Origin of the sequence: Streptomyces hygroscopicus subsp. hygroscopicus (assembly GCF_030269125.1) — a bacterium.
In the GTDB taxonomy this organism is placed as follows: Bacteria; Actinomycetota; Actinomycetes; order Streptomycetales; family Streptomycetaceae; genus Streptomyces; species Streptomyces hygroscopicus_C.
The window spans coordinates 343,375-400,362 of sequence record NZ_BSSM01000003.1; the positions used below are offsets into that span (position 1 = coordinate 343,375).

50 protein-coding genes and 2 pseudogenes (2 of these 52 cut by a window edge) are annotated in these 56,988 nt (G+C 71.3%); 22 read left to right on the top strand and 30 right to left on the bottom strand.

The features are described 5' to 3' along the window. A protein-coding gene (gene murJ, locus QSK45_RS09650; RefSeq protein ID WP_395485298.1) for a murein biosynthesis integral membrane protein MurJ crosses the window boundary here: on the top strand, positions 1–953 show its 3' portion. Its footprint begins 736 nt before the window's first position; 953 of the gene's 1,689 nt are visible here — the last part of the coding sequence; its start codon lies off the left edge, out of view; the stop codon is at positions 951–953. Between the two features lie 299 nt (positions 954–1,252). On the opposite strand, the gene QSK45_RS09655 is transcribed toward murJ, so the two are convergent. Continuing rightward, the gene (locus tag QSK45_RS09655) at positions 1,253–1,495 is read right to left on the bottom strand and encodes a hypothetical protein (RefSeq protein ID WP_285555156.1); all 243 of its coding nucleotides are present in this window, start codon (positions 1,493–1,495) and stop codon (positions 1,253–1,255) included. A 471-nt stretch (positions 1,496–1,966) separates the two neighbouring features. Next, positions 1,967–3,250, bottom strand: a complete 1,284-nt coding sequence (locus QSK45_RS09660; RefSeq protein WP_285555157.1) for a protein kinase domain-containing protein — start codon at positions 3,248–3,250, stop codon at positions 1,967–1,969. A 251-nt stretch (positions 3,251–3,501) separates the two neighbouring features. Between QSK45_RS09660 and QSK45_RS09665 the strand changes: the two genes are divergently transcribed. Then, a complete protein-coding gene (locus QSK45_RS09665) occupies positions 3,502–3,945 on the top strand; it encodes a hypothetical protein (protein WP_285555158.1) in 444 nt (147 codons plus the stop codon). 67 nt (positions 3,946–4,012) lie between these two features. On the opposite strand, the pseudogene QSK45_RS09670 reads toward QSK45_RS09665, so the two are convergent. Beyond that, positions 4,013–4,147 (bottom strand): annotated as a pseudogene (locus QSK45_RS09670) (transposase); the annotation flags it as partial. 11 nt (positions 4,148–4,158) lie between these two features. Further along, positions 4,159–4,857: a hypothetical protein gene (locus tag QSK45_RS09675; RefSeq protein WP_285555159.1), complete on the bottom strand. Its 699-nt coding sequence runs from the start codon at positions 4,855–4,857 to the stop codon at positions 4,159–4,161. A gap of 437 nt (positions 4,858–5,294) precedes the next feature. On the opposite strand from QSK45_RS09675, the gene QSK45_RS09680 reads away from it, so the two are divergent. After that, complete coding sequence (locus QSK45_RS09680; protein WP_285555160.1) at positions 5,295–5,945, top strand: restriction endonuclease; 651 nt, start codon at positions 5,295–5,297, stop codon at positions 5,943–5,945. A gap of 363 nt (positions 5,946–6,308) precedes the next feature. Here the strand turns inward: QSK45_RS09680 and QSK45_RS09685 are convergent, their stop codons facing one another. Beyond that, positions 6,309–7,844 carry a PucR family transcriptional regulator gene (locus QSK45_RS09685; RefSeq protein ID WP_285555161.1) on the bottom strand — a complete coding sequence of 512 codons (1,536 nt, stop codon included), beginning with the start codon at positions 7,842–7,844 and terminating at the stop codon, positions 6,309–6,311. 190 nt (positions 7,845–8,034) lie between these two features. On the opposite strand from QSK45_RS09685, the gene QSK45_RS09690 reads away from it, so the two are divergent. The 5 genes from QSK45_RS09690 to QSK45_RS09710 all read left to right on the top strand — a co-directional run bounded on the left by QSK45_RS09690 (position 8,035) and on the right by QSK45_RS09710 (position 12,941). Then, positions 8,035–9,579 carry an amino acid permease gene (locus QSK45_RS09690; protein ID WP_285555162.1) on the top strand — a complete coding sequence of 515 codons (1,545 nt, stop codon included), beginning with the start codon at positions 8,035–8,037 and terminating at the stop codon, positions 9,577–9,579. Then, complete coding sequence (locus tag QSK45_RS09695) at positions 9,576–10,301, top strand: SDR family NAD(P)-dependent oxidoreductase (RefSeq protein WP_285555164.1); 726 nt, start codon at positions 9,576–9,578, stop codon at positions 10,299–10,301. The genes QSK45_RS09690 and QSK45_RS09695 overlap by 4 nt, the downstream gene beginning before the upstream one ends. Before the next feature lie 89 nt (positions 10,302–10,390). Next, positions 10,391–11,122: an SDR family NAD(P)-dependent oxidoreductase gene (locus QSK45_RS09700; RefSeq protein WP_285555165.1), complete on the top strand. Its 732-nt coding sequence runs from the start codon at positions 10,391–10,393 to the stop codon at positions 11,120–11,122. Further along, a complete protein-coding gene (speB, locus tag QSK45_RS09705; RefSeq protein WP_285555533.1) occupies positions 11,119–12,072 on the top strand; it encodes an agmatinase in 954 nt (317 codons plus the stop codon). The genes QSK45_RS09700 and speB overlap by 4 nt, the downstream gene beginning before the upstream one ends. Continuing rightward, positions 12,069–12,941 (top strand): polysaccharide deacetylase family protein, encoded by an 873-nt coding sequence (locus tag QSK45_RS09710; RefSeq protein WP_285555166.1) that lies wholly within the window; start codon positions 12,069–12,071, stop codon positions 12,939–12,941. The genes speB and QSK45_RS09710 overlap by 4 nt, the downstream gene beginning before the upstream one ends. Before the next feature lie 503 nt (positions 12,942–13,444). Here QSK45_RS09710 and QSK45_RS09715 read toward each other — a convergent pair. Then, a complete protein-coding gene (locus tag QSK45_RS09715) occupies positions 13,445–14,467 on the bottom strand; it encodes an NADP-dependent oxidoreductase (protein WP_285555167.1) in 1,023 nt (340 codons plus the stop codon). A gap of 69 nt (positions 14,468–14,536) precedes the next feature. Here QSK45_RS09715 and QSK45_RS09720 point away from each other — a divergent pair, with 69 nt between their 5' ends. Next, complete coding sequence (locus QSK45_RS09720) at positions 14,537–15,706, top strand: GlxA family transcriptional regulator (RefSeq protein ID WP_285555169.1); 1,170 nt, start codon at positions 14,537–14,539, stop codon at positions 15,704–15,706. Positions 15,707–16,006: 300 nt separating this feature from the next. On the opposite strand, the gene mhpA is transcribed toward QSK45_RS09720, so the two are convergent. The 7 genes from mhpA to QSK45_RS09755 are packed head-to-tail and all read right to left on the bottom strand — an operon-like array spanning position 16,007 to position 22,859. Beyond that, the gene (gene mhpA / locus QSK45_RS09725; protein WP_285555171.1) at positions 16,007–17,620 is read right to left on the bottom strand and encodes a bifunctional 3-(3-hydroxy-phenyl)propionate/3-hydroxycinnamic acid hydroxylase MhpA; all 1,614 of its coding nucleotides are present in this window, start codon (positions 17,618–17,620) and stop codon (positions 16,007–16,009) included. Continuing rightward, positions 17,617–18,387 (bottom strand): HpcH/HpaI aldolase family protein, encoded by a 771-nt coding sequence (locus QSK45_RS09730; RefSeq protein WP_285555172.1) that lies wholly within the window; start codon positions 18,385–18,387, stop codon positions 17,617–17,619. The genes mhpA and QSK45_RS09730 overlap by 4 nt, the downstream gene beginning before the upstream one ends. Continuing rightward, complete coding sequence (locus QSK45_RS09735; RefSeq protein WP_285555173.1) at positions 18,384–18,848, bottom strand: nuclear transport factor 2 family protein; 465 nt, start codon at positions 18,846–18,848, stop codon at positions 18,384–18,386. The genes QSK45_RS09730 and QSK45_RS09735 overlap by 4 nt, the downstream gene beginning before the upstream one ends. A gap of 2 nt (positions 18,849–18,850) precedes the next feature. Next, positions 18,851–19,645 (bottom strand): 2-keto-4-pentenoate hydratase, encoded by a 795-nt coding sequence (locus QSK45_RS09740; protein ID WP_285555174.1) that lies wholly within the window; start codon positions 19,643–19,645, stop codon positions 18,851–18,853. A 13-nt stretch (positions 19,646–19,658) separates the two neighbouring features. After that, positions 19,659–20,543 carry an alpha/beta fold hydrolase gene (locus QSK45_RS09745; RefSeq protein ID WP_285555176.1) on the bottom strand — a complete coding sequence of 295 codons (885 nt, stop codon included), beginning with the start codon at positions 20,541–20,543 and terminating at the stop codon, positions 19,659–19,661. Further along, positions 20,540–21,475 (bottom strand): 3-carboxyethylcatechol 2,3-dioxygenase, encoded by a 936-nt coding sequence (locus tag QSK45_RS09750; RefSeq protein ID WP_285555178.1) that lies wholly within the window; start codon positions 21,473–21,475, stop codon positions 20,540–20,542. Before QSK45_RS09750 ends, QSK45_RS09745 begins: the two co-directional genes overlap by 4 nt. Before the next feature lie 58 nt (positions 21,476–21,533). Then, complete coding sequence (locus QSK45_RS09755; RefSeq protein ID WP_285555180.1) at positions 21,534–22,859, bottom strand: MFS transporter; 1,326 nt, start codon at positions 22,857–22,859, stop codon at positions 21,534–21,536. A gap of 246 nt (positions 22,860–23,105) precedes the next feature. On the opposite strand from QSK45_RS09755, the gene QSK45_RS09760 reads away from it, so the two are divergent. The 3 genes from QSK45_RS09760 to QSK45_RS09770 are packed head-to-tail and all read left to right on the top strand — an operon-like array spanning position 23,106 to position 24,601. Beyond that, the gene (locus tag QSK45_RS09760; RefSeq protein WP_285555182.1) at positions 23,106–23,741 is read left to right on the top strand and encodes a TetR/AcrR family transcriptional regulator; all 636 of its coding nucleotides are present in this window, start codon (positions 23,106–23,108) and stop codon (positions 23,739–23,741) included. Beyond that, positions 23,734–24,462, top strand: a complete 729-nt coding sequence (locus QSK45_RS09765) for an SDR family oxidoreductase (protein ID WP_285555184.1) — start codon at positions 23,734–23,736, stop codon at positions 24,460–24,462. Before QSK45_RS09760 ends, QSK45_RS09765 begins: the two co-directional genes overlap by 8 nt. Then, entirely contained in the window at positions 24,440–24,601 is a 162-nt protein-coding gene (locus tag QSK45_RS09770) for a hypothetical protein (RefSeq protein WP_285555186.1), read from the top strand. Before QSK45_RS09765 ends, QSK45_RS09770 begins: the two co-directional genes overlap by 23 nt. A gap of 659 nt (positions 24,602–25,260) precedes the next feature. Here QSK45_RS09770 and QSK45_RS09775 read toward each other — a convergent pair. The 10 genes and pseudogenes from QSK45_RS09775 to QSK45_RS09820 form a co-directional block, all read right to left on the bottom strand. After that, positions 25,261–25,668 carry a hypothetical protein gene (locus QSK45_RS09775; RefSeq protein WP_285555188.1) on the bottom strand — a complete coding sequence of 136 codons (408 nt, stop codon included), beginning with the start codon at positions 25,666–25,668 and terminating at the stop codon, positions 25,261–25,263. 460 nt (positions 25,669–26,128) lie between these two features. After that, on the bottom strand, positions 26,129–27,970 hold the full coding sequence (locus tag QSK45_RS09780; protein WP_285555189.1) for a CocE/NonD family hydrolase: 1,842 nt from the start codon (positions 27,968–27,970) through the stop codon (positions 26,129–26,131). Beyond that, positions 27,960–28,406 (bottom strand): ester cyclase, encoded by a 447-nt coding sequence (locus QSK45_RS09785; RefSeq protein WP_285555190.1) that lies wholly within the window; start codon positions 28,404–28,406, stop codon positions 27,960–27,962. Before QSK45_RS09785 ends, QSK45_RS09780 begins: the two co-directional genes overlap by 11 nt. A gap of 15 nt (positions 28,407–28,421) precedes the next feature. Further along, on the bottom strand, positions 28,422–29,804 hold the full coding sequence (locus QSK45_RS09790) for a flavin-containing monooxygenase (protein WP_285555191.1): 1,383 nt from the start codon (positions 29,802–29,804) through the stop codon (positions 28,422–28,424). A 159-nt stretch (positions 29,805–29,963) separates the two neighbouring features. Further along, on the bottom strand, positions 29,964–30,185 hold the full coding sequence (locus QSK45_RS09795) for a hypothetical protein (RefSeq protein ID WP_285555194.1): 222 nt from the start codon (positions 30,183–30,185) through the stop codon (positions 29,964–29,966). A 42-nt stretch (positions 30,186–30,227) separates the two neighbouring features. After that, complete coding sequence (locus tag QSK45_RS09800; RefSeq protein ID WP_285555196.1) at positions 30,228–30,494, bottom strand: WD40 repeat domain-containing protein; 267 nt, start codon at positions 30,492–30,494, stop codon at positions 30,228–30,230. A 98-nt stretch (positions 30,495–30,592) separates the two neighbouring features. Then, on the bottom strand, positions 30,593–31,867 hold the full coding sequence (locus QSK45_RS09805; RefSeq protein WP_285555197.1) for an ArgE/DapE family deacylase: 1,275 nt from the start codon (positions 31,865–31,867) through the stop codon (positions 30,593–30,595). A gap of 250 nt (positions 31,868–32,117) precedes the next feature. After that, the gene (locus QSK45_RS09810) at positions 32,118–33,206 is read right to left on the bottom strand and encodes a hypothetical protein (RefSeq protein ID WP_285555198.1); all 1,089 of its coding nucleotides are present in this window, start codon (positions 33,204–33,206) and stop codon (positions 32,118–32,120) included. 388 nt (positions 33,207–33,594) lie between these two features. After that, on the bottom strand, positions 33,595–35,502 hold the full coding sequence (locus QSK45_RS09815) for an FUSC family protein (RefSeq protein ID WP_285555199.1): 1,908 nt from the start codon (positions 35,500–35,502) through the stop codon (positions 33,595–33,597). Between the two features lie 170 nt (positions 35,503–35,672). Next, positions 35,673–36,068 (bottom strand): annotated as a pseudogene (locus QSK45_RS09820) (IS630 family transposase); the annotation flags it as partial. Positions 36,069–36,104: 36 nt separating this feature from the next. On the opposite strand from QSK45_RS09820, the gene QSK45_RS09825 reads away from it, so the two are divergent. Then, complete coding sequence (locus QSK45_RS09825) at positions 36,105–36,602, top strand: GNAT family N-acetyltransferase (RefSeq protein WP_285555201.1); 498 nt, start codon at positions 36,105–36,107, stop codon at positions 36,600–36,602. A gap of 719 nt (positions 36,603–37,321) precedes the next feature. Here the strand turns inward: QSK45_RS09825 and QSK45_RS09830 are convergent. After that, positions 37,322–38,197 carry a LysR family transcriptional regulator gene (locus QSK45_RS09830; RefSeq protein WP_285555203.1) on the bottom strand — a complete coding sequence of 292 codons (876 nt, stop codon included), beginning with the start codon at positions 38,195–38,197 and terminating at the stop codon, positions 37,322–37,324. A 122-nt stretch (positions 38,198–38,319) separates the two neighbouring features. Here QSK45_RS09830 and QSK45_RS09835 point away from each other — a divergent pair, with 122 nt between their 5' ends. Then, entirely contained in the window at positions 38,320–39,318 is a 999-nt protein-coding gene (locus QSK45_RS09835) for an NADP-dependent oxidoreductase (RefSeq protein WP_285555204.1), read from the top strand. A gap of 313 nt (positions 39,319–39,631) precedes the next feature. Here the strand turns inward: QSK45_RS09835 and QSK45_RS09840 are convergent, their stop codons facing one another. The 4 genes from QSK45_RS09840 to QSK45_RS09855 all read right to left on the bottom strand — a co-directional run bounded on the left by QSK45_RS09840 (position 39,632) and on the right by QSK45_RS09855 (position 42,619). Beyond that, positions 39,632–40,492: an SDR family oxidoreductase gene (locus tag QSK45_RS09840; protein ID WP_285555205.1), complete on the bottom strand. Its 861-nt coding sequence runs from the start codon at positions 40,490–40,492 to the stop codon at positions 39,632–39,634. 489 nt (positions 40,493–40,981) lie between these two features. Beyond that, positions 40,982–41,368 carry a hypothetical protein gene (locus QSK45_RS09845; RefSeq protein ID WP_285555207.1) on the bottom strand — a complete coding sequence of 129 codons (387 nt, stop codon included), beginning with the start codon at positions 41,366–41,368 and terminating at the stop codon, positions 40,982–40,984. Between the two features lie 49 nt (positions 41,369–41,417). Beyond that, positions 41,418–42,020 (bottom strand): DUF6000 family protein, encoded by a 603-nt coding sequence (locus QSK45_RS09850; protein WP_285555209.1) that lies wholly within the window; start codon positions 42,018–42,020, stop codon positions 41,418–41,420. Between the two features lie 179 nt (positions 42,021–42,199). Beyond that, positions 42,200–42,619, bottom strand: coding sequence for a MerR family transcriptional regulator (locus QSK45_RS09855; RefSeq protein ID WP_285555211.1), 420 nt, complete (start codon positions 42,617–42,619; stop codon positions 42,200–42,202). A 60-nt stretch (positions 42,620–42,679) separates the two neighbouring features. Between QSK45_RS09855 and QSK45_RS09860 the strand changes: the two genes are divergently transcribed. The 3 genes from QSK45_RS09860 (at position 42,680) to QSK45_RS09875 (ending at position 46,287) form a co-directional block, all read left to right on the top strand. Continuing rightward, the gene (locus QSK45_RS09860; protein WP_285555212.1) at positions 42,680–43,399 is read left to right on the top strand and encodes an SDR family oxidoreductase; all 720 of its coding nucleotides are present in this window, start codon (positions 42,680–42,682) and stop codon (positions 43,397–43,399) included. A gap of 533 nt (positions 43,400–43,932) precedes the next feature. Beyond that, positions 43,933–44,811 carry a helix-turn-helix transcriptional regulator gene (locus QSK45_RS09870; RefSeq protein WP_285555216.1) on the top strand — a complete coding sequence of 293 codons (879 nt, stop codon included), beginning with the start codon at positions 43,933–43,935 and terminating at the stop codon, positions 44,809–44,811. A gap of 249 nt (positions 44,812–45,060) precedes the next feature. Then, positions 45,061–46,287 (top strand): PP2C family protein-serine/threonine phosphatase, encoded by a 1,227-nt coding sequence (locus tag QSK45_RS09875; RefSeq protein ID WP_285555535.1) that lies wholly within the window; start codon positions 45,061–45,063, stop codon positions 46,285–46,287. 121 nt (positions 46,288–46,408) lie between these two features. Here the strand turns inward: QSK45_RS09875 and tpg are convergent, their stop codons facing one another. Together tpg and tap are read right to left on the bottom strand one after the other, a co-directional pair. Next, on the bottom strand, positions 46,409–46,966 hold the full coding sequence (tpg, locus tag QSK45_RS09880; RefSeq protein ID WP_285555218.1) for a telomere-protecting terminal protein Tpg: 558 nt from the start codon (positions 46,964–46,966) through the stop codon (positions 46,409–46,411). Positions 46,967–46,975: 9 nt separating this feature from the next. Further along, a complete protein-coding gene (gene tap / locus QSK45_RS09885) occupies positions 46,976–49,225 on the bottom strand; it encodes a telomere-associated protein Tap (RefSeq protein WP_285555220.1) in 2,250 nt (749 codons plus the stop codon). Positions 49,226–49,671: 446 nt separating this feature from the next. On the opposite strand from tap, the gene QSK45_RS09890 reads away from it, so the two are divergent. The 5 genes from QSK45_RS09890 to QSK45_RS09910 all read left to right on the top strand — a co-directional run. Continuing rightward, positions 49,672–51,276: an amino acid permease gene (locus tag QSK45_RS09890; protein WP_285555222.1), complete on the top strand. Its 1,605-nt coding sequence runs from the start codon at positions 49,672–49,674 to the stop codon at positions 51,274–51,276. A 63-nt stretch (positions 51,277–51,339) separates the two neighbouring features. Next, positions 51,340–52,251 (top strand): urea amidolyase associated protein UAAP1, encoded by a 912-nt coding sequence (locus QSK45_RS09895; protein ID WP_285555224.1) that lies wholly within the window; start codon positions 51,340–51,342, stop codon positions 52,249–52,251. 1 nt (position 52,252) lies between these two features. Next, the gene (locus QSK45_RS09900; RefSeq protein ID WP_395485328.1) at positions 52,253–53,053 is read left to right on the top strand and encodes an urea amidolyase associated protein UAAP2; all 801 of its coding nucleotides are present in this window, start codon (positions 52,253–52,255) and stop codon (positions 53,051–53,053) included. Further along, complete coding sequence (uca, locus tag QSK45_RS09905) at positions 53,050–56,643, top strand: urea carboxylase (protein WP_285555227.1); 3,594 nt, start codon at positions 53,050–53,052, stop codon at positions 56,641–56,643. Before QSK45_RS09900 ends, uca begins: the two co-directional genes overlap by 4 nt. Before the next feature lie 5 nt (positions 56,644–56,648). Next, on the top strand, positions 56,649–56,988 hold the 5' portion of the coding sequence (locus QSK45_RS09910) for an allophanate hydrolase (RefSeq protein ID WP_285555539.1). The gene runs 1,325 nt beyond the window's last position; 340 of the gene's 1,665 nt are visible here — the first part of the coding sequence; its start codon is at positions 56,649–56,651; its stop codon lies off the right edge, out of view.

Genomic DNA, 56,988 nt, shown 5'->3' on the forward strand with positions numbered 1-56,988 from the left:
CCTTCGCCAGAGCCGCCGGCTTCCGCTTCCGCCCACGTTTCGACTGGCGCGGCACAGGTCTGGGCAAGAGCATCAGCGCGGCCCGCTGGACCCTGTTGTTCGTCTTCACCAACCTCGTAGCCAGCACGGTGGTGACCCGCTACGCCTCCGCCGCAGACACGGCACTGCCCAAGGGCGGCGTGGGCTTTTCCGCCTACACGTACGCGCAGACCATCTGGTCGCTGCCGCAGTCGGTCATCACTGTCTCGCTGGTCACCGCCCTGCTGCCGCGAATGAGCCAGGCCGTCGCCGAACACCGCCTGGACGACATGCGCGGCGACCTCTCGCGAGCCCTGCGGATCAGTGGCGTCGTCATCGTTCCCGCCGCCTTCTTCTTCGTCGCCCTCGGCCCGCAAATGGCGCAGGTGATCTTCGCTCACGGAGCAGCCCATCCGGCATCCATCGTGCCGCTGGGCCAGATGCTCCAGGCCTTCGGACTCGGCCTGATCCCCTTCTCGGCGCAGTACATGCTGCTGCGCGGCTTCTACGCCTTCGAGGACACCCGGACCCCGTTCTGGATGGCCGTGTGGATCAGTACCGCAAATATCGCCCTGGCCACCGCCTGCCATCTGCTGATGCCCCCGCGATGGGCCGTCACGGGCCTGGCCGGCGCCTACGCCGCCTCGTACGCCATCGGTCTGCTCATCACCGCGCTGCTGTTGCGACGACGCCTCGAAGGCCGGCTGGACGGCAAGCGACTGTGCCGCACCTACGGCAGGCTGACGGCCTCTGCCCTCGCGGCGGGAACGCTGGGCTGGTTCGTGGCCCGCTCATGCTCCGACACCGTCACCTCGACGACCTGGGCACCCGCTCTGGGCCTTGCTGCTGGCGGCCTCACCATGTTCCTCGTGTTCGTGCTGCTCGCACGAATCTTGAGGATCAGCGAGCTGCGGAGCCTTCCGGGCCTGGGATGAGCGCCCGGTCTGTCTGAGCACCCGCGGCAAGGGTGCGTGATGGAGCCCGTCGAGGGCACCAGCCTCGCCCGGCATCTGCAGCGGCACGGCCCCAGCCCCTGGGGCGCGCCTTGCAGATCGCCGAGGCGATCTGTGCCGCCTCATGGCCACGCCCGCAGCAAATGTCGTGCACTACGACACCAAGCCGTCCAACGTCATGGTCACCATCGGCGGCTCCCACCGCCGGGGGTGAGGCCCGCGGGCGCCCCGACCTGCCTGTCCGATGGTCCGCGAGGGTCATCGGAGGCGGTTTCGCCGCGTCAGTCCGCTTGAGTCGTGTCTACACGGACTTGATCGACGTCCACCGCGTACATCGTGCTGCTGTTGCCATTGATCTTTACGATCTTGAAGTAGTAGATGCTCTTCGGCAGTCCCGTCCAGGTTGCAGTACTACTTGACGTCCTAAAGCAATTGGTGAAGTGCTTCGGGGAGCCAATTTTGAAACCGGCGGTGTAAAGCTGAATGTCCACACTCTCGCCAACGACACCGGGCGGCTCCGTCATGTCGCAACCCCTGAACGTGACTTCCGTATAGGACCCGTCCGTCCACGTTCGCGATGCGAACCCCGGACGTCCACCTTCGATGCGACTACCCCAGTTGGCGTATGCCGAAGTCGAGGACACCAACAGCAAGCTCACTGCACCGACGGACCCGAGAGTGAGGTGCGTTCGCTTCTTCACGATCCCCCCTGTTTCCGTTTTCTTCCAACTGCCCAGGTATATGAGGACTTAAACAGGCATACGGTGGGACGAGATCCAGCGGCTGTTCACGACGTCGGTCTTCCGGCCCGTGCACGACGTCGTCCACCGGTCGCCTGGTCCGACTGACGATGTCCCCGCCAGGCCCGACCCCAGGCCGGCCAACCACCGCCGAAGGCCACGCGTCGGTGAGACGGCGTGTATCCCACGCCCCAGATGACTGCCAGCGCCGATCGGACCACGTCCGACAAATCGCTCCGGCATCACTCATCAAGTTCAGCGGTCGAAACTCCGCACCACCTGTTCCACCAGCGTCTCCAACGCGTGCGAAGCGGATGGAAGCCGTACTCGGGCCCAGTCCGTCTCGGGCCAGCTGCGCTCCAGGTGCCAGTCACCGGCTTCGGCGCGCTGGGTCTCGGCAATGAAGGAGACCTCGCGGCCCCAGTACACCGCTCCCAGCACTACGCGGTAAGAGTCATCGGCGAGCCCGGCGGAGAAGGTGAGCGAGCCGTCGGGCTCGGATCCGTCCTCCGAATTCCGCGGCCAACTGTAGGTCCCGAGCCAGCGCGGTATCTCTGAATCCCGGGCGTTGTGTTCCTGGTGGCCGGCCACGTCACCGAGGGCCGCCGCGATCTTTCGCGTCGCCCGCCGCATGATGCGGCGTATCTCCGCCTTGTCACGAACGTGGTCGTCCTGCGGGTCCCAGCCACTACGGAAGCCGGTGTTCTTGACCAACGGGGTCTGGGCGGAGCGGAGCCACAGGTCCAGTTCCTCCGCCAGTCCGTCGATCGTCAGCCGGTCGGCGGGATCGTTTCTCGTGGCAGCCTCAAGTACGTGTTCAAGTGCGTCCAGAGCATCATGGTCTCCCTTCCAGCCTCGGTTGAGGTCGTAGTCCACGGCCCCGGCGCGGAAGGTTCCCGGCAGCGGCAGCGTGCCGAGGGGATGGATGAACGCTGAGAGGGTCTGCGCCAGCGAGTAGACATCGGCCTGGCGGCCTTCCTCCCGCTCGGACATGCTGCGCATCTCGGGCGCCATGAACCACAGGGGCCCCAGTTTCTCCCCCACTTGGGTCGCACCCGCTTCGCCCCAATAGGCAATGCCGAAGTCCGCGAGTACTGGTCCGTCGTCGTACCAGAAGAGGTTCTCGGGCTTGATGTCTCGGTGATAGATCCCCCGACCGGCGAGCTCGTACAGCGACTGCGCCAGAGCCTGAACGTGCCCGACGATCTGCTGCAGTGTGGTCGTCTCCCCGAAGACCGACTGGAGCAGACGGGCCTTCGGCATCACGTACCAGGTGGGTTCGTCGCCCACGGCGATGTCGAGGACCGGGAGGATTCTGGCGACGCCTTCGCTCGTGAGCCGCCGCATCTGGAGGGCTTCGTTATGGAAACGCTCAGCGCGCGGATGATCTGGGTTCTTGGGTGACCGGTACTTCAGGACTGCTTCCTCGCCGGTCGATCCACGCCTGACACGCCGGACGAAGGGCTTTTTCGGGTCTTCGATCAGGGGGCCGAGATTCCTCCAGCCCGGTACGTCATCGTTGTAGTTGACCTTCGACATCTGCTCAGAGTAGAGACCCGGTAGCGAGACGCGCTCGTGAACCAGGCACTTGCTCGGAGGTCAGCGACCGCAGTCAGGCGTCGATGTCGGCCAGGTCCTCGTGCCACGAGTTCCGCCGCGCGTCGAACCGGGCCTCCTCGGGGGCCACCGCGACGGCGCCGGCGTCCGTGCCCTTCGCCCCACGCCGAACGACGCGGCGACAGACCCTGCTCGCGGCTTCCCGGCGGCCGGAGCGCGAGGATGATGTTCGGGTGATTCGGGGTCTGCCGCCATTGCCGTTGCCCCGGTACGCCGTCGTACGCGTCGGCTGCTCAGCAGACGTACCCGACGAGATCGCCGGCGATCTACGGCAGAAGGGCATCCCGACGGGGCTGATCGGTTATGAGTACCAACCGCTGGGCGAGGCGGCGCTGTTGGACGGGACTGGTGAGAGCGGGTTGGTCTTCTTCGGGACCAGCGGTCTGTTCGGACGGCTCGGCATCGACGTGGCGTCGCGTCGCGTGGTTCACATCCCCACGCCCGAGTCCGCAACGGTCAACCACGTGAACAAAGACCTTGGACTCTTCCACGAGTGCGTCGCGGCCACGATCGCCCACTTCCCGTTCTACGAGCAAGGTGAGGAGGCAAGATTCCAGGCGGCGGACGAGCTGCGCGACGACGTAGAGATGGGTGATCACGCGAACTGGGGGGACTGAGACACCACTGGACCGTAAGGCGGTCCTCCCTCTTGCCCCGGTCCACGGGAGTCCGAACTGTGTGTCCGCCCCTTAACGACCAGATCATGAACCGGCGGTGCGCGGTCGACTTCGATGTCCCGAAGCACGACGGCAGGGACCGCCCTGCACATCCGCTGACCAGCACGTAGATGATGGCCGTGACCAGCGTCCCATCAGGTGTACCGCTGGCTACTACTGGCCGCCGTCCGAGCAGTTGTCGACCTTCTTGATCTGCGGAGGGTACTTCGGCGAAGGTGACAGGAACCCGGCTACGTCCTTTGAAACGGCCGGGATCTCAACCAGACCCACGTGAGACCGCATCCACGCTTTACCGTTGCTGTCGAGGAACTCCAGATACCAGGGCCCCCAGCCTGTGCCGGACAGCTCCGTTTTCGCGGCGCCGCCGCTGCCGAGGTAGACGCCCAGGTCCCCCGGTTTGTAGATGGCCTCAGCGCAGGGTCGGAGGGTGTCCAAGGTCAGAACGAACGGCTTTCGGTAGTTCTTACCGAACAGCTCGACAGAGAAAGCGAGAGACATCTCGGACACGGCGTCAGGCGACCTGTTGACGACGTGGATGTTCCTCGTCGCGCCCACCTCGTTCTCATCTTCTATCCAGAAGGTGATCCGTCCCGCCTGCTGGCGCGCTTGGCGGTCGCTGTCCTCCCTGGACTGTTTCAGCTGGTCGGCCGAGACCTTGGCCCCGTAGTACGTGGCGATGCCGTTGAAGAACAGACCGACAATGGCCGCGATGACGCCCAGCGCTGTCGCGGTGGTGGCCCACGGGAAGCGCTGCCACCCGCGTGAGGCGCGGCTCCGCCGCCGAATCCTGTCCGGCCGTGGGCGCTGTCGCGCAAGGCGTAACCGATCATGACGTGATGACTGATCAGGCATTCGTACCCTCCTCGTCGTTACGGCAGTAGTGATGCCCAGTGCAGGCTGCGCTTCTCACTCCGGACGCGACGGGGAACTCGTTCTGCGAACCCAGTGGTTGTTTCCGCCTCAGCCGATGCACTGCGAGGGGCGTGTTCACCGGCCGATACGGCGCCCGTACGGGGAGGCTGCCCGGTTCGGCTGCACGCTGCCCGGTATGCCGCTGCGGGCGCCACCGCCCTGGGGGACGCCGGCCACTATGAGGCGGACGGAGGTGGTAGCCGGGATGCGGATGCCCCCGGTACCAGAATCGGCGGGCATGCGGAGGGCGCCGCGCTGGGGTGGGCGGAGACTTCGTACTGCCTGGGTCAGGCAGCAAAGCCCTCCCCCAACTGTGCGGTGGTCCCCCGTGGTACGGCTACGCTTCCGCCGCTGATCTCGTTCCTGGGGGGAACCCGATGTCACCACGCCGCACCAGACGCGGTTCGTCCTGCTCGCACGTCGTCCTCGTCGCCATCTGGGGGGTCGGTGTCCCGCTCGTCGTTCTCTTCGAACTCGTCAAGGAGGTCCCGGCTCTCGGGATACCGCTGCTCCTGGCCGGGTTGGCCGGTGGAGCGGTCTACGTGGTGCGCCGCGCGCGCAAGGCCGAGCAGCGCCGTATCGAGGCCGCGCGGCTGGCCCGGATCCGCGAGGTGCAGTCGCGGGAGATAGCGCGTTACCACGCCATGGGCCCGTCCGAGTTCGAGCAGGCCATCGCTTATCTGTGCCAGCGGGACGGATGCACGAACGTCGAGGTGAGCGGGGGTGCTGGAGACCTCGGGGCGGACGTCGTCGCGACCGCGCCGGACGGGCGCCGGGTTGTGATCCAGTGCAAGCGGTACGGGCCCACCCACAAGGTCGGATCTCCCGACGCACAGCGGTTCGGCGGTACCTGCTACACGGTGCACCACGCCCACATCCCCGTCATGGTCACCACGAGCGCCTTCACCCGGCAGGCCGTCGGCTACGCCGGCGCGCAGGGCATACGCCTCTACGACGCGCAGGCCCTCGCGGGCTGGGCATCGCAGACAGGCCCGGCCCCGTGGCACCAGACCGCGCCGACCATGTAGCCCCGTAGCCGAAAGGACCCCGCCCTGGGGGCTTGAGTTCCAGTTGCAACACCCCGCCTGAAGGGGCGAGGCGGGGCTCCTTGCGCGGGTCGATGTCCTCGTCCTCACGACGAGCCAGCCAGCGCGCTCCAGCCGGACCGCTTCGCCCCGGTGACGAGTACCGAACGCCGGCCGAGGAGGAGTGGGACGCGTGGGAGCCGCGTGAGGTGACGCCCGGCCGCAAGCCGGTGAACGTCGGCCCCGGACGGGGACGTAGGATATGCCGCTCCGAGGCTGACGCGACGTCACATGCCCTGGTCTCTGGGCGAGTTCGTGTCGCGGCGGGCGAGGGCGGTCCGTTTCGCCGGGGCGGGCGGGGCCCGGTCAGTCCGGTTCGTGCGCGGCGGCCCCCCGCTGGGAGGGGCCGTCCAGCAGTTCCCTCGCCTGGAGCGCGAGCCACAGTTCGGCGAGGTCCGCGGTCTCGGCCAGGGTGCGGCCCGTGATCTGCTCGACCCGCTGCATCCGGTACATCACGGTCTGCTTGTGCACGCTCAGCGCCGCCGCCGTGCGCTGCCACGACCGGCGGCAGCGCAGGAACGCCTCAAGGGAGGCCACCAGTTCCGTGCCGTGCCGCTCGTCGTACGCCAGCAGGGGACCCAGGGTCCGCTCCACCTGCCGGCGCGCCTCGTCGACGCCGCGCAGCACGGTGTACCCGTGGTCGTCGCCGTAGCGGGCGCTTCGGTCGGGCCGTGACGCCGCCACGGTCAGTGCCCACATGGCCTCGCGCTGCGCGGCGGGTATCCGCCGAGTGGTGCCGAGGGGGTCGCTGATGCCGAAGACCGCCGAGTCACCGAGCTTGCGGCGCACGGCGGCCAGAGCGTTGTCCTCGTCCGGCAGCAGCGCGTACAGCAGCGGGGCCCGGCTGAGCAGGAGCCAGGGAATGCGGTGCCGCTCCAACATGAGGTGCAGGTCGCGCTGCCCGGCCCAGTCGCCGCGCCGTACGGCCACGAGCACGCAGCCCGACGGTTCCAGCCCGAAGTCCGCCAGTTCCCGTTCCGCGGTCGCCTCGTCGGTCCGCCCATCGAGCATGTGGGCCAGCAACTCGGCCCCGATGCGCCGCCGGTGCTCCATCGTCATGCTGTGCCGCGCGACCTCCAGGGCCGCGACGGTCGCCAGGTGGTGCAGCAGCGAGGTGTCCGAGGCCGGGGTGGGCAGGTCCACGGCGACCAGCACGGTGGGCTCCGCGGCCGGGATCTCCACCATCAGCGCACGGGCCCCGCCGGGCAGCGGCAGGTGCACCACACCCGGCATCCTCCCGTCGCGCTCCCGCACGGCGTCGAGCACGGCCCGGACCAGTTCGGGCGCGGGCTCCGGCCGGGAGGCGCCCAGAGGGTGTCCGGTGCGGGGATCCAGCAGGTGCAGCCGGCACCCCAGTTCCCGCGCCACGCGGACGACGGGTGACTCGCTGGGGGTGCCGCCGAGCGCGTCGCGCACCGCGGCGTACACGCGCTCCACCTGGGCGACCCGTGCCGCGTCCGCGCGCGAGTTGGCGTCGGCGACGGCCCGCGAGATCGCCGCGAAGCTGACCGCGTACGGGGCGATCAGGACGGGCACGCGGCAGGCTTCCGCGGCCACGGCCAGTTCATTGCGCAGCGGGGGCGTACGCGGATCCTCACCGATGACCAGGCCGCTGGCCCCGGCGTCCGCGATCCCCCGCAGCAGCCGGGCCTGTTCGGGACCGGAGGAGGGCATCGTGAACCCGTTGCGCATCAGGAGTTCGTCGCCGGCCATCCAGTCCCGTGCCGTGTCCAGGTCGGAGGCGTGCGCCCAGGACACGGTGCGGCCGAGCCCTTCACCCCCGGCGAAGAGGCTCAGGCGCAGGTGGGGCAGCCCTAGGAGGTCCGCGACGCTCGTCCTCATGATCACCCCCGGCTTACCTGGCTTCCCCAGGTTTGTTTCTTCGCCGAAATACTCTTATGTGATCGTTCAAAGAGCAATCCCCGGACTTTGCGATCGCCTCGTGGATCGGGTGGCCCCCGCACGATCACACTGCTCACCACCGCAGGCCACCCTCGCACCGAGGATCAGTGAAGACACGAGGAGCTACCCCATGAGCAACAGATCACCAGCGGTGGCGGGCGCGGACGACGCTCCCGTGTCCGCAGCCGGAGAGCAGCAGCTCAACCGTGGATTCAGTTTCCGTTCCGCGTTCTCCCTGGCCTTCGCCGACGTGTCGCCGATCGTCGCCCTGTACGCGATCTTCACACTCGGTCTGTTCACCGCGGGTCCCGCGTTCTTCTGGGCGTTCCCCGTCGTCCTCGCGGGCCAGCTGATGGTCGCCCTGGTCTTCGGGGAGATGGCCTCCCGCTGGCCCTTCGCCGGCAGCGTGTACCAGTGGGCACGGCACGTGCGGGGCGCGTCCTGGGGCTGGGCGGCCGCGTGGGCCTATGTCTGGGGACTGACCATCGCCCTGTCGACCCTCGCCTACGGCGCGTCCGGATTCCTCCTCGAGGCGCTCGGCGTGGGGGCGCCGAGCCGGGCGCAGACGGCGGGCACGGCGCTGGCCATCCTGGCGATCGGCAGCCTGGCCAACATGATCGGCCGCAAGGTGCTGAAGGTCATGGTGATCGCCAGCATCCTGTGCGAGATCGCCGGCTCGGTGGGACTGAGCACCTACCTCCTCCTCTTCCACCGGGTGAACCCGGTCGGCGTGCTCTTCGACGGGTTCGGCACCCAGGGCACCGGCTCCTGGCTCGGCGGCCCCATGCTCATCGCCGTCGCCTTCGTCGGCTGGTCGTTCGTGGGCTTCGAGTCGGCCGGGGCGATCGCCGAGGAGGTGGAGAACCCCGAGCGCAACGTGCCCAAGGCGATCATCCTGGCCCTGTTGTCCGTCGCCGCCCTGGTGATGTTCTCCAGCATGGCGATCATCCTCTCGATCCCGGACCTCGGCAGGGTGATGGCCGAGAAGACCGGCGACCCGGTGACGTACACGCTGACCAGCCACCTCGGTGAGGCCGTCGGGCGGCCCCTGCTGCTGATGTTCGTGATCGGTTTCGTCTCCAGCTTCCTCGCCGTGCAGGCCGCCGTCTCCCGCTGCCTGTGGGGCTCCGCCAGGGACAACGCGCTGCCCGGTTCGCGCCGGCTGGCCCGGCTCGCGGGCCCGGAACGCCTGCCCGTCAACGCGATCGCGCTGACCGCCCTGGTGGCCGGGGTCCTGACCCTCGTCGCGGGATCCGAGCTGTACAGCGTGCTGGTGAACTTCACCACCATGGGTTTCCAGATCTCCTTCGCCATCCCCGTCGTCGGAGCCCTCATCGCCCGGCTGCGCGGCACCTGGCGGCCCGGCGCCTTCAGCCTCGGCCGGTGGGGCACCCCCGTCACGGTGCTCGCCGCGCTGTGGACGATCGCCCAGACCGTCAACATCGCCTGGCCCCGTGCCTCGATGGGCCAGGAGTGGTACCTGCGCTGGAGCATGGTCCTCACCACCGGGATCCTCACCGCCGTCGGTGTGGTCGTCTTCCTGTCGGTCCGCTCCCGCATGAGGGAGCCGCTGGCCGAACGCCTGGCCGCCGCGCCGGAACCCGTGACGGTTCCGAGACAGGCGTCCTCCGTCGCCGCCGAACCGTCCACCGCCGAGGAGCCCGCGCAGCCATGAGATCGGCATTCCTCGAACCATCCCGGCGCCGTACCGCGCTGGTCACCGGCGTCGCGAGCGGCATCGGAGCGGCCTGCGCCGCCACCCTCGCACAGGCCGGATGGCTCGTCGCGGGCCTCGACCTGCACAACTCCTCCGGGGAGTCGACTGCCCTGGCGCTCACCGGCGACGTCTCCGACCCGGCCTCGGTGAGGGAAGCGGTCCGCCTGACCGAGTCCCGGCTCGGCCCGGTCGACGCCCTGGTGACCGCGGCCGGCCACTACGAGGCCACCGCCGTCGACGACATCACACCCGAGCAGTGGACGCGGATGCTCCGGGTCCACCTCGGGGGGCTGGTCAATCCGGTGCGCGCGCTGCTGCCCGGAATGACGGAGCGCGGGGGCGGCAGCATCGTAGCCATCACTTCCGAACTCGCCATCGGGGGAGGCGACGACGGAGCCCACTACGCGGCGGCCAAGGGCGCCGTCATCGGAACCGTGCGCAGCCTCGCCGCGGAAACGGCCGCTCGGGGCATCCGGGTCAACGCCGTCGCGCCCGGCCCCACGGACACGCCGCTGCTCGCCCCGGACTCGCCCTGGCGCGCCCCCGCCTATCTGGAGACGCTGCCCGCGAGGCGTCTCGCGCGTGCGGAGGAGATCGCGTCCTGCGTCCTGTTCCTGCTCGACGAGGGCACATTCTGCACCGGAGAAGTACTCTCCCCGAACAGCGGAGCGGTGATCTGATGCCGACCCGGACCCCACCGGCCGTGAACCCACCGGCCGGGGCTCCACCGACCGAGTCCAAGCGCCCGCACGTCGGAACCCGTGCCCTGGTGACGGGAGCGGTCCAGGGCATCGGTCGGGCCATCGCGGCACGGCTGGCCGCCGACGGGGCCCTCGTCGCCGTCAACGACCGCGTGCCAGGGCCACGCCTGGACGAGGCGGCGGCCGCCGTGGGCGGCGTGTGCGCGCCCGCCGACGTCAGCGACCGCGCCCAGGTCCACAGCCTCGTGGCGCGGCTGGGCGAGAAGATCGGCGACATCGACGTCCTGGTGTGCAACGCCGCCTACATGACCATGGGCGACCTCGCCACGCACGACGAGGACGACTGGTGGAAGGTCGTCGACACCAATCTGACCGGCACCTTCCACGTCATCCAGGCCGTGCTGCCGGGGATGCGGCGGCGCGGGCGCGGCCGCATCGTGGTGGTGTCCTCGGAGTGGGGAGTCACCGGCTGGCCCGGAGCCACCGCCTATGCGGCGTCGAAGGCCGGGCTGATCTCCCTCACCAAGAGCCTCGGCCGTGAGCTGGCACCCCAGGGCATCCTCGTCAACGCCGTGGCCCCGGGCGTCACCGACACCCCGCAACTGCGGGTGGACGCCGAAGCGGCCGGCCTGTCCCTGGACGAGATGCGCCGCTCCTACGCCGCCGGCATCCCGCTGGGCAGGATCGGGCGCCCGGAGGAGATCGCGGCGGCCGTCGCTTTCCTGACCGACTTTCGTATCGGCTCCCTGGCGGGCCAGACACTGCAGATCAACGGAGGAACCAGCCGGTGCCGCGCATGACCCCGCCCGTCGGCCAGACCGACGGCCAGACCAGCCCCCGCTACGCGGGCCTGACCACCTTCGCCCGGCTGCCCCGGCTGGAGGACGTCGACGGCTACGACGTGGCCGTCGCCGGTGTGCCCTTCGACGCCGGGGTCACCTTCCGGCCGGGTGCCCGCTTCGGCCCCTCGTACATCCGCCAGGCATCACGTCTGCTGCGGCCCTACAACCCGGCCCTCGACGTGCTGCCCTTCGGCCGTCAGCAGGTCGTCGACGCGGGCGACCTGCCCTGCAATCCGTACGACATCGCCACCGCCTCCAAGGAGATCGAGGAAAGCGCCCACGCACTGATCAGTGACGGTGCCCGGCTGGTGACCCTCGGCGGTGACCACACCATCGCCTATCCGCTGCTCAAGGCCATGAACAGGGTGCACGGTCCGGTGGCCCTGGTGCACTTCGACGCCCACCTCGACACCTGGGACACCTACTACGACGCCCCCCTGACGCACGGCACCCCCTTCCGCCGCGCCGCGGAGGAGGGACTGTTCCTGCCGGGGGCCAGCGCCCACGTCGGCATCCGGGGCTCGCTCTACGACCCTGGGGACCTCACGGACGACGCCGAACTGGGCTTCACCATCGTGCACTGCGCCGACTTCGAACGGCTCACCGTCGCCGACGTCGTGGCGCTGCTGCGCGAGAGGATCGGCGACGCGCCGCTGTACGTCTCCGTCGACATCGACGTACTCGACCCGGCCCACGCCCCCGCCACCGGCACCCCGGAGGCCGGCGGGCTGACCAGCCGCGAACTCCTCGGCATTCTCCGGGGACTGCGCGGGCTGAACCTGGTGGGCGCCGACGTCGTGGAGGTCTCACCCTCCTACGACCACGCCGACATCACCTGCGTCGCCGCCGCCAACCTCGCCTACGAGTTCGTGTCCCTGGCCGCCCTGCGCCCCGGGGCGGACGCGTGACCCCCGCCCCCGCCCCGCCGGTCACCTGGCCTGCGGGCAAGCGGGCCGCCGCCTCGTTCACCTTCGACGTGGACGCGGAGTCGGCCGTGCTCAGCACCCACCCGCAGGCCGCCGACCGCATGTCGCTGATGAGCCATCAGTCGTACGGCCCGCTGGTCGGCGTACCCCGCCTGCTGCGCATGCTGGAACGGCACGGCGTCCGCGCCACGTTCTTCGTGCCCGGCTGGACCGCGCGCCGCCACCCCGGCACCGTGCGGGCCGTCGTCGCGGCCGGACACGAGATCGCCCACCACGGCTATCTGCACGAACCGCTCACCGGTACCGACGCCGCGACCGAGGCGTCCTTCCTGGACAAGGGGCTCGACGCTCTCGAAGAGGTCGCCGGGGTACGGCCCGTCGGCTACCGGGCGCCCATGTGGGAACTCACCCACCGGTCGCCCGGCCTGCTCGCGGACCGGGGTTTCCTCTACGACAGCAGCCTCATGGACGCCGACACCCCCTACGAACTGGCCGTCCCCGGCGGCCGTTCCCTGGTGGAGGTCCCCGTCCAGTGGGCGTTGGACGACTGGGAGCAGTACTGCTACCTGCCGGACATCTCCGGGACGGGGCTGATCGAGAGCCCCCGCAAGGCGCTGGAGATCTGGACCCTGGAGTTCGAGGCGATGAGAAAGGAGGGCGGCTGCTTCGTCCTCACGACGCACCCCTTCCTCAGCGGCCGCCCGTCCAGGGCCGCCGCGCTGGAGGAACTCGTGGAACGCGTGGCAGGCTGCGCCGACACCTGGCTCGCTCCGCTGGCCGACATCGCCCGGCACACCCGCTCGCTCGCGCTGCCGCCCCGCGTCGTGGACCGGCCCGACCCGCAGTTGTGACACGAGCCGGCTGCGGCGGGGAACGGACCGGGGATCGCCGCCCTGGACAGCGGCACCGTCACCGGGACCGAAGGTCTGCGGCGGCCTAGGGCGAGCGCGGGCAGCGGCACCCCAGGCCGTGTGCCGGCGGCGAGCCGCAGGACGGGCTCGCCGCCGGCACACGGCCCGGCGGCCCTGGTGCACTTCGACGCCCGGAGGGACCCGCTCCGCGGCCACCTCGACACCTGGCGACGACCGGCCGGGTATCCGGGTGGCGCGGGGCCGTGTGCCGGCGGGAGTCTGGGAGAACAGCTCGCGTCTGACCATGTGCTCCGACCGAGGTGCGCTCGACCACCGCTGCACCGCCATCCGGAAGCCCGCGCCCACACCTACGGCCCATGCGGCCTTACCGCCCATGACTTCGAAGCGTCTGAAGTGCGCTCAGCGATGAGCGCCGGCTCATTCATGCGCGCGATCACGGACATTCACGCGAAGGCCGGGAACGATCCCCTGGCCGTCCCGCCTCAGCGCACGGTGATGACCAGTTTGCCCGTGGTGCGACCCGTCTCTCCTTGAGCGTGGGCGCGGGCGCCTTCGGCGAGGGGGAAGGTGGCGGAGACGTGGGCGCGGAGCCTGCCCCGGTCGACGAGTTCGGCGACGGCGCGCATCCCGGCCTGGTCGTGCTCGACGAGCAGGGTGACGGCGCGGACCTGTGCCTTCTCCGCCGCGGCCAGGGTGTCCTCGGCACCCGGCAGCAGGGAGACGAGGACGCCGCCGGGGCGTAGCACGCTCACGGACCGGGTGGCGGTCTGGCCGCCGAGGGTGTCGAGCACGACGTCGTAGCGCTCCTCGGTGTCGGTGAAGTCCTCAGCGCGGTAATCGATGCAGGCATCCGCGCCGAGTCCGCGCAGGAAGTCGTGCTTGGGGGCGCTCGCCGTCCCGGTGACGTGTGCGCCGCGCTCCTTGGCGATCTGAACGGCGAGATGACCGACGCCGCCGGCCGCTGCGTGGATCAGCACCCGCTGCCCGGCTTGGAGGTCGGCGGTATCGACGAGGGCCTGCCAGGCGGTGAGCGCGGCCAGTGGCAGAGCGGCCGCCTGGACGTGGTCGATCCCGGCCGGCTTGGTGACGAAGGCGCGGGTGGGGCCGGTCACGTACTCGGCGTGGGAGCCGGCCCCGTACGGGTAGGGCAGCATGCCGAACACCTCGTCACCGGGCCGGAAGAGGGTCACGCCGAAGCCGGTCTCCACCACGGTGCCGGAGACGTCCCAACCGAGGGTCAGCGGCGGGGGCGGCAGGAAGATACGCATGGCGCGGTGCTTGAAGTCCGTGGGGTTGAGTCCGGCCGCGTGCACGGCGACGAGGATCTCGCCGGGGCCGGGCGTGGGCCGCGGAAGCTCGGTCAGCCGCAGGACCTCGGGGCCGCCGAGGTCCGTCTGGTGCAGGGCGAGCATCACGGGGGCGCCGTTCGAGGCGGCGGGGTCCGGGGCGTCCGTGGCGGCCGGGTCCGGGGAGTTGAGGTTCTCAGGGGTCTCCGTCGAAGTCATGCCTCGATCCTGGCCGCACGGTCCGGCCGGAGCGATGGCAAGAAGGTCATCCTCCGATACATTCTTGCCATGCCCATCGTCACTCCCCCCGCCCGCCCCGCGGCCGTCGCGCCCTTCCGGGCCCATGACCTGGCCGAGCGCGCGGCGGAACTGGACCGCTGGACCCACCCCGCCCCCCGGCCCGGCGCACACAAGGTCGTCGTCCTGGCCCTCGACGGCGTCTACCCCTTCGAACTCGGCATCCCGCACCGGGTCCTGGGTTCCGCCGATGGCCGCTACGAGGTGCTCTCCGCGAGCGTGGACGGGCAGCCCGTGCGTACCGACGCGGACCTGACCGTCACCCCCGGGCACGGTCCCGAGGTGCTGGCCGAGGCGGACACCGTGGTCATCCCTCCGTACGCGATCTCCCGGGCCTCTGCCACCGCCCCGGACCCGCAGGCCCTCGCCGCCCTGTCCCGCGTCCGCCCCGGCACCCGTCTCGTGTCCATCTGCACCGGCGCCTTCCTGCTGGCGGCCGCCGGTCTCCTGGACGGGCGCCGGGCCGCCACACACTGGGCGCTCGCCGACCACTTCCAGGAGCTGTTCCCCCAGGTCGAGCTGGACGCCGGCGTGCTCTTCATCGACCACGGTGACGTGCTGACCTCCGCGGGGGCGGCGAGCGGTGTCGACGTCTGCCTGCACCTGGTGCGCAAGGACCACGGCAGCGAGGTGGCCAACCACGTTGCGCGTTGCTGCGTCGTGCCGCCGTACCGGGACGGCGGGCAGGCGCAGTACATCGAGCGGCCGCTGCCGCCGACGAGCGAAACCGGCACAGGGTCGACCCGCGACTGGGCACTGCAGCGGCTGGACCTGCCGCTGTCGCTGGACGACCTGGCCGCGCACGCGGCGATGAGCACCCGTACCTTCGCCCGGCGATTCCGGGAGGAGACCGGTCTGAGCCCCGTCCGCTGGCTGACCCAGCAGCGGCTGCGGCGGGCACGGCACCTGCTGGAGTCCAGCGACCTGCCGGTGGAACGGGTCGCCCACGAGGTCGGCTTCGCCACCGCCACCTCGCTGCGGCGGCACCTGGCGGCCGAAGCGGGGGTCTCCCCGTCGGCCTACCGGCGCACGTTCCGTGCCTCTGGTCCGGCCGCGGGCGGGGCCAGGGAAGCGTCAGGATCTGCTGCCGAACACGATCGGGTGATGCCGGGCCGTTCGCCCGGCCGCGACCGGTCTGCTCCGGTAGCCCTCGGGCCGTGAGGCAAGCGCGGAACGGAGGGCTGACCGACGGTGAGAGAGCCGCGCGCGAGCCGAGCCGGCCGCAGACCTTGGCTCATTTCCAGAGCGGCGAGGCGAACCTGCTGGTACGGCAGCTGATCCAAGTGCCCGCACGGACCCGACCGACCCCGTGATCCTGATCGACCGAAGGGTCTCCCGGACAACGCCGGTGGCGGTGATTTCGCCCGTCACGCCGGTACACGTCGTCGATCGGGGCGGCCTCGCCCGGATCGGTCGTCAGCCCTCCGTCGTGTCCGGGGATCTCTCCGGGATGGAGCGGGATCACGCGATGCAGGCCGCCCCGAGGACCCGGGCAACGACGTCGTCGAGTTCCTGCGCCAGGCACTCGGCGGCGATCACGTGGTCGGGGCGGATGATGACGGCGCCGACCGGGCGCGCGTCGAACCAGGCCTGCAGGCCCGACTCTCCGCCGAGGTCGCCGATGACGGTGACGTCGGCCGTGGCATGCTTGCGCGCCCACGGCAACTGCGCTTTCGGCACCACCTGCACGAGGCGGGCGCCGAGCCGGTCGAGCGCGGCGCGCCGCCGGTCCGACAGGAACGCCGTCGGGTCGTTGTTCCAGGTGAGGATCCGCCAGCCCTGTCCGGTCGCGTCGTCGAGCAGCATCTCGACGCCGTCGGCGTCGGTGGCCGTCGGCTGGGGGAAGATGGACCCGGCCAGGCGGGGCACATCGCGGTCGGGCAGTGTCTTGAACGTCGGCAGCGGCGTGTGAACCACCACGCCCTGGTCGAACTTCGGCTGGGGCTTGAACGCCTGCCGCTTCTGGGCCTCCCGCTCCTCGGGGGTGCGGTTGGCGGCGATCCGGTCGCGCTCGGCGGCCTTCTGCGGATCGTGGTCGGTCATCTCCTTCGCCATCCCGAGGGAGACGGCCACCATCTGCGTGACGTGGCCCAGCCGTTCGGTCTCGTACGTGTCCAGCAGACCGTCGGTCGAGAGGCCCTTGACGACGGCGGCCAGCTTCCAGCCGAGGTTGAAGGCGTCGCGGATCCCCGAGTTCCAGCCCTGGCCGCCGACGACCGGCATGACATGGGCGGCGTCGCCGGCGAGGAATATCCGCCCGTGGCGGAACCGACCGGCGATGCGGGCGTGGTGCCGGTAGACGCGGCGGCGGATGATGTCCAGCTTCGACGGGTCCGGCACGTGCGGTGCCAGCAGACCGAAGACGAACTCGTCGTCCTCGACGTCGGCCTCCGTCTCGTCCTCGAAGAGCGTGAACTCCCAGCGCCGGATGCCGTGGGGCAGCGCGATGGAGGCGTAACTGCGGGTCGGATCCCCGCCGAAAACGGCGTGCGGCGTGCCGATCGGGTCGTTGGCGACGTCGATCACGATGCCGTCGGTCGGCCGGGTCTCGCCCTCGAACGAGATGCCCAGGCGCTTGCGGGTGGGCGAGGCCCCGCCCTCGGCGGCGACGACGTACAGCGCGCGCACCGTCTCGCCGTTCCCGAGGGTGGCGACCACGCCGTCCGCGTCCTCGGTCAGGTCCACGACCTCGGCACCGAAGCGTACGGCGGCGTTCGGGAAGCGGTCCAGGCCGGCGAGCAGCACCTGGTCGACCAGCGGCTGGACGAAGCCGTTGCGGCGCGGCCAGCCGAACTCCCGTGTCGTCGGGTTCACTTCGGAGAGGATCGTCCGGTCCCCGTTGACCATGTAGATCTTCTGGTCGGGGATGGTGTGGGGAAGTACCTCCTCGACGAGGCCGGCGGTCTGCATCGCGCGCAGTGCCTCGTCGTCGATGCCCACGGCCCGCGGGTAGTCGATGAGCTCGTGCTCCCGCTCGGCGACGAGGACGCCGACGCCCTGCTGCCCGAGCAGGTTGGCCAGGGTGAGGCCGACGGGCCCCGCACCGACGACAAGAACGTCGCAAGCGGTGGTCATGAGTTGCTCCCTGCGGATCGTGCCGAGTACAGCCCGGCGATGGTGTCGCCGAACGCGCGGTTCAGCAGGACGAGATCGATGCCCAGGCCCACGTAGTCGACGAGGCCGTCGGCGAACAGGCCGGCCGCGTACTCCGGTTGGCCGGAGTAGATGCCGAGGGTGACGCCGTGCGCGGTCGTCACCTCGCGCAGGTACGCGATCGACTCGCGCACGGGGCCGTCCTCCCAGTCGCCGCGCCCGGGTAGGCCGTGGGAGACGGCCAGGTCGGCCGGCCCGATGTAGACCGAGTCAAGGCCCGGGGTCGAGACGATCTCCTCGGCACGGTCGACGCCGGCCTTCGTCTCGATCTGCGCGATCGCGGACACCGCGCGGTTGCCGCCCTCGGTGTACGAATCACCCGAGTACAGCGCCGGCCTGGACGGGCCAAGGCTGCGGTTCCCGACCGGCGGGTATTTGGTGGCGGCGACCAGCGCCTCGGTCTGGGCCCGGGACTCGACGGTGGGGGCGACGATGCCGCGGGCCCCGCTGTCGAGCAGCCGGAGGATGGGGGCGGGATCCAGCGAGCCCACGCGCGCGTACGCGTACGCGTTGTCCCGCGGAATCGAGCGCAGGATCCCGCATGCCGCCTCGATCCCCAGCTCGCCGTGCTGGAGGTCGAGGACCACCCCGTCGTAGCCGGCTGCCGCCGCCCACTCGGGCATCGCGAAGGAGGGGACCGACTGGTGGTACAGGACGGGGTGGGCGCCGCCGGGCGCTGCCTGCTTCACTGCGCCGACCCTTCCCGCCCGGCCAGCCGCGCGGCGTGCGCCGCGGCCGCCCCGCCGCCGAAGACCGGGACGATCTCGCGGCGGGCGAACCGCCACTGCCCGTCGACCTTCCGGTACCGCTCGCGGAACTCGCCGACCGAAGCGGGCTGCGTCTGCGGCTCGTTGGTGTCGCGGAACGTCAGGTACTGCACCGTTCCCTCGACCTCGTCTCCGTCCCGTACGAGGCGGATCCCGCCGATGAAGTGCCGGCCGACGATGTCGGTCTGCCGGACGCGCTTGGCACCCCAGGCCTTCATGGCCTCGCGGTCCATGTCACCCATCGGGCCGACCGATACGCCGTCCTCGGTGTACAGCTCCCAGGTGGTGTCCGCCCGGTTGTGGTCGAGGCGGTAGAGCATCTCCGCGATGAGTTGCTCGATCTCGACGCGGGTGGTCGCGTCGACGGGACGATAGTCGCTCATGTTCAGCCTTTCGAATCCGCGGTCGCGACCACGCGACCGAGTCCGGTGATGGTGGCGACGCACTCGACGTCGGCGGGCCACGGCTCGATGTAGCCGATCGACCCGGACAGCAGCACCTCGCCGGCGCGCAGCGGCTCGCCCGTACGGATCGCGGTCCGGGCCAGCCAGATCACCGCGTTGACCGGGTCCTCGAGCACGTTGCTGCCGACGCCCCGGGTGATCTCGGTGTCGCCGCCCGTGATGACCATCTCCACCTTGGTCAGGTCGACCTCGCCGTAGGGGTGCCGCTCCTCGCCGACGACGATGCCGCTGCAACCGGCGTTGTCGGCGATGGTGTCGACGATCTGCCCGACCGATCCGCCGTAGCGGAAGTCGACGACCTCGAACGCGGGGGTCACGTAGTCGATCGCGGCCTCGACGCCTTCGCGTGTGGCCTCGAGGATGTCGGCCTTCAGCACGAACGCGACTTCGGCCTCGATCAGCAGGCGGTTGTACCTGGACAGCGGAAGGCGCGTTCCCGAGGCATGCACCATGTCGTCGTGGATGATGCCGTAGTCGGGCTCGTCGATGCCCACGCGCTGCTGGACGAGGGGGTTGGTCAGGCCGACCTTGCGGCCCACCCGCTTCACGCCCAGCTCGCGTTCGCGCAGGGCGGCGAACTCGGCGGAGATCGCGTAGGCCGCGTCGAGATCGCGCTCGGGGAGCCGGGGGCTCACGTACGGCACGGTGTACACATCGCGCTTCGCCTCGAACAGCTCGCGCGCTATCTGGGTGATGGTCTCCTGGGCGACGCTCACTCCGGTCCTTTCGTCAAGCATGCTTCTTCAGGAAGGCGACCGCTGCGGCGTTGAACTCCGCGGCGCCCTCCCACTGCGGCCAGTGCGCGGCGCCGCGGATCAGCAGGTACTCGCCGTCCGGGATCAGCCCGCACAGGCGCTCGCCCTCGGCCTCGTCGCCGGTCGGCTCGTTGTCGGTCCACACCATCAGCGCCGGGACCGGGACCGCCGCGAAGTCGTCGTCCGTCACCCGGTTGCGCCAGCGCCGCTCCGGCTCCCGCAGGGCGGACACGTACGCCATGCTGAACCCGTCGCGGGCGTAGATCGCCTGGCGGACGCGGACGAGCTCGTCGGTGATGTTCTCCGGGTCGTGGATCACGACCTGCAGGCGCTTCTTCACGTTCTCGAAGGTCGGCTCGCTGACCGCCTGGGTGCTCGCCGACTGCGTCCTGTCCAGCTGCGGCTCCCCGACCACTCGCCCGCCGGGGGCGGAGAGGATCACCGTGTACAGCCGGTCGGGATGCTTGGGCGCGAACTTCAGCGCGAGCCAGCCGCCGAGCGACTCACCGGCGAGGTGCACGCGCTCCAGTGCCAGTGCGTCGAGCAGCGCGAGCAGGTGCTCCTCGTAGTCGCGGATCTCCAGCGGGTGGTCGGACAGCGAGGAGTACCCGTGGCCCGGGTAGTCATAGCCGACCACCCGGAAACCGGCTTCCACGAACGCGCGGATGTTCTGCGTCCACGCCTCGATGTGGCCGCTGGTGCCGTTGGCGAGCACCACCGTCTGCGCGTCGGGGGCCGCTCCGGGGAGGTCGAGCACCCGGGTGCGGTAGCCGCTCGCGTCCACGTACCGCAGCGTGTGCTCCAGGTCCGCGATCTCTTCCCAGAAGGTCGCGAAGTGCGTCTTTCCCGCCTGGCTCATGCGGTCACCGCCGCCTGGATCGCGAAGCCGGCGCCCCACTTCTCGACGGCCCAGTAGTGGTCGACGACGAGGCGGTACGGGCCGGCGGTCGACAGCGCCGCGTAGGCGGCGATCCAGCTGCGCATCTCGTGCGCGGCCGAGCCGCCCTCCGCCGTGAACCAGCCGTTCTCCCAGCCGTCGACCGGGGTCAGGTCGCCGGAGCGGAGCACATCGAGGACGAGCATGTCCCACTCCTCGTTCAGCGGGTCGCTCGGCGCCTTGCCGTCAGCGATCGCCTGGATGCCCTTGACGATCAACTGCTCCCGCTCCTGCCGCTCCTCGGGTGAGGGCGCGTACGAGATCAGGCGCTCGTGCAGGGTGTCGGGGGCGCCGTCCCAGCGCGGGATCGGCGGGCTGTGGGAGATGCCGCCCGAGGCGAGGAACAGCACCTTCTCGTCCATCGCCTGGGCGGCCCGGCCGAACGCCTCGCCCATCAGCCGCACCCGACGCATCGGCGAGAGCGGCAGGCCGATCGCGTTCACGAACACCGGCACGATCGGCTGCGTGAAGCCCTTGCCGAACACGAAGTCGAGCGGCTGGACCAGGCCGTGGTCGACCTTCATCCGCTCGCTGCGGCCGATGTCGATGCCCTCACCCAGCACTGCCGTGTGGAAGTCTCGGGCGGCGTCGCCGTCGACGGGGAGCGGCCCTGCGGTGGTGCCGTAGTCACCGATGCCTTCGGCGACCGCACCGATCACCCACGGTGTGATCAGGGAGTAGAGCTGGCCGTTGAAATGGTCGGGCCCGAACACCACGACCAGGTCGGGGTCGTACTCGGCGACGAACCTCCTGACCTCGTCGATGGCGGAATTGATCTCGGCGAATGTCTCCCCGCCCGGGTCGACATTGCCGAAGGACGGCGCATGGGAGAGCGCTGCGATGGCCAGCGGCATGGAGCGGTTCCTCTTTCTCGGAAGTGGCGGATTTCCCGGAGTGGCGAACGGCCGGCTGCTACGCGGACGTACCGGCGAACACGGGCCGCGCGGCATCCGGTGCGTCGGAGCGGCGCAGGCCCAGGTGCAAGGCCAGAACGCAGAGGCCGGCGACGAGCATGGGCATCGCGAAGACGGTGAAGGCCGCCCCCATCCCCAGGCCCGCGTCGAAGGCCGCGCCGCCGACGATCGGCGCCGCGATGCCGCCGAACCGGCCGACGCCGATGACGACACCGAAACCGGTCGAGCGGGCCAGCGTCGGGTACAGCGTGGGGACGATCGCGTAGAAGGCGGCGGTGCCGGCGCAGACGAAGAACGACGCCAGGAACAGGGTCCACCAGGCGGTCGGCATCCCCGGCCCGGCGATGCCGAACAGCGAAAGGGTGGCGGTGGCCAGGATCAGGAAGACCGGGGTGACGAAGCGGACGTTGAGTTTTCCGCCGAGGTAGCCGAAGAGCACGTTGCCGAGGATGCCGCCGACGCTGAAGGCGGTGACGAGCTGCGGGGCGAGCGCCGGGTTGTGATGGGCGTCCGCGACGGCGCTCGGGGCCCAGTTCGTCATGAAGTAGAAGCTGAGCATGTACGCGACGTACCCGACGATCATCAGCAGCGTGAAGTAGCCGGACCTGCCGGTGAACACGGTGCGCAGTGAGCCCTTGACCTTGACGCTCGTCGAGTCCGACTCCGGGAGCGCTTCGAGTGCGGGGCGGTGCATCTTCGTCAGGAGTGCGTTGAGCCGCTGCAGTGAGTCCGTGCGACGGCCCTCGGAGAGCCAGGCGAGCGATTCGGGGAGGAAGGCGAACGTGGCGGCCGCGGCGATGGCGCTGAGGGCGAACCCGACCCACCAGCCGAACTGCCAGCCGTGCGCACCCAGCGTCGGGCCCACGATCATGGAGCCGAGCAGCCCGCCGATGTTGATCGCGGCGGCATAGACGGCCATCACCAGGGAGTACACGCGCTTGCCCGTGTACTCGGCGAGGATGACGCCGGCCACGGCCACCAGGGAGCCGATGCCGATGCCGGTGATGATGCGGCTGACGACGAGGGGGCCGGTCCCGGTCTCGGGCGTGGCGAACGGGCCGATGAGCATGCCGATCGCGATGGTGAACGTGGAGATGACGCCCATGTTGCGTCGGCCGATGCGGTCGGCGAGCGGCGCAATGATGATCGAGCCGACGAGCATGCCGACCAGGGCTCCGGACATGACGAGTCCGAGCTGGGCCTTCGACACCCCGAAGCCCTGCTCGATGTACGGGGCGGCGAACGAGGTCAGGGAGACGTCATAGCCGTCGAGCACGACAAGGGCGATCGCGATGACGACGGCGCGGATCTGCAGTCCACTCATCTTCCCTTGAACGACTTGGTCGGTGACCTTCATGGGCGGCCTCTCTGCGTCGAGGATCGCGCGGACCGGCGTCCCTGCCGCCCGCGGAGTCGGGGGGACCGCGTCCTGGCCGTGGCCCACCACCAATGCCTAGAATCTAGGTTCTAGGTTCTAGGCTGGGGGTTACAGTGACCGGCGAGCACGGTCGGCGTCAAGGGTCGATGTGAGATTTGGTAGAACTGCAGTCCGCAGCAGCGAGGGGGATTGATGGCCGCCAAACGGAAGGTCCACCGGGCTACCGAGGGGTCCAAACGGGCGATTCTCGAGGCCGTGCTCTCGCGGGCGGTCGAGGCCGGGTACGAGGGCACCACCATGGCCGATGTCGCTCGCGCGTCCGGTCTGCCGATCGGATCGGTCTACTGGCACTTCCAGAACAAGGAGCGGCTCTTCGTCGAGTTGCTCGACTACTGCTTCGAGGTCTGGAAGCAGGCCAACGCGTCCGCCGGTTCCGTGCGCGACCTCCTACGACACAGCATCAGCGAGTCGGCGGCAGCGTCCGCGAGCCTGGCCGAGCCGGCCGCCGCGTTCTGGAGCATCGGCCTCGTGTTCGCGTTCGAGCGGCGCCTGGAGGACAACCTCGCACGGCAGCGGTACCTCGCCATCCGCAAGGAGATGTTCCAGTTCGTCACCGCCCGGCTGCGGGCCTCGTACCCGGAGCTGCCGGATGATGTCGCGGCGGAGCTGGCGCACGACATCGCCGTCATGGGGCGCGCGCTCACCGACGGCTTCCGCGTGGCCGCGGCCGCCGGCGACGACACCGACTTCACCCGGTACGCCGAGCTGGCTGCCGACGCGCTCGAGTCCCTGGCCACCACTCGCCTGAAGGAATACACCCATGACTGAGACCTCCTCGTCCGCCTCCGAGAAGGTCGCGATCGTCGTCGGTGGCGGATCCGGAATCGGCGCCGCCTGCGTGCGGGAGTTCGCCGCGAACGGCTACCGGGTGGTCGCGATGTCGCCGTCGGGCCGGGCCCGAGCCCTCGCCGAGTCGCTCGGTGGTGTCGGCCTGGACGGCTCGAACACCAGCGTCGAGGACCTTCGGGCGTGCGTCGACCTCGCGGTGTCGGAGTACGGCCGGATCGACGCGGTCGTCAACAGCAGCGGTCACGCGGCACGCGGCCCGGTGCTCCAGATCACGGACGAGCAATGGTCCGAGGGCGTCGACCTCTACCTGCTGAACGTCGTGCGCATGGCCCGCCTCGTGACGCCCCATCTGATCGCCTCCGGTGGCGGCGCGATCGTGAACATCTCCACCGCAGGCGTCTTCGAGCCCGGCCCGATGTTCCCCGTCTCGGTGACCATGCGGGCGGCGCTGGCCTCCTTCACCAAGCTGTACGCCAACGAGTACGGCCCGCAGGGCATCCGGATGAACAACGTCCTGACCGGACTGACCAAGGACGACCCCAGCGTCGTCCCGGCCGAGTGGACGAGCGGCATCCCGTTGCGCCGAGCGCAGAGCACCGCGGAAGCCGCTCGGATCGTACGCTTCCTCGCCGGCGAGGAGTCGGCCTACATGACCGGACAGAACCTCCGCGTCGACGGTGGAGAGACCAAGTCTGTCTGAGGCGGCATCGGCGGGCGAGCACACGAACACCACCCTGCGGCACGGGACGCGTCCCGCCGAGGTGCCGCAGCGGTTCGTCGACACCCTCGATGCCGAGGAGCAGGCCGCGCTGCGCGCCCTGCTCGGCCCACGGGGCTGACCGGAAGGGCCACCGCCGCTCGTGTACCTGACCGTCTACGTGCCGTTGCTCACCCCGGCGCTCCTGGCCGGGCCGGCTCCCCGCCTGACCCACCACCTCGCCCCGGCCGCCGCCCGAGCGCTCGCCGCCACACCACGGCGGTCGGGGCGGTGGCCACTGTGTGGGTGCTGGTGGTGCTGGCGGCCGACGGCCTGGGCCGCACCAGCGAGGTCCTCGCCTTCACCCCGCCCCGACCCGGCACCCCTCGCTGCCGCCGACCCCCCGTGCACCCTCGGTCGTGTGTGGATCCGCGCTGTGGTGCTGGCACTTCTACGTGAGTCCCGCTTCGACAAGGCCTCACACCTATCAGGCGGTGATCGACGCTACCTGGAGCACGCGGGTCGACCTCGGACAAGTAACTGAACGCCTGAAGCCGTTCGGAGCCGTGAATGTGTGGATCATCCAGGATGGCGGTTCGGACAAGGCCTACCTAGAAGTCAGATTCCCTGACAGTCTCTCCGATGTGCAGCGCACAACGCTCAAGAGACGGATATCGGACCTACCCGGTGTCGGCAGGATCGCTCTGTGCCAGGTGCGCGACTGCGGATGAACAGGGACGGTCAAGTGGTGTGATCACGCCATGCGATCGCAGCTTCGGGCTGTTCTACGGATGGCCCGCCTCACAAGGGGAGCCAACTGGGCCACCACACTGGCCTGCCGCCCGGTTCGCACATGCTCTCCGGATGGCCGGGCGACACGTACCACACGGCCAACATCGGCCAGAGCAGCACTGCTGTGGCGAGAGCCGTCAACGCCAGCGGCAACAGCAACCGTCGGTGACCGGTCGCCTTGCGCATCCCAGCCCACAGCACGGTTGACACCGCCGCCATGCCGGTCGCCGTGACCACCAATGAGAAGAGCTGGCCGACACCGTTGGCGCCAATATCACAGTTCGCCCAGGTACCGAACAGCAGCAGCGAGGTCAGATACCCGGATCCCAGAAAGACCACCCAACCGATCAGCCAGGCGGCAGCGCTGTACCCGGCCTTCTTTCTCGCGGGGGAAAGCCGTACTTCCTCTGCTGGCATGGGTTCGCCTTCCGCCGGGAGTGGTGTGCCGGAGGAGGCGTCCGCCAACGGTCGGCCCTCCCCGACGGCGTGTGATGTTACAACTGGCGCTCCTCACAGATCAGATGATCTCGTACCAGCTGGTGTGATCACGGCGTCTGAGCCCTCCTGGATAGCCCCGTTCACCGGGCTGAGCCCGCGGTAGTTCGGCTACCCGGTGCGCCCGGCCATCGCGCGGTGCGCAGCCGGGACGGCGGTGACGCGCACCGCGCGCATCGGCCACGTACCATCGCCGCGCACCGCACCGCACCGCACCGCACCGCACCGCCCATCGTGGTGCCCTCCATCGGCGTCGCGCCCCGGTCGAACGGGACGGCAGGCCGAGCCACTTCGAGCAGCACTGACCACCCCGCGGGGACTGCCTCGACCCGCGGTCGAGCCGAGCGGCGGGGCACGGTCTCGCCGGGGGCGGTCCGAGGGATCAGCTTCCGGGCGGGAGCACGCTCAGCCGGATCGCGGAGGGCCGCCGCGGGTCGTGGTGGATCTCCTGGTCCGCCGCCAGCAGACGGACGGCGCTCGCCGTCGGCTCGCCGCTGCCGGGGTTGCGGGCGAACCGGGGGTGGGCCCCGCTGGAGACCTGGAGCCGAAGGCGGTGGCCGGTCCGGAACCGGCAGGCGGTCGGTGCGAGGTCGAGGGCGAGCGCGAGCACTCCGTCCGCATCGATCCGGCCGGCGGCCGAGGACCCGGGCCGTACACGGATCAGCCCGTCGGTGATGTCCACCGACCGGCCGTCCGGGTGCACGTCGCAGAGCCGGGCGAAGAAGTCGGTGTGCGCGAGGCCGGAGCGTACGTACAGCTCGGCCGAGACCTCGCCGAGGACATCCAGGTCTGCCTCCAACGGGTCGGTGGTGAAGGTCAGTACGTCCGGACGGGCCTCCAGCGCGCGGTTGTCCCGCGGCCCGGCACCCGCGCCCGTCCACGCGCCGCCGACGGCCGGGGTGGGGTCCGCCGGCTCGTAGCGGTAGCGGTCGGGGCCGCTCGGCGGCGGTGGGGCGGGGTCGAGCCGGCCGCCCGGATGCAGGTACCAGCTTCGGGAGACCGCCTGCGGCGGCGGCCAGGCGGCGAAGCCGCGCCACTCCTCGGCGCCGAGCAGGAACAGGCGCACCGGGTCCGGCTCGGCAGGGCGGCCGGCGGGGCGGCCGGCGGCCCCGTGGTCCGATCCGGAAACGGGGCCTCGGTCGGGCACGAGTTCTCGGTCGGGGCGAACTCCGTGGCCGGGGCGGAGGAGCCCGTAGCCGGGGCGGACATCGCGGCCGGGGCGGACCCCGTGGCCGGTGACAGCCTGGTGCTCGGGGAAGACTCCGGCGAGCCAGTCCAGGGAGTCCGCCATGAAGACCGGCCACCAGCGGCCGACCGCCGTGTGCGTCCACGGTCCGATGGTCAGCCGGGGTGCCGCGCCGCCGGCCCGCAGCAGCGCGTACTGCTGGAGCGTCTGCGGCAGGAAGGCGTCGTACCAGTTGCCCTGCAGCAGCACGGGAACGCCAGGGCCCCGTACCAGCCCGGCGCTGCGGTCAGCGGCGGACCAGTACGGATCGTCTTCGGCCTCGTGCGCCAGCCAGGCGTCGAGGTGCGGGTAGTCGCGGCCCAGCGCCCGCGCGATGGCCGGGCCGAGCGGCAGCTCCCGGTAGGCGATCCGCTGAAGTCTCCGCTCCTCCCGCAGCTGGCGCACGGTGTCCCGGACCGGTCCGCGTTTCGGCCGGCTGAGCATCGACGCCCAGCCGGCCATCGTGTCCAGGGCGAACGCGCCGCCCGGCCAAGCGACCCGCGCATACTCGTGCGGCCCCATCTGGACCACCGAACCGCGCAGTCCGGGCGGCGGGTCGTCCAGCAGGGCCCACTGCACGTAGCCCAGGTAGCTCGCCCCGATGGTGGCGAACTCGCCCGAGAACCAGTCCTGTTCGCTCATCCAGGCGGCGGTGTCCCGGCCGTCGGCGGCCTCCTGGAGCCACGGGTCGAGCGTTCCGCCCGAGCCGAAGGTCCCCCGGCAGCGCTGCACCAGCACCTGGTATCCGCGCTCGGCGTACAGCCGGCCGTAGAGCAGGCCCACCGGCAGATCCCAGCCGTACAGGTTGCGCACCAACAGGGTCGGCGGGCGGCCGCCGCCGGCCGGCGCGTAGTGGTCGGCGAGCAGGTCGACGCCGTCCCGCATCGGCACCCGTATGCCCCTGGTGACGCGGACGTCCCGGGTGACGGCCGGCGGCAGCCGCATCAGCCGGCTCGCCAGGCGCGCGGCGAGCGCGCCGCCTGTCCGCTCAGCCCGCACGGAGCAGTCCCAGAGCGGCGAGCAGTCCGAGGTTCTCGGCGGCGCTCCACCATTCGGCAACCCGGCCCTGGTGGATCCGCAGGATGTCGATGCCCCGGTTGGTGACCGGCGTGCCGGGCGCGGCGGCGGCCCCGGGCAGCCCCCCGCGGTAGGTGCCGGCGAACCGCCAGCCGCCGGTGACGTAGGCTCCTTCGGCGACCGGGCCCACCTCTGTGGTGTAGGTCAGGTCTGCGATGCCGTGGACGCCGCCGATCAGCGCGAGGGCGCCACCACGGTCGCCGATCAGGCTCGGGTCGATGCTGTCCGACAGCTTCGGCGAGTGGACGGTGAGCCGCTCGGCGAGCAGCTCCTCGCCGATGGAGAGGTCGCCGTTCCACAAGGCGATCCACTTCTCCCAGATGCGGTGCGTCTCGGCCGGGGCGGGGCCAATCGTCATGGAGACTCCTGGTGTTCAACGGGATCCGACCGGGCCCGGCCTGCGGGCGGGGTCGGGGACGCGGCCGGTGGTGTCACCGGTGCGGTGGACAGGGAGCGGACCGCCGACGGCGAGGTGGTGACGGCGGTCGCGCAGCAGTTGGCGCAGGTAGCGGTAGACGTCCAGTTCGACGGTGAGCTGGGGCGTCGCGGAGTAGCGCCGGCGCACCCTCCGCTCGTCGGCGGCGATTTCGGCCAGCATGGCCTCCCGGCCGGGCAGCCGGGTACGTCCCTCGATCAGATCGGCGGTCCATTCGGCCTGTGCCTCGGCGACGGGGGTGATGGCGCTCAGCGTCTTGGCGAAGCCGAGGAAGAACAGCCCGGCGTGCTCCGGCATCACGATCCGGCGGAAGAGCCGCATCGGGCCGATCATCACCGGGGTCAGCTCCTTGGGCAGGAACGGGAAGCTGAACTTGAAACCGGTGCACCAGACGATCGCGTCGAACTCCTCGACCGAGCCGTCGGTGAACCGCACCCGATTGCCGCCGTCGAAGCGCTCGATGCCCGGCCGCACCGCGATCCGCCCGGCCTTGACCGCCGGCAGGTACCCCTCGCAGGTGGCGGGGTGGGTGCGCAGTGCGAGGTGACCCGGGGCCGCCAGACCGTACCGGCTGATCCTGCCCTGTGTCACCCAGAGCATCGCGGTCAGCAACAGGCTCTGCGCCAAGGGCGGCACGAACGTGGCGAGCGGCAGGTTGACCTTGTCGGCGGGCTTGCCGAAGAGGCGCTTCGGGGTGATCCAGAAGCCGCGCCGGGCACTGGAGACCACCCGGTCGGCCACGGCAGACAGTTCGGTGGCGAGGTCGCAGGCGGTGTTGCCGGATCCGACGACCAGCACCCGCCGGCCGCGCAGTTCATCGGCGCTCTTGTAGTCCTTGCTGTGCAGTTGGGTGCCGGTGAACTCGCCCTCGTACGCGGGCTCCGGCCGCTTAGGGTCCCAGTGGAAGCCGTTGGCGACCAGAACGTGGGTGTAGCGGTGCATCCGCCCGTCGTCCAGCGTGACGATGTATCCGGCCCCGTCCTTGACCACGCCGGTCACCGAGGTCCGGAAGCGGATGGACGGTCGCAGGCCGAAGTGCTCGGTGTAGCGGTTCAGGTAGTCGAGCATCTGCGGATGCCCGGGAAACAGCGGGTACTCCTCGGGCATCGGGAACTTGGGGAACCCGCTCATGTCCCGCGAGCTGTTCAGCTCGATGGAGTCGTAGACGGCGGAGGTGCCGCTGTCGTTGCAGAAACGCCACTGGCCCCCGATGTCGGAGCCCTTCTCGTACACGTCGAACGGGATGCCCCGCTCACTGAGGACCTGCGCGGCCGCGAGTCCGCAGACCCCGGCCCCGATGACGCACACCCGCACGGACATCCGATCGCCCCCTCGCGAACCCCACTGGCGCGGGAAGCGTTCACGAGTTGGCTAAAGACACCCTTGCGTTCGGCTGTCCCCGCGTCGGTCGCGTCGCCGGCCGAGCCCGGACCACCCGGACCGCGTCCGCCGCCTTCCGGGACACCGGGCGCGCGCCCCTCAGCGCATACCGCACGGCCTCTGATCGCCCGGCTGCGTCACGGTGCCGGTGCCGGCGCCGAACGAACGGATCGCTGAGGTGCCCCATCGCTCGCGCAGCAGCGGCTTTCCGGCCCTGGACTCGTCGTGCCGGAAGACCGCGACGGTCAGCCCGTCCTTCACCCGGGCGCGGCGACTGCCGCCGCCTTCCCGACGGATCTCCGCGGCCGCATCCCCGACCACGCCGGCGTCCTGTCACGGACGATGCGTGCGTTCAGGTGGTACTCAAGCGAGCTTCCACAGCCGAACGGTGTGGTCCTTGCCGCCGGAGAGGGCATCGTTGCCGCCGGTGGCCAGGGCTTTGCCGTCGGGGCTGAACGCCAGCCATGAGGCGGTGGTGGTCAGGGTCGCGGTGCTGGTGCGGGTGGCGACGTCCCAGAGCCGGACGGTCTTTTCGTAGCCGCCGCTGGCCAGGGCTTTGCCGTCGGGGCTGAACGCCACCGACGACACCGGATCATCGTGGCCGCGCCGTGGGCGGGTAGATGCAGGCACGGATGGATTCCTCCGGTCAGAAGGTGAGCTACGCCGACGTGCCTGCCGGCGGACTGGACGGGCGGTCGTACCCGCGTGGTGCCCGCGCGCACGCGGGGCTACTTCGTGCCCACCGTGCGCAGCGTGGCCAGGATCAGGGTGCGGGTGGCGGTCAGGACGTCAGCGAGACGCACCTGCTCCTGGGGGCCGTGCGCCCAGCGCACTTCGCCGGGCCCGTACTGAAGCGTGGGTATGCCGTGTGCGGCATACAGCCGCAGGTCGCTTCCGTAGGGTGCGCCCTGTTCCTGAGGCGGCCTGCCGCCGGTGATGTCGGCATGGGCGTGACCGACCAGGGCCGCCAGGGGGTGACCGTCCGGCATGCGTCCGCTGGCGAACTGGCCGCCGGGCCAGGTCACCCTGGCCGGGTGGGCGCGCAGCCAGGGGTCGTTGGCGCAGGCCTGGGCGATGCAGTCCTCCAGTTGGATGCGGGCCTCGGCCGTGTCCTCGCCCAGCCGGACGCCCAGTCGTCCTTCGGCCACGAGGAGGTCGGGGACGCTGCTGGCCCAGTCGCCGGCGCGGACTGTGCCGACGGACAGTGGGTAGGGAACGGGATATGCGGCCATCAGCGGGTGGGGGTCGGCGTTGCGGGCGGCTTCCAGGCGGGCCAGCGCGTGGTGGAGCGGCAGGTAGGCGTCGAGGGCGCTGACCCCGGCGTAGCGGGTGCTGCCGTGGGTCGCCTGGCCCGGGACCTCGATGCGGAAGGTCAGCGCCCCTGCGTTCGCCGTCATCAGCATGCCGCCGGTCGGTTCGGCGATGATGCACGCGTCCGCGGTGTGGCCGCGCCGGAGCGTGCCGAACGCGCCGAGCCCGCCGTCCTCCTCGCTGACCACGAAGTGCGCTGTGAGACGGCCGCGCAGGCGCACCCCGGCGGCGCGTATGGCGGTCACAGCCGCGAGTACGGCCGCCAGACCGGCCTTCATGTCACAGGCGCCGCGGCCGTGAATGACGTCGCCGGTGACCCGGGGCACGAAGGGGTCACCGGCCCACTGTGCCAGGTCGCCGGGAGGGACGACGTCCACATGACCCTGCAAGGCGAGTACCGGCCCGTCACCGCCGTCGCTGGTGCCGCCCACCAGCCCCCACGCCTCGTCGCGCGGCACCTCGGCGCCCGGGTAGCCGGGATCCGCACGCAGCTCCCGCAGGTCCATGGACCACAAGTCGGTTTCGAGGTCGAGCCGTCGGAGATGCCGGGCCAGCAAGTGCTGCATCTCGGACTCGGCGGCGCTGCCCGTCACGCTCGGCACGGCGAGCAGTTCCAGCAGGGTCCGGGCGACGGCGGCCTCGTCCACGGCGGCCAGCGCGGCGGTTTCGGCAGCGTTGAGGGATGCGGTCATCGCAGTACTGCTCCCAGCAGGTCGACGGCAGGCCGTCCCCGACCCTAGGGCCTCGTTCCGGAGCGATCCAGATCTCGTTCCCGCCCCTCACCGGCGCGCCCCGAAGGTCCCTGGCGACAAGATGTTTGTCTTGGTGACAAACGTATGCCTCGGTGGCAACTGTCGCGCCTCGGCTCACGCACTCATGTGACCCGGCGCTTCGGCCGGCCACTCAGAGCGTCGCAGTCGGCCGGGGACGGCCCGTGCGTCGTCAGGTGGCGGACAGGCTCCATGCTCCGAACGAGCGCACCTGGTAGTAGCCGCGGCCCGGCCACTGGAACGCATGCTCCCCGGCGCGCCCCTCGGTCACCGTCGCCCAGTAGGCGAGGCGGTCGTCCAGCGCCTCCAACTGGATCAGGCTCGACCCCGCGTAGTGCAGAACGCCTGGGCCCGGTTCCCCTCGGTAGTGCACGACATCCGAACCGGTCCCGTCGATGTCGTCGTGGAAGCGCGGGACTTCTCGCAGCGGTGCCGCGGTCGCCGTCCACGCCTCCTGTTCGCCCGCGCCGAACACGCGGAAGGAGACCGCCTTGTTCCCGTCCGGCAGCGGAATCCGGGCGGTGAAGGGGGTTCCGTCGCCGGACAGCCGGTACAGGCGTGAGGAGCGCCCCTTCCTGCTGCCCTCGATGCGCAGGTGGACCCGTGACCGCCCGTCGGTCGAGAAGACCATCACAGCCGGGCGGTACGACGGCATCTTCAGCCGGTGGGTCTGCTCGCCGCTGCCTACCTTCCCGCCGACCTGCGGCTGGGAGACACCCGTCGGCGTCGTCTGGCGGGGCTCGGCGTCGCGTGGCTGTGTGCGGACTCCGCTGCCCGCGCCCCGCTGTCTCGGAGTGCCGGGACTCGGGTTCTCCGTCAGGCGGACCGCGTCCGCCGCGCATACGGCGATGCTGCGGGCGGCTCCCCCGGGAGGCGCCCAACGGACCTGCCGGGTGGCCCGCCCGTGCCGGGCGTCGAAAAAGCACAGCGGCATGCGCTCCGGCAGAGACCGGCCGGCGATCAGGGCGTCCAGACAGGCCAGCGCGTGCCTGCCCTCGTCCAGCGTGCGCAGGACATCGAGCGTGTCCGCCCGCGACCGGTCGCCGGCGGCGTCCCGCTTCGCCTGATCGTACGCGTCGAGAGCACGCGCCAGTTCGGCCCGCATCCCATCGGTGGCGCCGGGTTGGCCGGGGCTGAAGGAATGGACGTCCAACGCCTCGCCGAAGGCGGTGATCTCCGCCTCGATCTCGGAGAGCGCCGACCCGTCCTGCCTGCGCCATGGCCACCATCGGCGGAACCCCCCGCCCACCCCGCTACGCATGGTCGCCATCATGCCGCACACCCGGCGGACACGTCCCGAGGTCGACCGCTGAGCAAGGAGCGGCCGGCTGAAGTACTCAACGTGCCGGCTGAGGACCAGCCTGTGATGGCTCGTCCCGCACCGTCCGCTCACGCGTGCGGGGGTTCTCGCCTGCTGAGGAAAGGGCGGCCGCGGGGAAGGGCTGCCGGATGAGAGGCCGGACGGGGTCTGTCGGACCCAGGTGAGCTTCACCACGGGGGAGTTGAGGTGGTGGCCCCCGAATCCGCCGTCGAGGTCGTAGCGTCCGACCGGGTCGCCGACGCAGTACGACGCGGCCGTGGTGGCAGTCTCGATGACCGGGCCGCGTGCGACGATCGCCGTGGCCTGGCACAAGCCGACCGGTTCCTCCTCATGATGGACGAGAGTGGTGCGGCCGGTGGTGTCGAGTCCGGTGGGAAGTGGCACGTAGGGGCCCGCCGTACGGCTGTGCGGCGGCCGGCAACGGCATCTCGGTCTCCTGAAACCCCAACTCGTGCAGGGCATACCGCAGTTGTCCGACGTGCCGAGGCGTGAGCCGGCCCATGTCGTCGAGGTGGACGGCGCAGGCCGTGGTGGTGTCGACAAGTCGCTCCAGGAGATCCGCGACGGCGTCCGTGCCCGCGGTGTGCCGGGCGAGAGCGGGCAGTTCGGCGGCGGCGAGCGCGATGGCGGTACGGGCCTCGGCGAGGGTGCGGTAGGCCTCCCGGCGCAGTGCCCACCGCTCGGCGCGGTCGTCGTACTCGCCGAGGACGTGCACCAGATAGGCGTGCGCGGCACTCCCGGCCGCCGCGAGCCGCGCCCGTACCCTGCCGCCGCGCTGCCCCGGCATCGGCAGATGCCCGACGACGAGCACGAGCGCGCAGGCCAGGAGGGTCTCGCCGATCCGGCTGACGCATGCCTGCGGCTCGCCGCCGGCCATGACCAGGGCGAGCACGAGGACGGTGACGACGGCGGTCTGCGCGGCGAAGTGCCGGGTGGCGACGGGAACAAGCGCCCCGCACACCGTGACCAGGGCGATCAGGCCGGCGGGCCGGGGCAGCAGCGCGGCCAGTCCGGCGAACGCCAGGGCGCCCAGCACGGTCCCGGCGGCCCGGCACAGCACTCGGGAAGCCAGCGGCCCGAGGTCGGGTTTGACGAGGAAGGCGGCGGTGGCGGGCAGCCAGTACCAGTGCTGGCCGTACCAGCGGGTGTGGTGCAGCGCCTGGGCGATGGCGGCGCCGGCCCCGAAGCAGACGCAGACCCGCAACCCGTACTCGCGGCCGCCGGTGCCGATCGCGGCGCGCAGCGCCTTCCGGGCGCTCCGCCGGCGCCCCACCAGCCCCCGGTCGGCGCCCTCACCCCGGTCGAAGGCCTCGGCCGCGCGCAGCAGGGCCTCGTCGAGGGCGCGCAGGGCGGCGGCCGACCGGTGGGGGGCCGGCAGCGGGCCGGGGCCGGTGTTGCCGCGGACGGCGGCGGCGAGCCGCCGGGGCCCTTCCGCGGCCCGCGCCGAGACCGGCGCCCCCGACCAGAACAGGGCGGTGGCGGCCTCGGCGAGGGGCAGCGCGGCCGCGAACCGCGCGTGCAGCCGGCGCTCGGTGGCGGAGCCGGCGTACCGGCGCAGCCGGGGTCCGGCGAGGGCGTCCTGGGCATGGTCGAGGGCGGCGGTGAGCGCGGCCCGCCGTGCGGTGGCTTGTTCACCGCCCACGGCGTCGAGGAGCGCGGCGACAGCGTCGTACACCTCGGCGACCGCCGTGCGTTCCCCGTCGAACCGGAAGTCCCCGGTGAACGAGCCGGGCGTGGGCAGGGCGAGCCGCAGCACGAGCAGCCAGCCGGCCCCGGCGAGGAAGGCGAGCGCCCGCTGCCACCCGCTCTCGGCCGCCGGCATCCCGGCGCCGAGCGCGGCGCCGACGAGCAGTTGCGTTCCCGCGGCGGACGCGACGGCCCCGACCGCGCTGATGCTCCCGGCGACCAGCCCGAGCAGGGCGAGCACCAGGATCAGCGGTACGGCGGCCAGCCCCCGCCCCGCACACGTCCCCGCGAGCAGCCCGAGCGCCCCCGCGAGCGCGGGCACCCCGAGCCGCTTGACGGAGGCCCGGCGGCTGCCAGGCCGGTCGTTGATGCCGGCGAGCATCGCGGCGATGGCGGCGAGGACACCGGGGGCGGTGTGTCCCGTACCGACGCCGGCGAGCAGCAGCGGCCCGGCGGCGAGCGCCCCTCGGATCACCGCGCTCCAGGGCACGGGACCGCGCTGGGCGCGCAGGGCATGGGCGAGCCAGAGGGGTGCGGCGGGCCGGGGCACGGGGCTCCTGTCGTACGCGGGCGGGTTGTGCGTTGCCTTCGGACGACAGTGGCCGGGTGGGCTGAGCCTCCACGGTAGAGGGCGTTCTCGGTGGGAACGCGGCGATCACGTTTCAGGAACGTGAAAGGTGTCCGTTGCGGCCGGTTTCGTTGTGAACTCGATGCGCGGGGCGGCAGGTGGTAGCTGGTCAGCCAGTCACGGGTGGCGGCGAACTCTCGCAGGTCGTCGGCCTTGTGGACGTCGAGGTTGTCCCGGATGAGGACGATCGGGCCGCCGAGCGGTTGGTGCGCTGCCATCAGCAAGTCGCGTCCTCGCGCCGGGAGAAGCCCGCGCGCCCGTCGCGGTCGCCGTCGTCGCGGCGAGGCCGGTAGATCAGCCGTGAGTGGCGGCCCGGTCTGCACAACAGGCCGGGGCGGCGGTGGAGATGCGTCTGCGAGAGCGGCCGCGGACCCGCATCACGGGGCCCGGCCACGCTGTGACCAGGTCTTGGCCTGCGACGGCCTCATGGAGAAGCCGAGTTGGTCCTCCGAGACGAGCCGTGCGCCACGGGCCGCCGCGAGAGATCCGGGCCGCAGGGCCCTTCCCTGGCTACGCTTCCTGGCATGAATCCCGTGATCGACGTCCTGGCCGCTTCCGAGGTGGACTGCCTGGAGCCCCTCTGGGGGCAACTCCTGGCCCACCACGGTCGGGAGGCCGCACACCTGGCGGCTCTCGGGGCGGTTCGCTCGCCCGAGGACTCGTGGCGCCTGCGGCGGGGACAGTACCTCGAATGGCTGCGGGAGCCGCTCGCCGCGGTACTGGTCGCTCGGGACGGGAACCAACTGCTCGGCTATGCGGTCGTGCGCGTCCTCGACGCCCCTGGTTCATGGCAGTGGGGGGACCGGGTCGGTGTGCTGGAGACCCTCGTGGTCGATGGCGAGGTCCGAGGTGCCGGAGTCGGGCAGGCCCTTGTCAGGGCCGCGCGCGAGCGTCTCGCCGGGTCGGGAGTCCAGGTCATGAAGATATCCGTCATCGCGGGCAATGACGCCGCCCTGCGCTTCTACCAGCGGGAAGGCGCCGTCGACTTCGTGAACACGCTGGTCATGCCCGTCTCGGGGTGACGGCTCGGACCGGGTCGGTGCCCGCCTCGGTGATGCCGCTGCACGCGCGGCGGCGGAGTCCTGGTGGACTGCTCACGAAGCCTTGACCGGGTACCTCTTCGGTGGAGGTGCCGGGATCGCCCCGTGAGACGGTGGGCGAGGTTCTGGCGGAGCCTCGCGGTGGCGGGTCCGTCCAGGTCGGCGGTGACGCCGGTGGAACTCGTCGGGCCGCCGCGCACCTGCACCAGGAAGGGGTGGCCGTGCGCCCACGGGTGCGGTGGCCGGGGGATGGGTGGGCCAGTGGATGCCAGGGGTACCGACAGCAGGGCCGAGCCGGGGGTTGGATCGGCGGCCCGGACACCAGGATGCGTTCGTCGTCCGGCCAGAGGTCGCCCTGGAAACCGCTCCAGCCTCGACGAGTTCGGTCAGTTCGTCGTCCTTCGGCGACCAACAGGACATCCGCTGCGGGCCGTTGCCGCGGGTGAGCACCACACCGTACGACGTGACGACGAACCAGCTCGTGCCGACCTCCAGATGGGCCGACGGCAATCCTCTTGGGGCTGAGGCGTTGATCGTCCACCTCCGAGGCGAGTCCGGGCCGAAGTAGGTGCGGGAGGTGCGCCCGCCGCTCTCCGCGGACCGGCATCCGGCCTTGTGGGTGGGCGAGCGGGCCGCCTGGACACCGCGCGCGTGAGCACCGCTTGGCGCGGTTCAGTGCCAAGCGGGCCGGCTGGTCCCGGTCAGGCTGCCGGGGCGGTCAGGACGGCCTCGGCAGCCAGCCGGAGATTCCTGATCATCGGATTCGGGTCACCCTTGCGGCTGACCAGGACGACCTGGCTGGGGGGAGCGCCCTCGATCGGGACGGTGACGAGGTCGGGACGCAGTGAGCTACGCCGATCGCCGACCGGCAGCACGGCGATCGCCCCGCCGCTCGCGACGAGTTCGAGCTTGTCCTCGTAGCTGTCGATCGGCGGCACGCCGGCCCCGAGAATCCGGTAGGAGGTCCAGTCCGCGGTCTCGAACGCGCACGGCGCCGCCTCCTCGCCGGCCAGTTCTTCCGCGGTCACCGACGCGCGGTCGGCCAAGGCGTGGTCGCGCGGGACCACGAGCATCCGGGGCTCCTCGTACAACGGGGTGGTGAACACGTCGTCGGCGGCGAGCGGCAGCGGGGCCCGCGCGATCAGGGCGTCGACGCGCTCGTCGGACAGCGCCCCGACGTCACGGCAGCTCAGGTACCGGGTGGCGATCTCGGCGTCCGGGTGACGGCGGCGCAGTTCCCGTACGGCGGCGGTGATCACCAGGTCCTCGACGTAGCCGATGGCGATTCGTTCGGTCCCGGATTGTTCACGCACGGCCAGCTCGGCCTGGCGGGCGGCCTGTAGCAGGGCTTGGGCCCGGGGGAGGAACCTCTGGCCGGCCGGAGTCAGCCGGGTGCCCTGGGGTACGCGGTCCAGCAGTCGTGCGCCGAGGTACTTCTCGAGCCGTCGGATCTGGCGGCTCAGCGCCGGCTGGGCCACGTGCAGGTCGGCGGCGGCCCGGCCGAAGTGCTGGTGCGCCGCCACCACGGTGAAGTAGCGCACCAGCCGCAGTTCCAGGTCCTTCCCGAGATCGTTCACCCTTGCAGCGTACGCGTCATGCCGTTTCGGAATGACGGGGTTGCCGAACCGGTCTTGGACGGCCGTGGAGTCCTGGGCCTTGACTGAAGGCGCAACGTTCCCCCAGGAAGGCGACAGGCGCGATGAAGGCGATCCGGTTCCACGAAGCGGGCGGTCCGGAAGTTCTGCGGTACGACGAGGTGCCGGTTCCCGAGATCGGTCCGGGCGAGGTGCTCGTCCGGGTGCACGCGGCGGGCATCAACCCGCCGGACTGGTACCTGCGTGAGGGGATGAAGGTCGTGCCGGCCGAGATGAGGCCGGCGCTGGAGTTCCCCCTGATCCCGGGAACGGACATGTCGGGCGTGGTCCAGGCGGTCGCTCCGGACGTGCGGGGGTTCGCCGTCGGTGACGAGGTCTTCGGCATGCTGCGGTTCCCCGGTCTCGACGGCCGGACGTACGCCGAGTACGTGGCCGCGCCGGCCGCGGACCTGGCCCACAAGCCGGCCGGTATCGACCACGTGCAGGCGGCTGGGGCTCCGATGGCGCTGCTTACGGCCTGGCAGTACCTGGTCGAGCTCGGCCACGACGTGCCGTCTCCATTCACCGGCCGGGTGCACCGGCCGGTGCCGATCACGCCAGGGATGACCGTGCTGGTCAACGGGGCGGCCGGTGGAGTGGGCCACTTCGCGGTGCAGTTGGCGAAATGGAAGGGGGCACACGTCATCACGGTGGCGTCGGGCCGGCACGAGCAGTTCCTGCGCAGGCTCGGCGCCGATGAGTTCATCGACTACACCAGGACGCGGGCCGCGGACGTGGTCAGCGGTGTCGACCTGGTGATCGACACCGTCGGCGGCCCGGACAGCTCACGCTTCCTGACCGTGCTCAAGCGCGGCGGCACCATGCTTCCGGTGTTCTTCGCCCGGTACGACCCGGAAGAGACGGCGCGTCTGGGCATCACGGTCTCGAACATTCAGGTGCGTTCCAACGGCCCCCAGCTCGCCGAGATCGGACGCCTGTTCGACGAGGGCAAGCTCCGGGTCGGTGTGGACAGCACCTTCCCGCTGCCCGAGGCGGGCAGCGCACACGCGCGAGCCGCGCAGGGTCACCTCCAAGGCAAGATCGTGCTGACGGTGGTCCCTTGACCGCCGGACTCCAGCAGACGGTGGCGCACCACGCCCGCGTCCCGGACGAGCCGAACTGGCCGAGCCGGAAGCGGTCCTGGCCGAAGACACCAGGTGATCTTCACGATGCCCGGACAGGGAGTGCTCGGCCCGGTCACCGGACGCGCGGCGGTGCTCGCCTTCGTCCGTGACGGTCACACGGACCAGACCCGGAAGGGTGCCGGCACCACCCGGGCATGGAGCCCTTTCCGACTTGCCCTCGCGCCCACCAGTCGGCCCTTCCGGTCGGTCGACGCGGGTGTGGTTCTCTCCGGTGCTCGCGGGCGGGTCCGTGTCAGCGCAGGGCGGCGGTGATCGCGTCGGCGAGGGTGGTGGTGGGCCGTCCGATCAGGCGGCGCAGGTCGCCGGTGTCGGTGAACAGTTCGCCGCGGCCCAGTCCGAGGTCGGAGTCGGCGAGGATCCGGGCCAGTTCGGCGGGCACGCCGGCGTCGCTCAGTGCCTGGGCGAACGCACCTGCGGGGAGGTCGGTGTAGGCGACGGGCGTGCCGGTCGCGGCGGAGGCGGTGGCGGCGAGTTCGGCCAGGGTGAACGCCTGGTCGCCACCCAGCTCGTAGACGGCGCCGGTGTGGCCCTCGGTGGTCAGGACGACCGCGGCGGCCTCGGCGTAGTCGGTGCGGGTCGCGGCACTGACCGTGCCGTCGCCGGCCGCTCCGAGGAAGGTGCCGTGCTGGAGGGCCAGGGGCAGCTGGCCGGTGTAGTTCTCCAGGTACCAGCTGTTGCGCAGCACCACGGCTGGGGCGTCGCGCTCGCGCAGGTACTCCTCGGTGGCGCGGTGGGTCTCGGCGAGGATCGTGCGGGCCGTGTCGGCCCGCGTCATGCTCGTGTACGCGATCAGGGGCACCTCGGCGGTCAGCGCTGCGTCGATGGCGCGGCGGTGATGGTCCAGGCGCTCGTCCACGGGGATCGAGGCCGAGATCAGCAGGAGCTTCTCCGCCCCCGCGAAGGCCACCGCGAGGCTGTCGGGGTCGGCGAAGTCCGCCCGGCGCGTCACGACACCACGGTCGGCCAGGTCCTTGATCCGGGCGGTGTCCCGGCCCGTGGCGACGATGTCCGCGGCCGGCACTCCACGCCGCAGCAGTGCCTCCACGGTGAGTCGGCCCAGCTGGCCGGTGGCTCCGGTGACGACGATGGACATGTGGGGTTCCCCATTTCCGCCGCGGCTTTCGCGGCACGCCATCACCCTGACCTGGCAACTCTCCATTGGTAAGTAGCCACTTCCGGGTAAGGTAGCCACCCGCATGAAAGAAATGAGGTGGGAGCCGTGACGCCTGCCGAGACTGTGACCGACGCGACGTCGTCGTAGGACCCGTACGAGCGGGGCTGCCAGCCCGCGAGACGTACGACACCCGTGCCGAGCAGACGGGCTGAGCCGCGCCTCGCCAAGGGCAGCGCCCGGCTCGACACCTCCAGGGCGAATCCGCTGAGTTCTGTCAGCACTTGGTGTCCGGCACCCTGCTTCAGCCGTCGGCCAGTTGCTCGACGGCCCTGAGGGTGTGACCGGCCGACTGCGACCTCGGTCGCCATGTGCCGCGCGGCGCGCGCGGCGGCCCCGGCGGTGTACTCCGGCTGCTGTACGGCTCGGTCGCGAGCACGTGGTCCCGCCGCGGCATCACCCCCAGAGTCCCTAGGCTGGTCGGCCTCCGGCACGTTCCCACTGGGCCTCGTCCCATTCCACGTATTCGATCTGGACGCCACCTGGCAGCTTCGCGGTCAGGTTCCTGCCCGTGGGGACGGCCTGCGGACCGCGCACGATCCGCGCTCCGGTTCGGTTGAGCAGCGCCCGGCACTCGTCGAGGTCATCGATGACGAGCGTGGCCACTGTCGCCCTGTAGGGCGCCAGTACTCGCTCATCGCCCGCCACCACCAGAACGCGGCCGACCGTGGCCAACTCCAGGCCGTCCGGCATCGTGAAGCGGGTGCTGACCGGCTCACCCGTAACCGAGGTGAGCGGCTCCAGCACTGCATCCAGGTCGTCGGCGTAGGCACGGGCGTACGTACGGAAGATGCGCATGGCTGCCAGGATGCCTGCTTGACGGCGAGGACGCCCCGTTCGCATGGGGTCAGGTGCCGGCGCACTCGTCGATGACGGCGCAGGCGAGGCGAATGCCGCCCAGGTAGGTGGAGATGCCGTCATCGCCGTGCATGTGGGACGCACCCTGGAACCACTGCCGCCACAGGCCGCCCTCCTGAAGGAAGTGGCCGGCCCGGTCGCCGTTCAGGACGGAGTCGGTGTACGCCAGGGCGCCCATGGCTGTCGGCTGGTCGTAGGCGAGGTCGGGCCGGCGCAGGTAGCGATCCAGGTAGGCGGCGAGCAAGTCGGCGTCCCGTGCGGTGCCGAAACTCGCCAGCGCCACGCAGTAGGCCCCACCCGCGCAGCAGAACTCGCTCTCCAGCAGCAGCGCTCCCAGACGCTCGCGGAAGTGAGCACGGCGCGAGACGGCCGCGAGCCATGCCGCGGTCCGCCGCTCGCGCCAGCTGCCTTCGAGGAGGATGGTGAGCTCGGCGTCGGAAACAGCGTTCGCGTCAGCGGCCAGGGCATGAACGAACGGCTCGTACTCCTCGCGCGACATACGAAGTACCGCTCCGCCGAGCTTCAGGTAGCGGCGCCCAGGGGCGCAATAGCGGCGGAACAGGGCCTGTATCTCGGGGTCGTGGCGGATCACCACCCCATCCTCTCGCAACGACCACGCAGTTGACGGCGTCAGGCGGAATACGCCTGCGGTGATCCGGAGACGGGAGGTCCGGCAGAGTGGACAGCACCGTGCGCAGTGGCGTGGCGGTGCCTGTTCGGCTCACGGGCCGGGCTGAAGGGGCCGACGGCGGGGCCATTGGGCGGCACCGCTCAGCGGTGTCGCGGCCGGACTGCTCGGGCAGAGGGAGTGGCGTCCGCTTGCGGCGTGCACTGCGCCGGTGAGGACGCCGTGTAGTCGGCGGCGAGGCGGATCAGCTCGTCGAGCCGCTCACGTGCCCGGGTCAGGTCATGGATCCGGGCCTGGATGCGGTCACGCTCATCCGTGAGTCGTCGGGTCATCTCCGGTGTGGCGACCAGGGTGTCCATGAACGGCAAGATGTGCAGGATCGCCTTGCTGGGCAGTCCGGCCGAGTAGAGGAGTTGGATGAACCTCACGCGCTCGACGTCGGACTCGGAGTACCGCCGCTGGTCTCCGGAGCCGCGGGCAGGAACGACGAGACCCTGCTCCTCGTAGTAGCGCAGGGCGCGAACGCTGACCCCCGCGCGTGCGGCGACCTTCCCGATGCGCATCGTGTCTCCTGGTCGGCCGGACTTGAACCTCACGTCGACGTGAGGTTCTAGCGTAATCGTATGAACATCAGCGGAGCCACAGCGCTCGTCACCGGAGCCAACCGCGGCATCGGCCTCCACCTGGCAGCCCAGCTCGTCGAGCGAGGGGCGAAGGTCTACGCGACCGCGCGGAGGCCGGAGTCCATCGACCTCGACGGCGTGGAGATTCTCGGCCTCGACATCACCGATCCCGGCGGCGTCGCAGCCGCCGCGCAGGCAGCCGGCGACGTCGACCTCCTCGTCAACAACGCGGGCATCGGCGGCGCGGCCCTGCTCGGCGACCTCGCCGGTGTCCGCGCCACGATGGACGTCAACTTCTGGGGAACGTTGTCCATGGTCCGCGCCTTCGCCCCGGTCCTGGCGAGAAACGGTGGAGGCGCCATCGTGAACATCGCCTCTTCGGCGTCCTGGTTCGTCTTTCCCGGCAGCAGCGCCTACGCGGTCTCCAAAGCCGCGGTCTGGAGCATGAGCAGCGCGCTGCGCCAGGAGCTGGCCGGGCAGGGGACCCTCGTCACCTCGGTACACCTCGGGGCGGCCGACACCGACATGATGAAGGGCTACGACGTACCCAAGATGCCCCCGGCCGACGTCGCACGCGCCGCCCTCGACGGTGTCGAGGCCGGCGCGTTCGAGGTCGTCGTCGACGAGTTCACCGCAATGGTCAAGGCGTCGCTGAGCAAAGACCCGAGGGAGTTCGACAGGCAGTTCCAGCAGTTCCTCAACCCCGCGAAGCCTCGCTGAAGCGCGGAAGTTCCGCGCTTCCCCGCCTCACCGTGATCCGCGAGCGACTTGCCCGACCCAGCGGCCTGAACCCGCCCGAGGGCCCGCATGTCCGACCGCATCCCTGGAGAGGACCGACCCCGCCATGCCCCGCCACGAGCACCCGGCGCGAGGCTCTGGTTGCTGCTCTACAAGGGCATGAACCAGTGGGCCGTGGGAACCGTCGAGATCCGCGCCGGGTCCTCCTGCCTTCAGCCGGAGCAGGCGCTCCGCTGTGCCTCCTGCCACTCACAGCGCGGGCACAGCGGAAGGCCGGGAACGTCGTACCGGTACTCGGTGGGTTCCCGGCACAGCACACACTCGGCGGTCGGCTCACCAGGTGCCGCCCGCCAGTTTTCCATCTCAGCAGCCGACGGACGCTCAGGAGTCGGGCAATAGGGTTCGTCCTCCGGCATGACATCTCCCTCACTCAGTAACACCATGGGGCTCGGCACGTACACCCACACAGTCATGTAGAGGCATATTGTGTCACGCCAGCAAGTAAGGTGGGTCAAGTGCATAGCGTCAATCCTCTGGGTGAGTTCATACGAGCCCGTCGGGCTGCCACCTCTCCCGCTCAGGTCGGTCTGCCGAGCGAAGGACTCCGGCGTACCTCGGGACTGCGGCGCAATGAAGTGGCCATGCTGGCCGGCGTGAGCGAGGGGTATTACACACGTCTCGAACAAGGGCGTGAAAAGCGTCCATCCGACCAAGTACTCAATGCGCTGACCCGGGTGTTCGGGCTGGACACGGAAGCCGCCGAGCATCTGCACCGGCTCGCCCAGCAGGGACTGTGCAACCGCGAGCCGTCCCCGGCCGAAGATCACGTGGCCCCGCATCTCCTTCATCTGATCGACGCCTGGGACACTCCCGCGCTGATCATGAGCCGCCGGTTCGACATCCTGGCCGCGAACGGACTGGGCAGGGCACTGTTCTCCGTCCTGGGCCCGGAGACGAATCTGACTCGCTTCATCTTCCTGGACCCCTCCGCCCGGCGGTTCTACCAGGACTGGGAGGCTCTCGCCTGGACCTGCGTGGCGAGCCTGCGCGCGACGGCGTCGCTCCACCCGGGAGACCGGAAACTGCGCGCCCTGGTGGAACAGGTGTCCGCCCGGAGCAAGGACCTCACCCGCCTGTGGGCGAGGTACGACGTCCGTGCCAAGCGGCACCAGATCGGATGGCTGCTGCACCCGGAGGCGGGCCCCCTGGAGCTGACGTATCAGTCGTTCACCATCAATGGCACGCCGGGCCACCAACTCGGCACCTTCCAGGCCGAGCCGGGTTCGCAGAGCGAACAGGCGCTGCGTCGTCTGGTGCCAGCGCCGCATCGGCCGGCCGCCGGGGACGAGGGCCGAGCCGACAGCCCAGAGGCGCGCGACTCCGACTCCTCGTGACCTGCTGATCGGGTACCCCCCTCGCCGGACAAAGGGGCCAGAGGCCCGGACTCCGCCGAAGTCCTTCTCCCTCGCAGCCGCCGGTGGCGACCAGCCACCGCGTGCGGCGACGGACGTGCTGGGGTCGAGTCGGTCTGGGCCGACATGCCGCGCATGGCCTAATGAGCCGCTCGGATGCGCCTTCGCGTCACGTTGTGCGAAGGGCGGTGACCTTGGGTGGCCGCAGGGAGAGAGGTGGCGATCCAGGCCATGGGCGAAGACGGCGCGGACCGGTCGGGGGGATTCGGCGAGCAGTTGCTGGGGCGGCTGCTGGACAGGGCGCGGCTGCTGCCGCCGCAGCTGGTCGCCCCGCTGATCGCGGAGGAGGTGACCAGGATCGGTGGCCGGGACCTCTCCATCCTGCTCCAGGACTACGCGCAGGAGCTGCTGGTACCGCTGCCGGGCAGGAAGCTGCACGCCGGCCAGCCCGAGCCGATGGCCGCCACACCCGCCGGCCGGGCCTTCCTGAGCGGGAAGACCGTCGAAGTGCCACAGGGCGGCGGGGGCGTCCGGGTGTACCTGCCGCTGCTGGACGGAAGCGATCACGTGGGCGTGATGGCACTGACGCTCGACTCCTTGGGCGAGGACGACCGGCGCCTGATGAACAGGCTCGCCGGTCTGGTCGCCGACATGCTGGTCACCAAGGCCGCCTACACCGACCAGTTCTTCCTGGCCCGGCGTCGGGAGCCGATGAGCGTGTCCGCGGAGATCCAGTGGAACCTGTTGCCGCCGCTGACGATGTCCGTGCCGCAGGTCCAGGTGGCCGGCATCCTGGAGCCTGCCTACCGGGTCGCCGGCGACAGCTTCGACTACGCCCTCAACGACAACATCCTGCACGCGGCCGTGATCGACGCGATGGGCCACGGCCTGGACGCCGCCACGATGGCGACCGTGGCCATCGGCGCCTACCGGCACGCCCGGCGCGTGTTCATCAGCCTGGCCGAGAAGTACGCGTTCATGGACGACGCCATCTCCCGGCAGTTCGGGCCCGACCACTTCGCCACAGCGCAGCTCATGCACCTGAACATCGCCACCGGTGAGATGGAGCTGGTCAACGCGGGCCACCCCGCGCCGCTGCTCATCCACGACGGCCGGGTCGTCGGGCAGTTGGAGAGCGCGACGACGCTGCCCGTCGGTTTCGGCGGTGAGCTGCCCCGCATCATGGAGCACGCGCTCCAGCGAGGCGACCGGGTGCTCTGCTACACCGACGGCATCATCGAGGAGCGCGTGCACGGCGGGGAGCCGTTCGGTGAGGAGCGACTCATCGCTTGCGTCAACCGCCTGGGGGAAGAGCCCTCGCAGGGATTGCGGGCGGATCTGCGCCGACTCTCCCACACCCTGAAGAGGGAACGGGGCGGGCGCACGAGCGACGACGCCACCCTTTTCATGATCGAGTGGCGTGGAGGCGCCGCCGACCACTTCTCCGTCCTTGGCTGAGTGCCTCCACCTCCGAGGCGGTGCCGCCCACGAGGACGAGGCCCCGCTCGACGATCCAGGCCGGCCGGCCTCCCGGAAGTGCCCCCGACCGCGGCTCGTGGGCTGTTCGGGGCGCGGCCCGCTACAGGTCGAACTCCACGTGCTCGATGTCCGTGAAGCGGACCTCCTCCAGCTGGCCGGCGCGGCGACCGCTGTCCTGGAAGTACACCTCCTTGAGCCCCTCGGCGGCGATCCGCTGCAACTGCCGCTCCCCGGCGCCGGCCTCCTGGGCGTCGAAGAGGCGGGCGGCGAACTGCGGCGGGAGGGCGATGGTCAGGTGCCGGATCCGGGCGTCGTCGGTCGAACCGACCGGCGCGGTGTAGCCGATCCGGGCGCGGGTGTCGATGATGATGCCGCCCGTCGTCGCCGCCGTCCGCCGTGCCCTGGCCCTCACCTGCGGCTGCCACCGCTTCATCACCTCGCGCTCCAGGCGTGCGGCGAGGTCGGGGCGGGGCTTCTTGATCTGGTCCTTCACGTACCGTTCGACGGTGCGCTGGGAGATGCCCAGCGTCCGGGCGACCGCTTTGGTGCCCTTGAGCTGCTTGACCAGGTACCGCATCCGCGCGGGCGCGCTCTTGGGCGCCGGGCGGGTGAACGCCTTCTGCACCGCGGCCTCCAGGCCGTCCCCGAACAGGCTCATCGACCTCGCCTACTCTCCGTTGTCGACGTCGGTGACGGTGCCGTCCTTGATGTACCGGGCGAGATTGAGGTCCGGGGCGTCGAACCGCTCGCGGACCTCCTCGCCCCACAGCACGCTCTGGGTGCCCTCGTGCTTGACCAGGCCCGGGTTGATGCCGAGCTTGAAGCCGCCGGGCAGCGCCTTGCCGTCCCGGTAGGGCAGGAAGTCCAGCGGGCTCGGCCCGTTCGAGGCGTAGACGACGCAGTCGGACAGGATCGCGACCGGGTACTGCCCGGTGAACGCCGCGTGCTTGACGATCTTGCGGTGCAGGTTGATCCGGGTGCGGGAGATGACCGCCGCGCGGATGTCCGGGCGCCACGTCGGCCGCTCCAGCGCCCGCCACGGCTCGCCCGGTCGCCAGCCCTCGCCCCGGGGCCGCTCGCGCAGCTTGCCCAGGCCGCCCTTCACCGTCGCCTTGATCGCGGAGACGACGATCGCCAGCTCCGGGTCGCGCTCCCGGTAGCCGTCCATCGCCGCCAGGAAGTCGGCCGGTGCCATGTCCGCGTGGACGCCGAGGTCGGCCATCGTGGCGAGGAAGGCGTCGCGCAACCGGTTGTACCAGCCGTCCAGGTAGCGGCCGCTCTCGTGGCGGACCCATGCCTCGACGGGACGGACCTCGTAGCCGAGTTCCACCGCGTACGCGACGGTGGGTGTCGCGTACCAGGCCGGTCCCTCGGGGCGATCGCCCTTCGGCGTGAACGGACTGGGCAGCAGGCCGGCGTCCAGGTCCGCCCATCGGTCCTTGGCGATCCTCACGCGTGACAGGTCCACATGGGACAGGTCGACCAGCCAGGAGCCGGGCAGCTTCGGGTCGAACACCGGATTCCCGACACGGGTGGGCGCGCCGAGGCCGACGGTCAGGCCGTTGGCGCCCGCGGCGAAGGCCATGTTGACGTCGAGGCCGACCAGGTGCCGCAAGGTGCACTCGGCATCGGTCATCGGTCGCGCCCAGTCGTACGCCTCCTCGAACAGCTTCTCCGCGGGGCCGCGGACGTGGAAGCGCGGCAGGTCCTTCAGGAGCGGGTGGCCGTCGGGAGCCTCGCACGGGGCGCAGTCCACCGGGTCCTTGCCCAGGCTGCCGGGGTTGTGCTCGGAGTACCGGCGGCCGTCGGCGCCGGGCTCGGAGGCGCGGGTCGGCGGGTGCAGCGCGGTCATCAGCTCCAGGCCGGTGACGGCGGTGGAGCCGCGCGGTGTCATGACGCGGGAGGCGTAGACGCCCAGGACGCGGGCGAGTTCGGGTGCCGGGAGTTGTCCGGCCTCGCCCCAGTGACGGGAGTCGAGCGCGTGCCAGGACGGGACGCACAGCTGGACGCAGGCCCGCTTCGAGCCCTGCGCGGGACGGTAGATCCGCGCCCACGGCCCGAACCCGCGCTTGGTCAGCTTCCAGTCGGCGCGCGCCAGCTGCTTGATGACCTTGTGGCCCTCGGGGAGCCGCCCGGCGAGCCGTTCCCCGTCGGTGAGGGAGACGGGGAGGCCGTAGCGCTTCAGCGCGGCCTCGGTGAGCACGAGCAGCGGGTCGGCGTCCTTGCCCGGCCCGGACAGCTTCGGCTGCCCCAGCCTCGCCTCCCCCAGCGTCCATTCCGCGAGGGCGGGGATCGACTTGGCCGGCACGTCCAGGACGAGGCCGCCGGTGCAGTACGCCAGCACCTGGCCGTCCTTCACGTCGACGACCGCCAGGGGTCCGTTCTCGAACCGCGGGCCGGTGCCGCCCGCCGTAGTGCCGGCCGGGGCTGTCTTCCGCGCGTCCGGAAGGTCCTTCCGCGTGTCCGGACGGCGAGCCGTCGACGCCGGCGCGGCGGTGCGCGCCGGACGTGTCGCGGCGGCCGGAGCGGCGGCGACAGGAGCGGGGGCCTCGTGTGCGGTCATCGCCGCGCCTTGGGGGGCCGGGCCGGTGGGTTGGGTGTGCGCGGCCGGCGGGGCGGACGCGACCGTGGAGGCGGCCGGCGCGGGGGCGGTCGGCTCCGGCGCCGGGGGTGGGGGGTAGAGGTTCGCGAGTTGCGTCAGCAGTCGCGCGTACGCCTCGCGCTCCGGGCCTCGCGGCTCGGTCGGCTTCTTGGCCGACTCCCAGCCGGACACCGTGGCCCGCCGCACCTTCAGCGCGGCGGCGACTTCGTCCAGCGTCAGGCCGTGCGCGACCCTCAGCCGCTTGCGCTCCTCCGCGGGAGGCAGCGGGGAACGAGACGCGACCAGCGCGTCGACGGCGTCGAACAACTCGGACACGAGGTACCTCCGGGCGACACCCTATCCCAGGAAACGTACGGAGAGTGCACTTTCTCCGTACGGATCGCGTACGCGCGGCGGCGTTCGCGCTGTCTCCGGGGACCTTCGGGTTCAGTCGCTCCGGTCGCTCGGTGAGACATGGTGCTGAAGATCGACAGTACAGGGACGCCCTCGTCAGCCCCCTAGGTCCCGGCAGTCACGCCGTTGCGGGCGTGACGACGGCCTGCATGACCCCGTCGGGGGTCGTGCCGCCCGTCGTCACGTCGAGGGGCGGGTTCGGTGCAGCGGGGCGGAACGGACCAGCGGCGTCCGTTCCCCGGGCGGCCTCCTCCGCGGCTTCGGATACAGGAAGTTAACTCCCCCGACCCTGGCGCGAGACCGCCCCGGCCGACGATCGCCATACCTGTCAAGCGACAGGTATCCGTCGATCGATCGGAGGTGCGGTGATGAGCCGGCCCCAACTCCCCTCAGGGCAGAGCCTGCGCGGCGGCGCCGCGAACAGGCCCGCTCCCCTCGGCTACCAGCAGGAACTCCGCCGCCAGGTGGGCGGCTTCGCCTCCTTCGCCGCGGGTTTCTCCTTCGTCTCGATCCTCACCACCGTCTTCCAGTTGTTCGGTCTCGGCTTCGGCCTCGGCGGTGCGACGTTCTTCTGGACGTGGCCGCTGGTCTTCGCGGGCCAGTTGCTGGTCGCGCTCTGTTTCGCCGAACTGGCGGCGCGCTGGCCCATATCCGGGGCGATCTACCAGTGGTCGAGCCGACTGGCCGGCACCACGGTGGGCTGGTTCGTCGGCTGGGTCATGATCCTCGGGCAGATCCTCACCGTCGCGGCGGCGGCGATCGCCGCGCAGGCGGTGCTGCCGGGCATCTGGTCGGGCTTCCAGATCGTCGGGGGGCCGGGCGCCGACCCCTCGGTCGGCTCCCCGACCGGCGCGCGGAACGCGGTCCTGCTGGGCTGCCTGCTGCTGGTGGTCACCACGGTGGTCAACGTCCTGGGCATCCGTCAGATGGCCGCCGCCACCAGCTTCGGTGTGGCGGTCGAGATCATCGGCGTGGTCGCCCTGGTCCTGGCGCTCTTCTTCCTGCCCGAGCGCGGCCCGCAGGTCGTGCTCCACGACACCGGCCGGTCCGGGCACGGCGGCTACCTCGGGGCGCTCCTCGCGTCCTCGCTGATGGCGGCGTACGTGATGGTCGGCTTCGACTCGGCGGGCGAGTTGGCGGAGGAGACCCACAGCCCGCGCCGGACCACTCCCCGGACCATCCTGCGGGCGCTGATCACCTCCGGCGTCGGCGGCGCGCTGCTGATCCTTTCGGGGCTCATGGCGGCGAGCAGCCTGACCGACGGGAAACTGGCCGCGGGCGGTCTCTCCTGGGTGCTCACCGACCGGCTCGGCGGGGTCGCGGGCCGACTGCTGCTGTGCTGCGTGGCGGTCGCGGTGTTCGCCTGCACCCTGGCCGTGCAGACCTCCGGGGCGCGGATGATGTACTCCATGGCACGCGAAGGCGCCCTGCCGTTCCACCGGCGCCTCGCGAAGGTCTCGGCCCGCACCGGCACACCGGTCACCACGTCGATCGTGGTCGGCGTCGCTGCCGCCGCCGCGCTCGTCGTGAACATCGGCCAGTCGGCGATCTTCACCGCGCTGTCCAGCCTCTGCATCGCCATGCTGTACCTGGCCTATCTGGGCGTCACTCTGCCGCTGCTGGTCAGCCGGATCCGGCGACGGGCCACCGGAGGACTCCCGGCGGGTGTCGACGAGACCGGGCGGCCCCTGTTCTCACTGGGCCGGTGGGGAGTGGCGGTCAACGCGGTCGCGGTGCTCTACCAGGCCGGCATGACGGTCGACCTGGTCTGGCCGCGCGCGGAGATCTACGACCTCACCGGCGGCACCTGGTGGCTGCGGTGGAGCGCCCCGCTCTTCATCGGGCTCAGTCTCGCCGCCGGCGCCGCCTACTTCCTCTCCCGACGGCTGCACCGCCGTATCGAGCTGAGGCACGTGCCCCACACGCACACCGAGCCTCCCCGCGAGGCCGAGGCCGTCGCCGAGCCCGCCTGAGGGCCCGGCGGGACGAGCGGCGGCTTCCACCACGCACCACCACGAAGGGACGACGGGACATCCATGACCACCGCGGAAAGGCCGGCGGCGAGCGCGCCGCACGGCCGCTACCCCACCGAGCGGGTTCCGGCCCACGCCCGTGACCTGCATCTGACCGACAGCGTCCGTAGCGCCCGCGACGACGCCCGTGCCCAGGGCGGGCAGTCCGGGGAGTGGATGCCGTACCTTCCGGCGTCCGGCAGCCCGTACCGCCCGCCGGGCGTGGACCCGGCCGCCCTCGTCTGGGCGGAGACGGTGGCACCGGGCGGCTACACGCACAAGGCGCTCGCCCGCGGCACCCGGCTGCGCTTCGACGACCCGACCGGCGACGCCTGCGCCCACCTGCTGCTCTTCAACGCGCTGGAGCCGGTGGAGCGGCTCAACGTCGCCGACACCCTGAAGATCCCCTGGCAGGCGTACCTGGGCGAGAACCATCCGCTGCTGTCCGGTGACGGCCGGGTCCTGGCCGTCGTCAGCGACGACTCCTCCGGCCGGCACGACGCCTTCTGCGGCACCAGCACGGACGCCTGGAACGAGCGCAAGTACGGTGACGCCCGCCCCGAGGGACCGGCGCCGTCCGGCCGGGGACTCTTCCTCAAGGCGGCCGCCAAGCACGGTCTGGGCCGCCGCGACCTGCCGCCCGGCGTGTCCTTCTTCCAGGGCGTACGCGTCGGGGCGGACGGCACCCTCGGCTGGCGGGGCAGCGCCGGGCCGGGCACGCATGTCGAACTCGTCGCGGAGATGCCCCTGTTGGTGCTGGTCGCCAACGTCGCCCACCCGCTGGACCCGCGGCCGGACTACGTCGTCGGCCCGCTGCGCGTGCACGCCTGGCGCGGTGCGCCGACCGGTCCGGACGAGCCGCGGTTCACCGCCACGCCGGAGCTGCACCGGGCCTACCTCAACACCGTCGACTACTGCGAAGCCAGGGGGCTGTGACATGGCGACCACACGGACCGGGAACACCCCGGTCACCTTTCCGACGGCCTCGGGCGGCACCGTCGCCTCCACCGTCCCCGTCGGCGCGGTCCACGCGCCGGGCTCCCCGCTGGACCGGGGAGCGAGCCTGGTCGAGGGCGCCGTCGTCCTCGACGACACGGTGGCCCCCAACGCGCCCTGGTCGGCGGTGGTGCGCCGGGGACACGTCCTGACGATCGTCGACGTCGGCGGGAACCAGTCGGCCGACTGCCTGCTCTACGACGCCGACGATCCCGAGGAGCGCTACAGCGTGCCCGACACCCTGGCCTGGCAGGGCAACGCGTATGTGCGCACCGGCACCGTGCTGCGCAGCAACGAGGGCAGGGCGCTGATGACCGTCGTGGCCAACGAGATCGACCGCCAGGACACCATCGGCGGTGCCTGCGGCAAGGAGTCCAACACCCTGCGCTACGGCCACCATGTGATGTTCCAGCACGGCTGCCGGGAGAACTTCCTGGCCGAGGCCGGCCGGCGTGGCCTCGGTGTGCGGGACCTCGTCTCCAACCTCAACTGGTTCATGAACGTGCCCGTCGAGGCGGACGGCGCGCTGGGCATCGTGGACGGCATGTCGGCGCCGGGCCGCCGGGTCGCGGTGCGCGCCGACAGGGACGTGCTGGTGCTGGTGTCCAACTGCCCGCAGATGAACAACCCGTGCAACGACTTCAACCCGACGCCGCTGCGGATGCTCGTCGTGGACCCCGCGGCCGTCGCGGGCGGCACACGGTCCGCGGCGGCCGCCGGCACTTTGGGGGGAACCGCGTGACCCGCCCCGCCGCCGTACTCGTCGCCAACCGCGGTGAGATAGCCCGCCGCGTCATCCGCACCGCCAAGCGGATGGGACTCGCCACCGTCGCCGTCTTCTCCGACGCCGACCGGGCCGCTCCCCACGTCCGCGAGGCCGACCACGCGGTCCGCCTGGGCCCGGCGCCGGCCCGCGAGTCGTATCTGCGCGGCGACGCGATCATCGAGGCCGCGCTCGCCCACGGCGCCGGGATCATCCACCCCGGCTACGGCTTCCTCTCCGAGAACACCGCCTTCGCCCGTGCCGTGGAGAAGGCGGGCATCGTGTTCGCCGGGCCGACCGCCGACCAGATCACCGCCTTCGGCGAGAAGCACACCGCGCGCGCCCTGGCGAAGGCGGCCGGCGTGCCGCTGCTGGCCGGTACGGAGCTGCTCGCGAGCGCCGAGGAGGCCGTCACGGCGGCCGGTTCGATCGGACTGCCCGTGATGGTCAAGGCCACCGGTGGCGGCGGTGGCATCGGCATGCAGGCCTGCGCGACGGCCGACGAGGTGCGCGACGCCTTCGCCCGGGTCGCGGCGCTCGCCGAGTCCCACTTCGGTTCCGGCGGGGTGTTCCTGGAGCGCCTGGTGCGGCCCGCCCGCCATGTCGAGGTGCAGGTCTTCGGCGACGGCACCGGCCGGATCGCCGTACTCGGCGACCGGGACTGCTCGCTCCAGCGCCGCAACCAGAAGGTGATCGAGGAAGCCCCGGCCCCGGCCCTGCCCGCACGGGTGCGCGCGCTGCTGCACGACTCCTCGCGCCGGCTGCTCGCCTCGGTGGACTACCGGGGGGCGGGCACCGTGGAGTTCGTCTACGACCCGCTGCGCGAGGAGGCCGCCTTCCTGGAGGTCAACACCCGCCTCCAGGTCGAGCACCCGGTGACGGAGCAGGCGTACGGCGTCGACCTCGTCGAACTCATGCTGCTGCTGGCCCGTGACGGCGAGGTGGACGACGCGGTGTTCGAGCGCGAGTGGACGCCCTCCGGGCACGCCGTGGAGGCCCGGGTCTACGCCGAGGACCCCGGGAAGGACTCGCTGCCCTCCTCGGGCCTGATCACGCGGGCGGCCTTCCCGGGGCAGGGCGCGGACGCCCTGCCCGGCGTCCGCGTCGACGGCTTCGCCGAGACCGGTCTGGAGATCTCGCCGTACTACGACCCCATGCTCGCCAAGGTGATCGCCGAGGGCCCCACCCGGGACGCCGCGTTCGACCTGCTCGGCCGGGCCCTGGCCGAGAGCCGCGTGGACGGCGTGGTCACCAACCTGGGGCTGCTGCGCGCGCTGACCGTACGGGACGAGGTGCGCGGGACGGCGCACAGCACCAGCACGCTCGACACCACCACCGACCCCGAGCCGCGCATCGACGTGCTGGTGCCCGGGGCGATGACCACCGTGCAGGACCTGCCCGGCCGACTCGGCCACTGGCACGTGGGCGTGCCGCCGAGCGGGCCCTTCGACGCCGTCTCGTTCGCCGAGGCCAACCTCGCCGTCGGCAACCCGGAGACGGCGCCCGGCCTGGAGGTCACCGCGGGCGGACTGTCCCTGCGCTTCTCGCACTCCGCCGTGGTCGCCGTCACCGGCGCGCCCGTCCCGGTCACCGTGGACGGCACCGCGGCACCCCTGTGGGAACCGGTGCCGGTGCCGGCCGGCGCCACCCTGGTGCTCGGCGCCTGCCAGGGGCCCGGCCTGCGCAGTTACGTGGCCGTCCGGGGCGGGCTCGACGTACCCGGCTACCTGGGCAGCGCCTCGACGTTCACCCTCGGCGGTTTCGGCGGGCACGGCGGGCGGGCGCTGCGCGCGGGAGACGTCCTGCGGCCCGGCACCGCCCCGGCCGCGGGCGGCGGCCCGACGCCGTCCGGGCGCCGGCCCGCGATCGTCACGCACTGGCGGATCGGTGTGACCGAGGGCCCGCACGCGGCGCCCGAGTTCTTCACCCGCGAGGACATCGACACCCTCTACGCCACCGACTACCAGGTGCACCACAACTCGGCCCGCACCGGTATCCGCCTGATCGGACCGAAGCCCCGGTGGGCCCGCGAGGACGGCGGCGAGGCGGGACTGCACCCCTCGAACATCCACGACACCCCGTACGCGGTGGGCGCGCTGGACTTCACGGGGGACACGCCGATCGTCCTGGGCCCCGACGGGCCGTCCCTCGGCGGGTTCGTGTGCCCCGCCGTGGTCGCCAGCGGCGAACTGTGGAAGCTCGGCCAGCTCCGCCCGGGGGACGCCGTCCGTTTCGTGCCGGTCAGGGAGGCGGAGGCGGCCGGCCTCGACGCCCGCCGCGCCTCGCCCGCGCTGATCGGCGCGGGCGGTGACGGCGACGACGGCGTGCTGGGCCGCCTGGAGGGCACCGATGCCCGCCCGGCCGTCACCTATCGCCGGGACGGCGACGACAACGTCCTGGTCGAGTACGGCCCCATGGTGCTCGACCTCGGCCTGCGGATGCGCGTGCACGCCCTCCAGGAGACCCTCGCCGCGCACGCGCCCGACGGTGTCGTCGACGTCACTCCGGGCATCCGGTCCCTCCAGATCCACACCGACGCCCGTCGGCTGAAGGCCCGTGACCTGACGGTCCTGTTGCGTGAGCTGGAGGACGAGGTGCCGCCCACCGACGAGCTGGTCGTCCCCTCCCGCACGGTGCGGCTGCCGTTGAGCTGGGACGACCCGGCGACCCGCCTGGCCATCGAGCGGTACATGGCCGGGGTCCGGGACGACGCCCCGTGGTGCCCGTGGAACATCGAGTTCATCCGCCGCGTCAACGGCCTGGAAACCGCCGACGACGTCTACCGCACCGTCTTCGACGCCTCCTACCTGGTGCTCGGACTCGGCGACGTGTACCTCGGCGCGCCCGTGGCCACCCCGCTCGACCCCCGGCACCGCCTCGTGACCACCAAGTACAACCCGGCCCGCACCTGGACCGCGGAGAACTCCGTCGGCATCGGCGGCGCCTACCTGTGCGTCTACGGCATGGAGGGCCCCGGCGGGTACCAGTTCGTCGGCCGCACCGTGCAGGTCTGGAACCGGTACCGCAGGGGCGGCCTGTTCCGGGACTCCCCGTGGGCGCTGCGCTTCTTCGACCGGATCGAGTGGTACCCGGTCACCGCGGAGGAACTGCTGGAACTCCGCGCGGAGACCGACGCGGGACGCGGCGACTTCGCCACGGAGGAGGGCACCTTCTCGATCGCCGGGTACAACGCCTTCCTGGCCGCCCACGCCGACTCGATCGCCGCCTTCCGGCAGCGGCAGAGTGCCGCGTTCGAGGCGGAGAGGCAACGCTGGCGGGCCGCGGGCGAGTTCGACCGCGACGACGGTCCGGAACCCGTGACCGCCGCCGCCGCTGTCACCGTCCCGGACGGCGCGGTCCCGGTCACCGCGCCGTTCACCGCCACCGTCTGGCAGATCACCGCCGAGCCCGGCACCGCCCTGGCCGACGGCGATCCGATCCTCTCCCTGGAGGCGATGAAGATGGAGTCCAAGGTGCACGCCCCCGCGGCCGGAACCCTGCTGGAGGTCTACGTCAAGCCCGGCGAACAGGTCGCGCCCGGCCAGGTCCTCGCGGCGGTGCGGGCATGAGCCTCATGACACCGACCGCGCGGGTGGAGGCCGCCTACGAGCGCATCGAGAGCGTCGGCCGTCCCGAGATCTGGATCCACCTCAGGCCGCGCGAGCAGGTGCTCGCCGAGGCGGCCGGGATCGACCCGGCGCTGCCGCTGGCCGGCCTGGTGGCCGCCGTCAAGGACAACATCGACGTGGCCGGCCTGCCCACCACCGCGGGCGCGCCGTCGTACGCGTACCTCCCGCGGGCCGACGCGCCCGCGGTAGCGCGGCTGCGCGCCGCCGGCGCGGTGGTGCTCGGCAAGACCAACCTGGACCAGTTCGCCACCGGCCTGGTCGGCACCCGCAGCCCGTACGGGGCGG

Coding starts and splice junctions, on each gene's coding strand:
- QSK45_RS09655 (WP_285555156.1), bottom strand. CDS start 1,495: ATGACGGAGCCGCCCGGTGTCGTTGGCGAGAGTGTGGACATTCAGCTT.
- QSK45_RS09660 (WP_285555157.1), bottom strand. CDS start 3,250: ATGTCGAAGGTCAACTACAACGATGACGTACCGGGCTGGAGGAATCTC.
- QSK45_RS09675 (WP_285555159.1), bottom strand. CDS start 4,857: ATGCCTGATCAGTCATCACGTCATGATCGGTTACGCCTTGCGCGACAG.
- QSK45_RS09680 (WP_285555160.1), top strand. CDS start 5,295: ATGTCACCACGCCGCACCAGACGCGGTTCGTCCTGCTCGCACGTCGTC.
- QSK45_RS09685 (WP_285555161.1), bottom strand. CDS start 7,844: ATGAGGACGAGCGTCGCGGACCTCCTAGGGCTGCCCCACCTGCGCCTG.
- QSK45_RS09690 (WP_285555162.1), top strand. CDS start 8,035: ATGAGCAACAGATCACCAGCGGTGGCGGGCGCGGACGACGCTCCCGTG.
- QSK45_RS09695 (WP_285555164.1), top strand. CDS start 9,576: ATGAGATCGGCATTCCTCGAACCATCCCGGCGCCGTACCGCGCTGGTC.
- speB (WP_285555533.1), top strand. CDS start 11,119: ATGACCCCGCCCGTCGGCCAGACCGACGGCCAGACCAGCCCCCGCTAC.
- QSK45_RS09715 (WP_285555167.1), bottom strand. CDS start 14,467: ATGACTTCGACGGAGACCCCTGAGAACCTCAACTCCCCGGACCCGGCC.
- QSK45_RS09720 (WP_285555169.1), top strand. CDS start 14,537: ATGCCCATCGTCACTCCCCCCGCCCGCCCCGCGGCCGTCGCGCCCTTC.
- mhpA (WP_285555171.1), bottom strand. CDS start 17,620: ATGACCACCGCTTGCGACGTTCTTGTCGTCGGTGCGGGGCCCGTCGGC.
- QSK45_RS09735 (WP_285555173.1), bottom strand. CDS start 18,848: ATGAGCGACTATCGTCCCGTCGACGCGACCACCCGCGTCGAGATCGAG.
- QSK45_RS09745 (WP_285555176.1), bottom strand. CDS start 20,543: ATGAGCCAGGCGGGAAAGACGCACTTCGCGACCTTCTGGGAAGAGATC.
- QSK45_RS09750 (WP_285555178.1), bottom strand. CDS start 21,475: ATGCCGCTGGCCATCGCAGCGCTCTCCCATGCGCCGTCCTTCGGCAAT.
- QSK45_RS09755 (WP_285555180.1), bottom strand. CDS start 22,859: ATGAGTGGACTGCAGATCCGCGCCGTCGTCATCGCGATCGCCCTTGTC.
- QSK45_RS09760 (WP_285555182.1), top strand. CDS start 23,106: ATGGCCGCCAAACGGAAGGTCCACCGGGCTACCGAGGGGTCCAAACGG.
- QSK45_RS09765 (WP_285555184.1), top strand. CDS start 23,734: ATGACTGAGACCTCCTCGTCCGCCTCCGAGAAGGTCGCGATCGTCGTC.
- QSK45_RS09775 (WP_285555188.1), bottom strand. CDS start 25,668: ATGCCAGCAGAGGAAGTACGGCTTTCCCCCGCGAGAAAGAAGGCCGGG.
- QSK45_RS09785 (WP_285555190.1), bottom strand. CDS start 28,406: ATGACGATTGGCCCCGCCCCGGCCGAGACGCACCGCATCTGGGAGAAG.
- QSK45_RS09790 (WP_285555191.1), bottom strand. CDS start 29,804: ATGTCCGTGCGGGTGTGCGTCATCGGGGCCGGGGTCTGCGGACTCGCG.
- QSK45_RS09805 (WP_285555197.1), bottom strand. CDS start 31,867: ATGACCGCATCCCTCAACGCTGCCGAAACCGCCGCGCTGGCCGCCGTG.
- QSK45_RS09810 (WP_285555198.1), bottom strand. CDS start 33,206: ATGCGTAGCGGGGTGGGCGGGGGGTTCCGCCGATGGTGGCCATGGCGC.
- QSK45_RS09825 (WP_285555201.1), top strand. CDS start 36,105: ATGAATCCCGTGATCGACGTCCTGGCCGCTTCCGAGGTGGACTGCCTG.
- QSK45_RS09835 (WP_285555204.1), top strand. CDS start 38,320: ATGAAGGCGATCCGGTTCCACGAAGCGGGCGGTCCGGAAGTTCTGCGG.
- QSK45_RS09840 (WP_285555205.1), bottom strand. CDS start 40,492: ATGTCCATCGTCGTCACCGGAGCCACCGGCCAGCTGGGCCGACTCACC.
- QSK45_RS09845 (WP_285555207.1), bottom strand. CDS start 41,368: ATGCGCATCTTCCGTACGTACGCCCGTGCCTACGCCGACGACCTGGAT.
- QSK45_RS09855 (WP_285555211.1), bottom strand. CDS start 42,619: ATGCGCATCGGGAAGGTCGCCGCACGCGCGGGGGTCAGCGTTCGCGCC.
- QSK45_RS09860 (WP_285555212.1), top strand. CDS start 42,680: ATGAACATCAGCGGAGCCACAGCGCTCGTCACCGGAGCCAACCGCGGC.
- QSK45_RS09875 (WP_285555535.1), top strand. CDS start 45,061: ATGGGCGAAGACGGCGCGGACCGGTCGGGGGGATTCGGCGAGCAGTTG.
- tpg (WP_285555218.1), bottom strand. CDS start 46,966: ATGAGCCTGTTCGGGGACGGCCTGGAGGCCGCGGTGCAGAAGGCGTTC.
- QSK45_RS09890 (WP_285555222.1), top strand. CDS start 49,672: ATGAGCCGGCCCCAACTCCCCTCAGGGCAGAGCCTGCGCGGCGGCGCC.
- QSK45_RS09895 (WP_285555224.1), top strand. CDS start 51,340: ATGACCACCGCGGAAAGGCCGGCGGCGAGCGCGCCGCACGGCCGCTAC.
- QSK45_RS09900 (WP_395485328.1), top strand. CDS start 52,253: ATGGCGACCACACGGACCGGGAACACCCCGGTCACCTTTCCGACGGCC.